Source organism: Streptomyces sp. NPDC047085, assembly GCF_040643735.1.
Lineage (GTDB): Bacteria > Actinomycetota > Actinomycetes > Streptomycetales > Streptomycetaceae > Streptomyces.
Window position 1 is genome coordinate 56284 of record NZ_JBEYUW010000018.1, and the last position, 57079, is coordinate 113362.

Here is a 57079-nt window from a genome sequence, read left to right on the forward strand (position 1 = left end):
CGGTGATGCGTTCCCAGCCACCCGGCACGGTGTCTCCTCTCCTTCTTCTCCACGTCAGGCAGGGGTCCAGGTCCTGACGGCCTCTCCCGTACCGGGCCGCAGGAGCTCGGTCCGCACATCGGAGGGGACTCTGCGCCAGGGGGTGCGCATGGTGACCCGCTCCGAGCCGCCGTCCCGGTAGTCGCAGTCGAGCACCACCTGGACGAGGTGTCGCCGCTCGGCGTCGGGCTCCTGGCGGAAGGTGCAGGCCACCTTGCCGACCTGGTCGCCGACGCGGCCCTGCAGCGCGCTGTCCTGTCCGTGCAGGGCCGGCCGTATGCGGTCCTGCGGTACTCCGAGCCGGCGGGCCCAGATCTCGGCCAGTCCGTCGGCGACGACGTCCGCCAGCGTCGGGCTCCGCCGACCGGTCAGGCGCCGCGCCGCGAGCAGCGCGAGCACCGCGGCACCCGCGGCGAGGGCCACCCACATCCAGCTGTTCACCTTCGGCTTCCTTTCCGCCGCGGCCGCCGCTTCCGCCGCCGAGCGAGGCGTGTGCTCCAGCGGGCCTGCCGTGAGGGTCTCGCGTGCTGTGTGCCGCGTGTGTCGTGTGTGTCGGGTGTCGGCCGGCGTGGCCGTTCCGTCCGTCCCTCCACCGCGGTGTGCGGGCGGGTGCGGCCGCGGGGCCGTCACTCGCCGTCCTCCATCTTCATGTTCATGACCTCCTCGTCGCGGAACTTGGTGAGGTCGAAGCTGACCGTGTTCTCCTTCTGCCGCATCCACCGCTCCAGCACGTCCGGGGGGATGTCCTCGAGGACGAGCGGCTGTACCACCTCGTGCGACGCGAACTGCGGACTCTCGTCAGGGCTGAGCGAGGCGATGACCCAGGAGATGGTCTTGGCGACCCATTGACCGTTGTCGAGGCGGCTGAACTCCACCATCTGCCGCACGAGTCGGGTGCGCAGAGCCGACCACGACTTGCGGATCGCCCTGCGCACCTCCATCACGGCCCCGTGCAGGGACATGAACGCCCGCCGAGCGTCTTCGGCGAGCTCCGGGAGGTACTTGTCCACCCACGGCAGGAACGTCGTCTTGGCCCAGCCGAGAATGCGGTCCCAGAAGGTGACCACGACGGCGACCGCCACCCCTGCCGCACCGATGGCCATTGCGAAGAGGATGAGGAACGGAAGTGGCATCAGGACCTCTTCGGGAAGAGTTGGAACTGGACCTGGTCGACGCCCTTCATGAGCTCCATACGGATGTCGTCGGGGAGCCGCTCGTATCCGATGTCCTGACTGATCGCGGTTTCCCGCAGGTCGCCCGGGCCGTGCCCGTGCACCACGCGGACCGATCGCCGGGGCGTGTCGCGGTCGCCCTCATGACCTCGGTACTCGACCGTGATCCGGACCAGGAAGCGCGACAGCCTGTCGGCCACCTGCGGGTCCAATGGAGGCAGCCCGTCGGTCAGCGCCGGATTGCCGGCCTCGTCGCACATGGCGATGACGGCCCGGTACACGTCCGCCTCGGGGAGGCCGAGCAGTTCCGACGACTTGCGGGCCACCAGGCCGTAGACCGCCTGGGTCTCGGCCAGTTCGGCGTCCTTCATGCTCCTCTGGGCATGCTCGGTCAGCTTCAACAGCTTGCGCAGGAGCACCAGTGCCAGTTCACGCAGGACCGGATTGGGCCAACGGTCGACGGGCCCGCGCTCCACCAGACGCACGATCGTGGCGAGGGTGTCGTGGACTTCGTCGAGAGACGATGTGGGGTCGGTCTTGTTCACGCCATGCCTCCCGTGACGCGGCACGGCGGAGCGCCTCCGATGAGCAGGAAGGGGAGCCGTCGCGCAGCGAGGTGTTTCGGACAACTGGCTTGATCAGGGCCGAAGTTACCCTTGCGACGAGGCAGACAAAACGTCAGATGAGGTAAAGTAGTACATCTTCTTTAGGGATTAATGCGGCTGCATCAGGCCATGGCGTAGAAGAACCCGGCCGGGTAGTACCACTCCCCGGAACAGGGCAGGAAGACGTCTTCGGCAGGGCTCAGAGCACCAGACCCCCGCTGCCCTCGTACAGGCCCTCCACCTCACGCGCGAAGTCCCGCATGATCCGGTCGCGGCGCAGCTTCATCGACGGGGTGAGGTGTCCGGCCGCCTCGGTGAAGTCCGTGGGCAGGACGGCGAAGCGGCGGATGGACTCGGGGCGGGAGACGAGCTGGTTGGCCTCGTCCACGGCATGCTGCAGGATGGCCGCCAACTCCGGGTCGCCGAGCAGTAGTTCCGGCGGGACCGGGTGCTTGCCGTTCATCCGGCGCCAGTGGGTGACGCCGTCGGGGTCGAGGGTGAAGAGGGCGGCGACATAGGGGCGGCCGTCGCCGACGAGCATGCACTGAGAGATCAGCGGGTGCTGGCGCAGCCAGTTCTCCAGGGGCGCCGGTGCCACCGACTTGCCGCCCGCCGTGATCAGCAGCTCCTTCTTGCGGCCGGTGATGGTCAGATAGCCCTCGTCGTCCAGTTCGCCGAGGTCGCCGGTGTGCAGCCAGCCGTCCCGGGTGGCGGGGACGACACCGCCCGCCGCCGGGTCCCAGTAGCCGCGCATCACATGGTCCCCGGCGACCAGGATCTCGCCGTCCGCCGCGATCCGTACCCGGGTGCCGGGCAGCGGCCAGCCGACCGTGCCCAGGCGGGGCTTGAGGGGCGGGGTCACGGTCGTGGCGGCGGTGGTCTCCGTCAGGCCGTAGCCCTCGAAGATCTCGATGCCGGCACCGGCGTAGAAGGCGGCCAGCCGGCGGCCGAGCGGGGAGCCGCCGCAGATGGCGTAGCGGACCTTGCCGCCCATGGCGTTGCGGATGCGCCGGTAGACGAGGGGGTCGTAGAGGGAGCGGCCCGCCTTGAGGGAGGCGCCGGGGCCGTTGCCCGTACCGGTCTGCCGGGCCTCCAGTGCCTCGCCGTAGCGCACGGCGGCGGCCGCGGCACGGTCGAAGGTCGTCACCTTGCCGCCCGACTCGGCGTTCGCGCGGGCCGAGTTGAAGACCTTCTCCAGCATGTACGGGATGGTGAGCAGGCAGGTCGGGCGGAAGGCGGCCAGGTCCGGGAGCAGCTCGTCGGCCTCCAGGCTCGGCGCGTGCCCGAGCCGCACCCGCGCCCGGACGCAGGCGATCGCCACCATCCGGCCGAAGACGTGGGACATCGGCAGGAACAGCAGCACCGACGCCTCGTCGCCGGACTTCACCTTGAAGACCGGGTGGAGGAGTTCGATGGCGTTGTCGACCTCGGCGAAGAAGTTGCCGTGCGAGAGGGCGCAGCCCTTGGGGCGGCCGGTGGTGCCCGAGGTGTAGATGAGCGTGGCGAGGGTGTCGGGGCTCAGCATGCCCCGGCGCACGCCGATCTCCCCGTCCGGCACGGGCGCGCCGACCTGGGCCAGCTGCTCGACATGGCCCTGGTCGATCACCCACAGGTGTTTGAGGTGGGGCAGGCGCTGCATCTCGGGGCCGATCTCGGCGGCCTGCGCCTCGGTCTCGGTGACCAGGGCGACGGCACCGGAGTCGTGGAGGATCCAGCGGCTCTGGAAGAGGGAGGCGGTGGGGTAGATCGGCACGGTGACCAGACCGGCCGCCCAGGCGGCGAAGTCCAGCAGCGTCCACTCGTACGTGGTCCGGGCCATGACGGCGATCCGGTCGCCCGGCACCAGCCCCGCCGCGATCAGCCCCTTCGCCACGGCCAGCACCTCGGCCGCGAACCGCGCCGCCGTCACGTCCTCCCAACGGCCGTCGGCCCGCTTGCGGCTGAGCACCACCGCGCCGGGGTCCGCCTCCGCGTTGTCGAACGGCAGGTCCCCGAGCGAGCCGTGCCGCACCGGCGCCGAGAACGGCGGCACGTACGCCTCCCGCACGGCGCCGTTCAGCCGCTGGATCTGGGGCTCCACCAGGACGGGCCGGCCGTCGTAGTCGGTGGCCGGGACGGGAGCGCCGGGGGACACGGGGGCACTCGGGAAAGAGGTCGACACGGGGCGGCTCCTGTGGCGTGCAGCGGCGAACTGCTTGCTGCATGACGTACGTGCCTCGCACACCGAGGCGTTCACCGGGGGCGGGCCTCGGCCGGAGGTGGCCTTGGATGAGTTACCGCCGGTTAGCCAGGTGATCGTACGAGGCCGTTGTGGGGGCCTCGTGCGGGTTCGGGGGTGGTCCGGCGCCGGGGGTGTGCAGCGTCGGAGGTTTCGTGAGCGTGGTTCAGTTCTGCCGCACGAGCACTGCCTTACCGCCGGTAACCTTACTCCAGAGTAAACAACGTGGACCCACTCGCGCGGGAGTTGCACATGACCGGCCGCCCCGTCGTCACGCTCGCCTCGCCGCCCGCGCTCGCCCCGCTGCTGGCCGCCGGGGCCCTGCGTTCCCCCTTCAAACACCCCTCCCCCGACGCCGACTTCCCGGCCACCCGCCTGGTCCTGCCCGCCCTGCGCGTCGACCTCGCCCGCCTCACCGCCTACGAACGGGTCTGCGGCTTCCCCACCGACGCGGTGGGGGCCGCCGACACCCTCCCCCTCACCTATCCGCACATCCTCGGCTTCCCGCTCGCCATGCGGCTGATGAGCGGCGCGCACTTCCCACTGCCGCTGCTCGGCCTGGTCCACATCTCGATCGAGATCGTCCGGCATGCGGGCCTTCCGGTCGGCGGGGAGTACGAACTCGCGGTGCATGTGGGCGGGTTGGCTCCGCATCGGCGGGGCACGGAGGCGACGGTGGTGACCGAGGTGCGGGCGGGTGACGGCGGGGGCGGCGGGGGCGGCGGGGAGGTCGTATGGGAGTCGCGGAGTACGTATCTGGCCCGGCACCGGACCGACGGCGTGTCCGCCGAGGTCCGCGAGGAGCCGTCGGCCCCGCTGCCCGTGCGGGCCGAGTGGCGGCTCGCCGACGACCTCGGCCGGCGGTACGGCGCCGCCTCCGGTGACCGCAACCCCATCCACCTGCACCCCCTCACCGCCCGACTCTTCGGCTTCCCGCGCGCCATCGCCCACGGCATGTGGAGCATCGCCCGCTGCGTGGCCGCCCACGGAGTCCCCGAGGCGGCCGCGGTCCGGGCACGGTTCCGGGCGCCGGTGCTGTTGCCGGGGACGGTGGCGTACGGCGCGGACGGAGGGGGGCGGTTCGAGCTGAGGGGGCCGGATGGGCGGCTGCGTCTGTCCGGGGAGGTGAGGGACGCCTAAGGGGGTGGGCGCGTGCTGGCGGGCCGTCGGGCTCGTGCGGGACAGTGAAGGCATGCGCACGGAACTGGCCCGCGCCTGGCTCGCCACCGCCTTCGCCGAGGCCCGTACCGGGCTCGCCGAGGGCGGTATCCCGATCGGCGCCGCCCTTTACGGCCCTGACGGGAACCTCCTGGGGCGCGGCCACAACCGCCGGGTCCAGGACGGCGACCCCTCCATGCACGCGGAGACGGCCGCGTTCCGCGCGGCGGGACGGCAGCGCACGTACCGCGGTTCGACCATGGTGACCACCCTGTCGCCGTGCTGGTACTGCAGCGGTCTCGTGCGGCAGTTCGGCATCTCGCGGGTCGTGATCGGCGAGGCGAGCACCTTTCACGGCGGCCACGACTGGCTCGCCGAGCAGGGTGTGGAGATCCTGGTCCTGGAGGACCCCGCGTGCGTCGAGCTGATGCGCGCCTTCATCAGGGACAACCCGGCTCTGTGGAACGAGGACATCGGTGAGTGAGTCGCCCATCCCGACCGTCGACCTCCGGTCCTGGACCGACGGCGATGCCGAGGCCCGCACGGTCCTCGCCCGGACCGTCGACCAGGCTCTGCAGAGCGCCGGATTCCTGCTGGTCACCGGGCACGGGGTGGATCCCGGGCTGCGCGGAGCCATCCGGGAGGCCGCGCGGAGGTTCTTCGTGCTGCCCGACGAGGCCAAGCGGGCCTACGAGACCAAGGTCGGCGGGCGCGGATGGCTGGGGCCAGGAGCCGAGGCCAATGCGTATGCGGAAGGGACCGAGACCCCGCCCGACCTGAAGGAGTCGCTGACCTTCGCCACGCAGGAGCCCTTTGCCGATCCGGCCGTCAACGCCGAGTGGTACGCGCCGAACGTGTGGCCCTCCGAGGTACCGGAGCTTCAGCCGCTGTGCGAGGAGTACCTCCGGAAGATGGCGTGGCTGGAGAAGGAACTGCTGGGCCTGCTCGGGTACGCGCTCGGCCTGGCGCCGGACTTCTTCAGCCGGCACATGGACCATCCGACTTTCGGCTTCAACATCAACTGGTACCCGGGCACGGAGGTTGTCGGAGCCCCTGCGCAGGGGCAGTTCCGCATCGGGCCGCACACCGACTTCGGCACGGTCACCATCCTCGACCGACAGTCTGGGAAGGGCGGGTTGCAGGTCTACACCGATGAGGGCGGGTGGGAGGACGCTCCCTACGTTCCTCGGTCGTTCACCATCAACATCGGGGATCTGATGGCCCGTTGGACCGGTGACCGGTGGCGGTCGGGGCGGCATCGGGTGCTGCCCCCGCCTGTCGACGAGCCCGCGGAGGAGCTGATGTCCCTCGTCTACTTCGGCGAGTGCACCCCAGGGACACGGGTGGAGTCCGTGCCGGCACCGGTGGGGCGGGTGGCGTACCCGCCGATCGACTCACACGTCTACCTGCGGGAGAAGCTCGACTCGATCACAGTCGGTTGAGCCGCCTACGCCTCCACCCGCAGCAGCAGCTTGCCCGTGCTCGTGCGGCTGCCCATCAGGCGGTGGGCGTCCGCCGCGTCCTCCAGGGCGAACTCGGCAGTCACGGGCAGGGACACCGTGCCGTCCACCGCTGTCGCGAAGGCCCGCTCGGTGAGGCGGCGCAGCTCGGCCGGGGCGGTCCGCGCGAGGGTGAGGACGGAGAAGCCGGAGACGGAGATGCCGAGGGGGTACAGCTCGGGCTGGCCCACGGTCCACGGCTCGGCGGAGCTCGCGTTACCGAAGGAGACCAGGCGGCCGAAGACGGCGAGGGAGGCCAGGCCGGCGCGGAGGGTGTCGCCGCCGACGGGGTCGAGGACCAGGTCGACGCCCCGGCCGCCCGTCGCCTCGCGCACCGGGTCCTGGAAAGCGCCGACGAAGACCTCGTCGTAGCCGTGCTCCTTGGCGTAGGACGCCTTCGCCGCCGAGGAGACCACGCCGTACACCGCGCCGGCGCCGGCCGCCCGCGCCAGCTGTCCGGCCACCGTGCCGACCCCGCCGGCCGCGCCCTGGACCAGGACCGTCTCGCCCGGCTGGAGCCGGCCCACGGAGTGGACCAGCGCGTACGCGGTCGGCAGGACCGTCGGCAGGGTGGCCGCCGTGCGCAGGTCCAGTCCGGCGGGGACGGGGAAGACGGTCGTCGCGTCGGCCACGACCACCTCCGCGTACGCCCCGCCCTCGGTCAGCGCGGCCACCTCCTGGCCGACGGCGAGGTCCGTGACGCCCGCGCCGAGCGCGCGGACCCGGCCGGAGACCTCCAGACCGGGGACGTACGGCAGGTCCGGCACCCGGTAGCCCTCCGCACGGGCCTTCAGGTCGGCGAAGTTCACCCCTGTGTAGGCCACGTCGATGCTCACCTGGCCGGGGCCGGGTTCCGGCACCTCGGCCGTCACCGCCCGCAGCACCTCGGGGCCGCCGTACTCCTGGAACTCGATCGCGCGCATGCCGGACCCCCGGTTCGAAGTGAGTGTTCAATGAAAAGCGAACACTCGCGAGTGTATGGTTTTCATCGAACACTCCGCAACCGGAACACGGCAGTGAGGAGGACAGCGTGGCCGCCACCAGCCACCGGGCCGCCCCCGAGCACACCCACCCCGACGACGTCCCGGTGGAGACCGCCCTCGCCGCCCTCGCCGACCCCGTCCGGCTCACCCTGGTCCGGGAGCTGGCCGGCTGCGCCGACTGGAGCCGCAGCTGCGGCAGCTTCGACGTGCCCGTCGGCAAGGCGGCCCTCAGCCACCACTTCGCGGTGCTGCGCGGCGCGGGTCTGGTCGAGCAGCGCGACGAGGGCCCCAAGCGGGTCAACCGGCTCAGGCGGACAGAGTTCGACGCCCGCTTCCCGGGCCTGCTCGACCTCGTGCTGCGCCGCCAGTAGAACGTCGTGCTGCGCCGCCCGTAGAACCTCGTGCCGCGCCGCCGGTAGGCCGGCCATCGGCACCTGAACTGGGGGCATCGGTACCGTCGATGGCCCCATCGGCAGGACGCCCCAGCAGCGCGTGGACCGGCCCCGGTGCCCGCTCGTAGCGTCGTCGCCATGACCTCAGACAACAGGGGCACGGCCCAGCTGACGACCGCGATGGTGCTGTCCGGCACCCTCGGCGTCTTCGTCGTCGAGTCGGGCGCCTCGCCCTTCAACGTCGTCTTCTTCCGCGTCCTGTTCGGCGCCCTCGCCCTCGGCGGCTACGTCCTCGCGCGGGGCTGGCTGCGCGGCCACGGCTTCACCCCGCGCACGCTCGGACTCGCCGTCCTGGGCGGGGTGTTCATCGTCTTCAACTGGGTGCTGCTGTTCTCCTCGTACGAGAACACGTCCATCTCGGTCGCCACGGTCGTCTACCACACGCAGCCCTTCTACGTTGTCCTCCTCGGCGCCCTCCTCTTCCGCGAACGGCTCACCGCCGCCAAGGCCGGCTGGATCCTGCTGGCGTTCGCGGGCCTGATCCTGGTGTCGGGCGTCACTCCCGGCGACTTCACGGGCGGCGGGTCGTATCTGACCGGCATCGGGCAGGCCCTGCTGGCCGCGCTCCTCTACGGCCTCTCCACCCTGGTCACCAAGCGGATCACCGGCGTACGCCCGCACCTGATCGCCCTCGTCCAGGTCCTGGTCGGCATCCCGCTGCTGCTGCCCTTCACGGACCTCGGCGCGATGGCCGGCACCGGCGCCGACTGGGGCTGGCTGGCCGGGCTCGGGATCGTTCACACCGGCGTGATGTACGTCCTCATGTACGCCGCCTACGCCCAGCTCCCCACCGCGAAGATCGCAGTCCTGGCCTTCGTCTACCCGGCGGTCGCGATGCTGATGGACTGGGCGGTGTACGGCCACCACATCGGTCTCGTCCAGGCGTTGGGCGTGCCGCTGATCGTGACGGCGAGTCTGAAGGTCACCCTGGCCCGGCCTGCTCGGACAGCAGCCGCCGCGCCCGCTCCACGAACAGCCGCGCATGCGCCGGAAGCCGCTTCCCGGCCCGCCACGCCAGCTGCGTGCGAAGCGTGAACGGAGGCTCCCAGCCGAGTCGTACCAGGGAGCCCTCCGCGAGTTCGGCGGCGACCGTCACCTCGGGCAGCAGCGCGATCCCGAGGCCGGCCGCCGCCGCGCGCTTGGTCGCCTCGATCGTGCCGAACTCCATGAACGCCACCGGCTTGAGAGCCGTCAGCTCCCGCTCGAACAAATCCCGGTAGGCACAGCCAGGTTCGGTGGCCAGCAGGGACTCGCCGGTCAGCTCCGCCGTCGCGACCGGCCCACCGCCGGCCAAAGGGTGCCCGGGGGCCGCGACCAGCGCCAGCGGCTCCACCGCCAGCACCGCGCTCTCCAGCCCCGGGTGCTCGGTCTCCTCCTCCATCAGGAACCCGACGTCGTACGTGCCCTGGCGCAGCGCCTGCCGGGTCTCGTCGCCGATGGTGGTGCGCAGCGCGAGCCGCACCTTGGGGTGGCGGTGGTGGAAGTACTCCAGCAGCGGGGGCAGCCGGTAGGAGGTCAGGGACTCCATGGTGCCGACGGTCAGCGTCCCCGACGGCTCCTCCGGCTCGGTGACCGCGGCCCGGGCCTCCTCGGCCAGCTCGATGATCTGCCGGGCGTAGGGCAGCAGCCGCTCGCCCGCCTCGGTGAGCCGGATCCTGCCGCCGAGCCGGTCGAACAGCTCGACGCCGAGCGAGGACTCCAGCATCCGGATCTGACTGGTCACGCTGGACTGCGCGTACGACAGCTCGGCCGCGGCCCGGGTGAAGCTCAGCACGGTGGCCACCTTCTCGAAGGTGACGAGCAGCCGCAGCTCCATCGGTCCCCCTGACATGAGACGGCCCCGGTGACCGGGCCAGGGTAACCGGTGACAGCTGTGCCATCCCGGGGGGCGACCCCCGGACCCCCGGCCGGGCAGGGGGCGCGCAAGGACAAAGCGGCCCGTCGGCGATACTTGAGCGCATGGCTTACGACGATCTTCGCTCCCTGCTGCGGGCACTGGAGCGCGAGGGAGACCTCAAGCGGATCAAGGCCGAGGTCGACCCGTATCTGGAGGTCGGGGAGATCGTCGACCGGGTGCAGAAGTCCGGCGGTCCGGCGCTGCTCTTCGAGAACGTGAAGGGCTCGGCGATGCCCCTCGCGATGAACGTCTTCGGGACCGACCGCCGCCTGCTGAAGGCGCTGGGCCTGAAGTCGTACGGGGAGATCTCCGAGAAGATCGGCGGGCTGCTGCGGCCCGAGCTGCCGCACGGCTTCGTGGGCGTGCGCGAGGCGTTCGGGAAGCTCGGCGCGATGACGCACGTGCCGCCGAAGAAGGTGAAATCCGACAATGCCCCGGTGCAGGAGGTCGTCCTGACGGGCGACGATGTCGACCTCGACGCGCTGCCCGCCCTGTTCACCTGGCCCAAGGACGGCGGCTCCTTCTTCAACCTGGGGCTCACCCACACCAAGGACCCGGAGACGGGGATCCGCAACCTCGGGCTCTACCGCCTTCAGCGCCACGACAAGCGCACCATCGGCATGCACTGGCAGATCCACAAGGACAGCCGCAACCACTACCAGGTGGCCGCGCGGCGGGGTGAGCGCCTGCCGGTCGCCATCGCCTTCGGCTGCCCGCCCGCCGTGACGTACGCCTCCACCGCGCCGCTGCCCGGCGACATCGACGAGTACCTGTTCGCCGGGTTCATCGCGGGCAAGCGGATCGAGATGGTCGACTGCAAGACCGTCCCGCTCCAGGTCCCGGCGAACGCCGAGGTCGTCCTGGAGGGCTGGCTGGAGCCGGGCGAGATGCTGCCGGAGGGCCCCTTCGGCGACCACACCGGCTTCTACACCCCGCAGGAACCGTTCCCGGCCCTCACGATCGACTGCGTGACGATGCGGAAGCGCCCGCTGCTCCAGTCGATCGTCGTCGGCCGGCCCCCCACGGAGGACGGCCCCCTCGGCCGCGCCACGGAACGCTTCTTCCTGCCGCTCCTGAAGATCATCGTCCCGGACATCGTGGACTACCACCTGCCCGAGGCGGGCGGCTTCCACAACTGCGCGATCGTCTCGATCGACAAGAAGTACCCGAAGCACGCCCAGAAGGTCATGCACGCGATCTGGGGGGCCCACATGATGTCCCTCACCAAGCTGATCGTGGTCGTGGACTCCGACTGCGACGTGCACGACCTGCACGAGGTCGCCTGGCGGGCCCTCGGCAACACCGACTACTCCCGCGACCTCACGGTCGTCGAAGGCCCGGTCGACCATCTCGACCACGCCTCCTACCAGCAGTTCTGGGGCGGCAAGGCGGGCATCGACGCCACGAAGAAGTGGCCGGAGGAGGGCTACACCCGCGACGGCGGGTGGCCGGACATGGTCCTGTCGGACCCGGATACGGCGGCCCTGGTGGACCGCCGCTGGAAGGAGTACGGGCTGTGAGTTCCGCGTCCGCCGCCCTCCCGCAGCCAGGACGCACCAAGGCGTTCCTGCGTCTGGTGATGATCGAGCACTCGGTCTTCGCGCTGCCCTTCGCCTACATCGCCGCGCTGACCGCGATGTTCCAGTGGGACCGGAACATCCACTGGGGCCGCCTGCTGCTGGTCACGATCTGCATGGTCGGCCTGCGCACCTTCGCCATGGCGGTGAACCGGATCATCGACCGCGAGATCGACGCCCGGAACCCGCGCACGGCCCACCGCGAGCTCGTGACCGGCGCGATGACGGTGAAGCACGCCTGGACGGGCGCGCTCATCGCCCTGGTGGTCTTCCTGGGCGCCGCGGCCCTCCTGAACCCGCTGTGCCTGGCCCTGGCCCCCGTCGCGGTGATCCCGATGGTGGTCTACCCGTACGGCAAGCGGTTCACGAACTTCCCGCAGGCCATCCTGGGCCTGGCCCAGGCGATGGGCCCGGTCGGCGGCTGGCTCGCCATCAGCGGCGAGTGGTCCTGGCACGCGGTGATCCTCGGCCTGGCCGTGGGCATCTGGATCGGCGGCTTCGACCTGATCTACGCCTGCCAGGACGTCGAGACCGACCGGGAGATCGGCGTCATGTCGGTCCCGGCCCGCTTCGGCATCCCGGCCGCGATCTGGGGCGCCCGCGTCTGCCACGCGATCACCACGGCCCTCTTCGTCTGGTACGCCCTCGCCACCCACGCCGGCGCGTTCTTCTGGCTGGGCCTGCTCATCGTCGCGGGAGCCTTCCTCTACGAACACCGCATCGTCCGCCCGCACGACCTGTCCCGGCTGAACAGGGCGTTCTTCAGCACGAACGGCTTCATCGGGATCTCGCTCTTCGTCTTCGCCCTGCTGGACCTGCTGGTGCGGGGTCTCACGCTTTAGTCCGTTCGGGTGAGGCGGGGGCGCAGGTCCGGCCGGAGCGCCGCCTGGGGCAGCCGCCGGACCCGTGGCTGCCCCTCCCGGCCTGATACGTGCCCCGACCCGCCGGTACGCTCAAGGTGTGAACGCAGGAGAAACGCAGCGCGCGCCTTGGATCGTGGGGGTGTCCGGAGCTTCCGGGACGCCGTACGCGGCTGCCGTGCTGCGGGCGCTGCTGGGTGCGGGGGAGGCGGTCGACCTGGTGGTCAGCCGGGCCGCGCGGCTGACGCTGCTGGACGAGACGGGGATCTCGTTCCGGGACGCGCACTGGCAGGAGGACCTGCGGGAATGGCTGGCCCGGGGGGCCGACGGCAAGCCCGGGACCTTCGACGTGGACGTCAGCGGGGTGCGGTACTGGAGCGCGGGGGATCTCGCGGCGGGGCCGTCCTCGGGGTCGTACCCGGCCAAGGGAATGCTCATCGTCCCGGCCTCCACGGCCTGTGTCGCCGGTGTCGCCCTGGGGCTGTCCAAGGACCTGCTCCAGCGTGCGGCGAGCGTCACACTGAAGGAGCGCAGGCCGCTGGTCGTGGCCGTACGGGAGGCCCCGCTGAACGGGCAGACCCTGCGGCACCTGGTGGCGCTGGACGACGCCGGCGCGAGCGTGGTGCCGGCCTCGCCGGCCTTCTACGCGGGCGCCACCCACATTCAGGACCTGGTGGACTTCGTCGCCGGGCGGGTGCTGGACGCGGCGGGCGTCGGGCACGGCCTGTACCGGCGCTGGAAGGGCGAACTGGGCGGCGGCACGGACCAGTAGCGCACTTCGCAGTACCTCTCATCACTTCGGGAACTCTTCAGCGGAAGGCTTCGATCGCATGGACGCGGTGGACAGGCAGCTCATCCAGGCCCTGAGGGAGAACGGCCGGGCCTCGTACGCGGAGCTGGGGCGTCTCGTCGGCCTGTCGGGCCCCAGCGTCACCGACCGCATCAACCGGCTGGAGGCGGCCGGTGTCATCACCGGGTATCGCGCCACGGTGAACGCGGCCTCCCTCGGCCTCGGCGTGACCGCCCTGATCGGCATCTCGCTGTCCGACGCCGCCGACCACGAGGACGTGGCCCAGCGGCTGAAGGAGCTTCCCGAGATCGAGGACTGCTGGTTCATCGCCGGCGACGACTCCTACATGCTCAAGGTGCGGGCGACGGACGTGGACGGCCTGGAGCGGATCATCCGGCGGCTGAGCGGGACCAAGGGCGTGTCCCGGACCCGTACCACCATCGTGTTGTCCACGAAGTGGGAGAACCGGGTCGGGGAACTGCCCGAAGAGGTGTAGGCGTACGGTTGGCTGAGTTGTCGTAGGAGGGAAACAGGCATGGACGTCGGGCTCAAGCGCGAGCTGGAGGAGAAGGTCCGCTCCGGTGAGCGGCTGACCCGCGAGGACGGCATCGCGCTGTACGAGTCGGACGACCTGGCCTGGCTGGGCGGCCTCGCGCACGAGGTGCGGACCCGCAAGAACGGCGACGTGGTGCACTTCAACGTCAACCGGCACCTGAACATGACGAACGTGTGCACGGCGTCCTGCGCCTACTGCTCGTTCCAGCGCAAGCCGGGCGAGAAGGACGCGTACACGATGCGCATCGAGGAGGCGGTGAAGCTCGCCAAGGCGATGGAGTCGGAGAACCTGACCGAGCTGCACATCGTCAACGGCCTGCACCCGAACCTGCCGTGGCGCTACTACCCGCGCTCGCTGCGGGAGCTGAAGGCCGCCCTCCCGAACGTCTCCCTGAAGGCGTTCACGGCCACCGAGATCCACCACTTCGAGACGATCTCCGGTCTGTCGGCCTCCGAGATCCTCGACGAGCTGATCGACGCGGGCCTGGAGTCCCTCACCGGCGGCGGTGCCGAGATCTTCGACTGGGAGGTCCGGCAGCACATCGTGGACCACAAGACCCACTGGGAGGATTGGTCCCGCATCCACCGCCTCGCGCACGAGAAGGGCCTGAAGACCCCGTGCACCATGCTCTACGGCCACATCGAGGAGCCCCGCCACCGCGTCGACCACGTCCTGCGCCTGCGTGAACTCCAGGACGAGACGAACGGCTTCCAGGTCTTCATCCCGCTGCGCTACCAGCACGACTTCGTGGACATGAAGGACGGCAAGGTCCGCAACAAGCTGCAGGCCCGCACCACCATGGCCACCGGCGCCGAGGCCCTGAAGACCTTCGCGGTCTCCCGCCTCCTGTTCGACAACGTCCCGCACGTCAAGGTCTTCTGGGTCATGCACGGCGTGCAGACCGCCCAGCTCGCCCTCCAGCACGGCGCGGACGACATGGACGGCTCGGTCGTCGAGTACAAGATCACGCACGACGCGGACAACTACGGCACCCCGAACAAGCTGACCCGCGAGGACCTGCTGGACCTGATCCGCGACGCCGGCTTCCGCCCGGTGGAACGCAACACCCGCTACGAGATCATCCGCGAGTACGACGGCCCGGACCCGCTGCGCCGTGAGTCTCCGCAGCCGATGCGGGTGTGACCGAGTGGCACTGACCTTCGAGTTGGACCCGGCGGTCTCGCCTGCCCTGCGGGACGACCTGCTCACGCTGTGGGCGGACGTGTCGAACGCGGGCGGCTCCGTCGGGTTCGTGCCGCCGGTGACCGTGGAGGACATACGCCCGGAGCTGGTCAAGCACTTCGTGGCGATGGCCGAGGGCCGCACCCGGCTGCTGGTGGGCCGGGACGAGACCGGGACGGTCGCGGCGACGGCGTTCCTCACCGACAACACGCACCGGCTGATGCGGCACTGGATATGGCTGTACACGGTGATGGTCCACCCGAGGCACCAGGGCAAGGGGTACGGCCGGGACCTGCTGGCCGCCGCCGAGGAGGCGGCCCGGACGCTGGACGGCGTCGAGGCGATACGGCTCACCTGCCGGGGCGGGCTCGGCCTGGAGCGGTTCTACGGCTCCTGCGGCTACAAGGAGGTCGGCCGGGTACCCGGCGCGATCCGGGTCGCTCCGGGCGACGACCGGGACGACATCTTCATGCTGCTGCCCCTGCACTGACCCGGCACCGACCCCGCCGCAAGATCGGGTCCGCGCCGTGCTTCACTGGACGATGACCCGTTTTGGAATCGGAAGACTGGATTGAGATGCTCCGCTACACACTGATGCGCCTCGGCATCTTCGCCGGCTGCCTCGTGGTCGTCTGGGGAGCCGTCTACTCGGGCATCTTCCCGCGCGGCTTCGGCGACTCCAACTTCCTGTGGGTCCTGCTGCTCGCGCTGGTCCTCTCCGCGCCGATCAGCTGGGTCGTGCTGCGCAAGGAGCGGGACAGGGCCTCCGTGCAGATCGTCACCAAGGTCGACCGGATGAAGGCCAACCTGGAGGCCAACCGCAGCCAGGAAGACGCCGTCGGCCCCAACTAGTCTGGCTTCATGGGTTCCGTGAAGACCAGACGGATGCCGAGGGCGGTGCGCGAGCGGCAGATGCTGGACGCCGCCGTGCGGATCTTCGGCCGGCGCGGGTACATGGCCGCCTCGATGGACGAGATAGCCGAACTCGCGGGCGTGTCCAAGCCGTTGGTCTATCTGTACCTGAACTCGAAGGAAGACCTCTTCACCACCTGCATCCGCCGCGAGGCCGCCGCGCTCATGGAGGCCGTCCGCGCCGGTGTCCGCCGTGACCTGCCCGCCGACCGCCAGCTGTGGGACGGGCTCCAGGCGTTCTTCGCGCACACCGCCGAGCACCCCGACGGCTGGGCCGTCCTGCACCTCCAGGCCCGCACCCACGGCAAGGCGTTCGCGGCCGAGGCCGCGGCGCTGCGCGAGGAGATCGTCGCGTTCGTGACCCAGCTGATCGCGGTCGCCGCCCGCGAGGCCCACCGCGACCCCGACCTCCCCGAACACGAGGTCGCCGGGCTCGCCGAGGCCCTGGTGGGCGCCGCCGAGTCCCTCGCCGACTGGGCCAACGCCACGGAGGGCGTCACCGCCAGGGAGGCCGCGTCCACCCTGATGAACTTCGCGTGGTCGGGCCTGGGCAGCCTGATGAGCGGGCGGCGATGGACTCCGCCGACGGGCGAGGTCTAGGGGGTGTATTCCGGATCAGGCTGGCTCCGGCCGACCGATCCGGCCCGGCCGTCACTCCGCGCCCACACTTCGTGACCCAACGGACACCAATGACCCTGGTACGGAGCAACTTCCCCTTTCTACACTGCTGTTGATGGGGGGGTGCGGGTGGGCAGACGATTGCACGGGCGTGGAGCGCTGTTCGACATCGAGCCGGCCGGTCTCGCTCCCCGGCTGGTGGGCCTGCGTCCCGCACAGCACCGGAGTCACCCGTTCGAGCACCCGGCGGAGCCGCCGCTGGTGGTGCTGACGGGGGCGCGCGGGCTCGGCAAGAGCGCGGTCCTCGGCGCGTTACGGGACGCCTACAAGGGGCACACGCCGGTCGCGTTGATCGACTGTGCGGAGGAGCAGTTCGCCGGTCCGCCCGCCGAGCGGCCCGCCGAGTCCTGGTCGCCGGTGGCGCAGGGGCTGCTGGTGATCGCCGAGCAGCTGGCGGAGCCGGTGACGGGCGCCGGGCGGATCACCTTCCCGCGGCTGATGTCGGGGCTGGTGGCGGTGGCCGCGGGCGGCTGGGGCGACGCCGACTCGGAGCGGATCCGCCGGGAGGTCGAGCGGATCCTGCTGCTGAACGAGAGCGGCTCGTGGATCAGCGGGTTCGCCGGGCGCTGGGCCGGGAAGGTGGCGGCGAAGGTGGTGGCCGCGGCCACCGGCACCGGGCCGCTGGTGTCGGGCGCGATCGAGGCGACCCTGGAGTCGGTCGCCGAGGGCTTCGCCAGCCGCCGGCACCAGAAGGCGTCGGTGTGGTACCGGACGTATCCGAACGCCGGCGGGCACGCGCAGCGCGGACTGATCCTGCTGTCGGGCCACTTCCGGGCGGGCGGCACCTCCCGGGAGCACGCCGAGCGGTATCTGGTGCGGGCCCTGCTGGCCGACCTGACGGAGGCGTACGCGGGGATGCTGCCCCGTATGCAGCGCCTGGGGCGGCCGCTGGTGCTGCTCGACAACGCGCAGACCGCGCCCGGCCCGGGGCTGGTGGAGGCGGTGCTGCGGGACCGCGCCGAGGGCGTCGGCGACCAGGTGGCGTTCGTCGCCGCCCGGCGCGGCGAGGGCCGGCAGGAGCTGCGCAGCGCGGTCCGGCGGGAGCTGGCCGAGGTGGCCCGGCGCAGCGACTGGACCCCGGACGCGGCGCCCTCCTCGCGGGCGCTGCTGGTCGCGCTGCCCCCGCTGAGCCCGGACGACACCCTGCACATCGTCGGCGCCATCTGTGAGGACGCGCAGTTACCGGCGCAACTCCCGCACGCCGTCCACCGGCTGGCGGGCGGTAATCCGCTCGGCATCGTGCTGCTCGCCGAGTCCGCCGCGCAGAACCTGCCCGCGGCCTCCGCGCCGGCCGAACTGCTCACCGCCGGCGTCCGCCCGGCCGAGGACCAACCCGCCGTGCCCGCCTACCAGGCGCTGCTGGACCGGCTGGTGCCGGCCGAGCACCTGGAGGAGCTGACCGTGCTGGCCGCCGCCCACGACCACGGCTCGGCCTGCGCCCTGGCGGCGGCGCTGCTCCCGGACACCTTCGGCCCGGCGAACGTACGGGCGTTGCAGACCCTGCTGGCCGAGGAGGGGCTGCCGGTCGTACCCGGCCAGTTCGTCGGGGACCCGTTCGTACGGACCCTGCTGCTGCTCCGGCTGCATCTGCGCGACACCGACCACGCGTCGTGGCGTACGGCGCACGAGACGCTGATCGCCCACTACCCGGACCCGGAGCACGCCCGCTACCGGCTCCACCACGAACTCGCCCTGGGCGTCACGGAACCGGCGGTCGCCCACCTGCGGGACACGTTCCTCACCGAGGACACCCGCACCTGGCTGCGCACCTTGCGGTTCGTCGCGTCGGCGCCGTACTTCCACGCGCATGACGCCGAGGGCCGCGACTTCACCGGCCGCGCCGACCGGCGGGCCGCGGTCGCGCTCGGCCGCACGGACGCCGACCACGCCGTACCGGAGGGCGCGGACGCCGTACTGCACCTGCGGATACGGCGGTTGCTGCACGCGGTGTGGCTGCTGGCGGACCCGCTGGTGCTGCCCGGCCCGCAGGTCGGGGACCGGCTCCGCTTCGAGCTGGAGCAGCTGTCCAACCTGCGGCCGGCGGGCAACGCCCTGCTGTGGCGGGCCTCCCGGGACTGGCCGGCGGCCGCGCTCGCCGGGCGCCCCATGGACGGACCCGGCGACGCGGACGGCGACGCGGACGACGGCCCGGACGACTCGAGGGGGGACGCGTGATGGCGCGCAGGGGTGTGGGCACGTGGTTGCGCGAGGGCGTGTGGGAGATCCCGCTGCGCCGCTATCTGGCCCTGCTGCTGGCGGCCTGCCTGGTGACCGGCCTGGTGTTCGCGATGCGGGCCCTCACCCACGAGGACCGGTCCTGCGCGCCCGGGGTGTCCCGCCCGCAGGACAGCGACGAGTGCGTGGGCGTGGCGACAGGGCCGTACGACTTCGGGCACGCCCAGCTACAGAAGACGGTACGGGCGATCGCGCGGGAGAACGACCGCCTGAAGCCCGGCAGTTACGTCACGGTGGCCCTGATGCTGCCTTACAGCTCGACCTCCCCGACCAACCTGAACGACATCCAGCACCAGCTGCAGGGCGCCTATCTGGCGCAGTACCAGGCCAACCACGCCTCCAACGGGGAGGCGCCGCAGATCCGGCTGGTGACGGCCAATCCGGGGGCCGACGGCGGCCGGTGGCGGGAGACCGTGGACCAGCTGGTCCGCATGACGACGAGCGCGGACCGGCTGCGGGCGGTGGCGGGCATCGGGCAGAGCACCGACAACAACAAGAAGGCCGTCCAGGAGCTGACCCGGCACCACATCCCGGTGGTCGGCTCCTCCATCACCGCCGACGACCTCGCCAACGGGCAGCAGGGCAAGGATCCCTTCCCCGGTCTGGCCCGGGTGGCGCCGACCAACACCGACGAGGCCCGCGCGCTCGCGTCCTTCGCCAAGGTGACGGCGGGCAAGGCGCTGCTGGTGTACGACCGGCCCGGCGACCCGTACACGCGCACGCTGCAGGAGTCGTTCGCGGCGCTGATCAAGGGTTCGCCGTACGAGCCGCAGCCGTTCACGCCGCCCGCCGACCGCAGCCAGGAGGGCACGACCGCGAACACCTTCCGGCAGATCACGCACCTGGTGTGCGACACCTCCCGGGAGACCGACACGATCCTGTTCGCGGGCCGGCACACCCAGCTGCGGCAGTTCATCAACGCGCTGGGCGGACGCGGCTGCCAGGACCGGAGGTTCACGGTGCTGACGGGCGACGAGGCGTCCTACCTGACCCACGAGAAGGTCCTGGACCGCGACGCCCTGCGGCACAACCTCTCCGTCCGCTACACCTCCCTGGCCCATCCGGACGCCTGGACGAAGAGCCCGGCGAAGACGGGCGGTTCGGCGGCGGACTTCCAGGCGCTGCGCACGCTGCTGGCCTCCGCGGAACGCTCACCGGTCGGCCCGATCGGCCCGGTCACCCTGGACGACGGCCAGCTGATCGTCGGCTACGACACCCTGCGCCTCGCGGTGCACGGCATCCGCGAGGCGGTGCCGGACGGGCGGAGCGTCCCGGCCCTGCGGGACGTGGGCCTGCAGTGGCCGCAGGTCAAGGGGTCGCTGCGGGTGGACGGGGCGAGCGGCTGGATCTGCCTGGACGTGCACGGCAATCCGTACGACAAGGCCGTGCCGATCGTCGAGCTGACACCGGAGGGCGGCTCGCGGTTCGTGCGGATCGCCTGGCCGGAGGGGAAGCCGCCGGCGAAGGAGTGCCTGCCGCCGTCGTAGCCGGCCTCGGTCCTCCCAGGTCTCGGCTCAGTCCTCCCAGGTCTCCGCGATGTCCGCGGTGTCCGTGGCAGCCGCGGGCGCCAAGGTTTCGATCAGGCGTTCGAAGCGGGTGCGCCAGCGCTGTTCCGTCTCCGCCTCGCCCTGGAACTCGTGCGTGAAGCGGAGCGCGCTGGCGTCCTCGCCGTCCCGCTCCAGATGGAACCGGACCCGGCCGCCGTCGCCGACGGTGTACTCCGCGACCCGGTCCACGTCCCACGCCGTGACCTGCCCGGCCCCCACGCCCCGCAGGGCCACCGTCCCGCCGAGCCGGGGCTCGAGGACGTCCACGGCGGTGTACCACGCCCCCAGCCCCTCCGGGGTGGCCACCCAGGGCCAGACGTCCTCCATGCGCCTCGGAAGCCGCACCAGGATGTGGATGATGTGCGTGTTCCCGTGGGTCTGGCTGGTGCCCTGTGCGATGGAACCGCTCATGACACCAGTGTCGCCGACCCCGGACTCAGACGCCCGCGTAGGAGTGCTTGCCGCTGACGAAGATGTTGACGCCGTAGTAGTTGAACAGCCAGCAGCCGAAGGCGAGCATCGCCAGGTAGGCGGCCTTGCGGCCCTTCCAGCCGGCCGTCGCGCGGGCGTGCAGGTAGCAGGCGTAGGCGATCCAGGTGATGAAGGACCAGGTCTCCTTCGGGTCCCAGTTCCAGTAGCGGCCCCAGGCGTCGCCCGCCCAGATCGCGCCCGCGATGATCGTGAACGTCCACAGCGGGAAGACGGCCGCGTTGACCCGGTAGGCGAACTTGTCGAGGGAGGCCGAGGCGGGCAGGCGCTCCAGGACCGAGGTGGCGAAGGCACCCGGCTTGCCGCCGGTCTGCAGCTTGTTCTCGTACGAGTCCTTGAACAGGTACAGGATCGTGGCGACCGCGCCGACGTAGAACACCGCGCCGCAGAAGATCGCGGTGGAGACGTGGATGTACAGCCAGTACGAGTGCAGGGCCGGGACCAGCTGGTCGCTGGCCGTGTAGAGGACGGTGACAGCCAGCCCCAGGTCCAGCAGGACCGTGGTGATCAGGAACAGCCCGAGCCAGCGCACGTTCTTCTTCAGCGCCAGCAGCCCGAGGTACACGCCGACGGCGACCGTGGAGAAGGTGATGTTGAACTCGTACATGTTGCCCCAGGGCGCCCGCTGCACGGACGCCGCGCGGGCGACCACGCCGGCCAGCTCCACCAGGAACGCCAGCGCCGTGAGCGAGACGGCGATGCGCCCGTACATGTCGCCCTGCACGTCACCGCCGTGCGCGCCGGGACCGTCCGGCACATCCCGGGCGCCGGACGCGGAGCGCACCACGACCTTCGGCCGCTCCAGCACGGCCGTGCCGCCCGCCTTCTTCACGGTGACGGCCGGACCCTTCGCGGTCTCGGTGTGCGCCGTGAGCGCGGCGGCCGTACGGCCCACCTTGCTGCGGCTGCCGAAGAGCCATTCGGCGATGTACGCGAAGAAGGCCAGCGTGTAGACGGCCATCGACGAGTAGATCAGCGTGTTGCTGATGCTCGCGAGATGTTCGTTGGTGGCGGCGGCGAGATCGGTAGCGGCGGCGAGAGTCACTTCTCAGCCCCTTCGGCAGGTACGACTTCGGGGTCGGGGGTTGCTTCGTTGGACGCTGAAGAGTCGTCGGGGTCGGGTGCCCCCGGCGCCTGGTCGTAGAGGATTCCGGCGAGGTCGCCCAGTTCCTCGGGCACCTTGGCGGACTCGCTGCGGCCGAGCCCGGCCATCTCGACCACCGTGACGCCGTCGGCACCGGTCACCGCCCGCACCCACACGCGGCGGCGCTGGATGAACAGGGACCCGGCCAGACCGAAGATCGCCGCGAGGGCACCGCCCAGCGCCCAGCCGCTGCCCGGCTCCTGGACGATCTCGAAGCCGGCCCATTCCTTGACGTCCTTCTCGAAGGTGATGGACCCGGCGCCGTCCGGCAGCGTGAGCGTGTCACCGGGCCGCAGCAGCTTCTTCAGCAGCTGGCCCTTGCCGTCCTTGAACGCCTTCATGTGCTTCTTGTCCAGCTGGTACACGTTCTGCGAGAGGCCCGCGTCGACCCCCAGGTCGCCGTGGTAGGCGTTCACCGCGAGCAGTGGGTTCACCAGCGAGGGGAACTGCGAGAGCATCGTGCCGGCCTTCGGGTCGAAGGTCGGCACGAAGAAGGCCTGGAAGCCGAGCTGGTCCTTCTTGCCCCGGGCGTCCCGGTAGCCGTCCATCACCTTGATCACGCCGTTGGAGGTGACGTTGCCGTCGAGCGGCAGCAGCGGTACGGCGTCGTGGTAGACGACCTTGCCCCGGCCGTCGCGGACGGTGACGACGGGCGCGTAGCCGTGGCTGACGAGGTAGACCTTGGAGTCGTCGATCTTCAGCGGCTGGTTGACCTGGACGGTGGTGGTCTTCTCCTTGCCGTACGCGCCCTCGCTGTAGGCGATCTTCGCCTCGAAGGTGCGCGGGGTGCCCCGGTTGGGACCGGTCAGCTCATAGGTGGCCTTGAAGTCCTTCAGGTCGAAGCTGAACGGCACGAGGTCGTCGTTCTGGAACATGCTGCCGGACTTGAAATCGTCGTACAGCGGCAGCGCGTTGGAGAAGCCGTCGCCCTCCACCATCAGCTTGGTGCCGTCCGCCTTGTACAGCTGGCCGGAGGCGAAGGCGACCAGCAGCACGATCAGGGCGATGTGGAAGACCAGGTTGCCCAGTTCCCGCAGATAGCCCTTCTCGGCGGCGACGGCGTCACCGGTGCGGTGGGCGCGGAAGCGGCGCTTCTTCAGCAGGGCGAGCGCGGCCTCGCGGACCTGCTCGGGCTCGGCCGTGGTGCGCCAGGTGGTGTAGGCGGGCAGCCGGGTCAGCCGCTTGGGCGCGGCCGGCGGGCGGCCGCGCAGCTGGCCGACGAACTGCCAGGTGCGCGGGACGATGCAGCCGATGAGGGAGACGAACAGCAGGATGTAGATCGCGGAGAACCACACCGAGCTGTAGACGTGGAAGAGGCCCAGCTTGTCGTAGATGGGCGCGAGCGTCTTGTGCGCCTTGCGGAACTCGTCGACCTTGTTCAGGTCGGCGCCGCTCTGCGGGATGAGCGAACCGGGGATCGCGCCGAGGGAGAGCAGCAGGAGCAGCAGCAGCGCGACCCGCATGGAGGTCAGCTGACGCCAGAACCAGCGGATCCAGCCGATGACGCCGAGGCCGGGGACGGAGGCGAGCTCCTCCTGCGGAGCGGTGGACAGCTGGGAGCCGGCCGCGCCGAGGTCCTCCTGGTCCTGGCTCTTGTCGGGCCCCGCTTTTTCAGTAGTGCTCATCGAGTCAGATCCCCACAGTGAAGCCGTTGGACCAGGTCTGCATCTCCTGCACCAGGCGGTCCCAGGCCCCGGTCAGCAGCAGCACACCGGTCACGATCATCATCGTGCCGCCGATGCGCATCACCCAGACATAGTGGCGCTTGACCCAGCCGAAGGCACCGAGCGCCTTGCGGAAGGCGACGGCCGCGAGCACGAAGGGCACGCCGAGGCCCAGGCAGTAGGCGACCATCAGCAGCGCCCCGCGCCCGGCGCTCGACTGTTCCATGGCGAGGACGTTCACCGACGCGAGGGTGGGGCCGATGCAGGGCGTCCAGCCGATCCCGAACAGGGCCCCGACTATCGGCGCGCCCACCAGGCCGGCCGTCGGGCGCTTGTGGAAGCGGAACTCGCGCTGGGTGAGCCAGGGCATCAGCCCCATGAAGAACACGCCCATGAGGATCATGACCACGCCGAGCACCTTGGCCAGGACCACCTTGTGTTCCTGCAGGGTCCAGCCGAAGGAGCCGAACAGCGCCCCGCCGGAGACGAACACGGCGCTGAACCCGAGCACGAACAGGGAGGCTCCGGCGACCATGCGCCCGCGTCTGGCCTCGGCCAGATCGGTTCCGGCGACCCCGGTGACGTAGGAGAGGTAGCCGGGCACCAGCGGCAGGACACAGGGCGAGAAGAAGGAGACGAGGCCGCCGAGCAGGGCGATGGGCAGGGCGACCAGCAGGGCCCCGTGGAGAACGGTCTGGTTCTGCGCGGCCAGCGTGACGAGTGCGCTCACGTCACTTCTCCGCGAGGACCGGCTTGACCATCTTCAGCAGGGTGGTGTCGTCGAGCGCCTCCAGCGCCCGCGCGGCGACCTTCCCGTCCTTGTCGATGACGAGCGTGGAGGGGATCAGCTGCGGGTTGAGCGTGCCCTTCTTGAAGCGGAGCATCAGCTTGCCCGTCGGGTCGTACAGGCTCGGGTAGCCGATGCCGTGCTCCTGCTCGAAGGCGACGGCGGGAGTGGTACTGGTGTCCCGGGTGTTGATGCCGACGAACTGCACGCCCCGGTCCGCGTACTCCTTCGAGACCTTGGAGAAGTACTTGGCCTCCTCCCGGCACGGACCGCACCAGGAGCCCCAGACGTTGATGACGACGACCTTGCCCTTGTAGTCGGCGACGTCCAGGGACTTGCCGTCGATGGTCGTGCCGGACAGGTCGGGGGCCGCGGTCCGCTTGCCCCGGGCGACGGTGTCGATGCCGTTGTTGCCGGTGACGAAGCCGGTGTTGCCGCCACCGCCGGAGGTGCCGCCGTTGCCGCACGCGGACAGGGTCAGGGCCGCGACGGCGGCCATGGCGCTGAGCAGGACGGCGCGGCTACGGGTACTCATGTGAAAAGTTTCGCATGCCCGTTCCGGGGATCTCGCGCACCCCCCTGGCGGACGGAAAACCGCATATCAGGGCGTATTTACACGGGACATTTCCGGCAGCGGTCGAGCGAGGACCAACAGGGATCGAGCGAGGCCCGTCAGGCGAGGAACGTCTTCCAGCCGCCGGCCGGCTTCTGTCCGACCTCCAGCGTGCGCAGCTTGGCGAGCACCTCGGGCTTCTGGACGTCCATCCAGTCCACGAACTGCCGGAAGGAGACCAGGCGTACGTCCGCGCCCTTCTCCTTCTCGCGCGCGATGTGCTTGAAGGCCTCCTCGACGGAGTCCATGTAGATGCCGCCGTTCCACTGCTCGAAGTGGTTGCCGATGAAGAACGGCGCCCGGTTTGTCCTGTATGCCCGCTCGAATCCCGCGATGTACGCCTGCGCGGACTGCCTGCGCCAGCCCGGGTAGTTGTAGGCGGGCGCCTTCGTCGAGTTCACGGACTGGTTGGCGAGCATGTTGTAGTCCATCGACAGGACCTCGAAGGAGCGCCCGGGGAACGGGATCTGCTGCAACGGCAGGTCCCAGATCCCCAGCTTCTTCGTGGGCCACGTCTGGCGCCCGCCCGGCGAGGAGGCGTCGTAGCGCCAGCCCAGCTCGCGGGCGGTGGGCAGCAGGCTGTTCTGGCCGAGCAGACAGGGGGTACGGCCGCCGACGAGCTCTTTGTCGTAGTCGAACGGCAGGGAGGGCAGGTCGGTCCAGCCGGTGTTGGTCCGCCACTGCTTGACGAACGACTTGGCCTGCTCGATCTCGCTCTTCCACTGGCGCGGGGTCCAGTTGCCGACCGTGCCGGAGCCGGCGCAGAAGTGCCCGTTGAAGTGGGTGCCGATCTCGTGGCCCTCCAGCCAGGCCCGGCGGACGCCCGCGAGCGTGGACTTGATGTGCGGGTCGGTGAGGTAGCCGATGTCGGAGGCGCCGCGCGGGTTGTTCGGGGGGTCGTAGAGCCGCTTCTTCGACTCGGGCAGCAGATACAGCCCCGAGAGGAAGAAGGTCATGCTCGCGCCGTGCTCCTTGGCGAGGTCCAGGAAGCGCGGGAAGAGGCCGTTGCCGACCTCGCCGGCGCCGTCCCAGGAGAAGATCACGAACTGCGGCGGGGTCTGACCCGGTTCGAGCGGCTCCGGCGCGGCGGGCTGGTGGGGCTGCTTGCCGGTGAAGGAGGTGGAGCCGTCGCCGATGGGCCGCCCCTGCGTCGTACTCCCGCCGCTGCGCCCTCCGCTGTGACCGCCGGGGCCGTCGGTGCCGCCGTCCCGGCCGCCCCCACCGCCCGGACCCCGGGAACCGGAGGGGCGCCCACCGCCGTCCGAGGACGTGAGGCTCCCGCAGCCGGCGATTCCCGCGGCGGCGGCCGCGCCCGCGCCGAGGCCGAGTATTCCCCTCCGGGAAAGGGTCCGGGAGTTGGTGCGCATGGAGGTCCCCGATTCGTCACGCCCGCTGGTGTCACCCAGACAGATGGCGGGACGATCGGGGAGGTTCCGTGCCTTTCTTATGCATTTCGTAACGGATCCAGCAAAAGCGGGCTAAGCCGCTCCCAACGGACCGTCAGGTGATGCGCGTGTGGCGAGCTGTGCGCCTCAGGCCCCGAAGGCCTTGCTCTTCCCCTTCACCGGCTTGGCGCCGGCGCGCAGGTGGGCCGGGACGAGATCGATCGCCGGCTCGGCGTAGCCGACCGAGACGATCTTGTCGCCCTGGTAGGTGAACGTCGTCAGCGAGGCGAGCGTGCACTGCCGCTTGCGCGGGTCGTGCCACAGCCGCCGCTTCTCGACGTACGACCGCACGATCCAGATCGGCAGCTGATGGCTGACCAGCACCGCCTCGTGCCCCCGGGCCTGGTCCCTGGCCGCGTTCAGCGCGCCCATCATCCGGACCACCTGGTCGACGTACGGCTCGCCCCAGGACGGCTTGAACGGGTTGACGAGGTGCTTCCAGTTCTCGGGCCTGCGCAGCGCGCCGTCGCCGACGCCGAAGGTCTTGCCCTGGAAGACGTTGTCGGCCTCGATGAGCCGCTCGTCGGTGGCGAGGTCGAGCCCGTGCGCCTTGGCGATCGGCGTCGCGGTCTCCTGCGCCCGCTCCAGCGGGGAGGCGACGACGTGCGTGACGTCCCGCGTGGCGAGGTGCTCGGCGACCCGCTCGGCCATCTTCCGGCCCAGGTCGGAGAGGTGGTAGCCGGGCAGTCGCCCGTAGAGGACCCCGGTCGGGTTGTCGACCTCGCCGTGCCGCATGAGGTGGACGACGGTGATGTCGTTGTCGCCGGCGTAACTGCCGTTGCTGCCGTTGCTGCCGTTGCTGCTCATGCTGCCGTGGCCTCCGCGGCCGCTCGGGCCGCCGCCGGGAGGGCGTCGGCGATCTTCTGGATGGCCCGCTCGTCGTGAGCCGTGGACACGAACCAGGACTCGAAGGCCGACGGCGGCAGGTAGACGCCGTTCGACAGCAGCGAGTGGAAGAAGGCGGTGAAGCGGAACGACTCCTGCCGCTTGGCGTCCTCGTACGTGCGCACCTGCCGGTCGGTGAAGAACACCGAGAACATGTTGGAGGCGGTCTGCAGCCGGTGCGCCACGCCCTCCTTGCTCAGCGCCTCGGTGACGAGGCCCTGGATCTGCGCGGACACGGCGTCGACCTTGTCGTACGCGGCGTCGTCCAGGAGCCGCAGCTGGGCGAGGCCGGCCGCGGTGGCGACGGGGTTCCCGGAGAGCGTGCCGGCCTGGTACACGGGCCCGGCGGGCGCGAGGTGGGCCATCACGTCGGCGCGGCCGCCGAAGGCGGCGGCGGGGAACCCACCACCCATGACCTTGCCGAAGGTCATGAGGTCGGGCTTGACGCCGTCGATCCCGTACCAGCCGCTCCTGCTCGTCCGGAACCCGGTCATGACCTCGTCGGAGATGAAGAGGGCGCCGTTCTTCCGGCAGGCGTCCTTGAGGCCCGCGTTGAACCCGGGGTCCGGCGGCACGACGCCCATGTTGCCGGGCGAGGCCTCGGTGATGACACAGGCGATCTCGCCCGGGTGCCGGTGGAAGGCCTCGTGCACGGCCTCCAGGTCGTTGTACGGCAGCACGATCGTGTCGCCGGCCTGGGCGCCCGTGACACCGGGCGTGTCGGGCAGCGCGAACGTCGCGACGCCGCTGCCCGCCGCGGCGAGCAGGGAGTCCACGTGCCCGTGGTAGCAGCCGGCGAACTTGATGACCTTGGACCGCTGGGTGAACCCACGGGCGAGCCGGATGGCCGACATGGTCGCCTCGGTCCCGCTGCTGACCAGTCGCACCTGCTCGACGGGCTCCACCCGGGCGACGATCTCCTCGGCGAGGGCGACCTCGCCCTCACCGGGCGTACCGAAGGACGTACCGCGCGCGACGGCATCCCGGACGGCGGCGATGACCTCGGGGTGCGCGTGCCCCAGGATCATCGGCCCCCAGGAGCAGACCAGGTCGACGTACTCCCGCCCGTCGGCGTCGGTCAGGTACGGCCCGCTGCCGGAGACCATGAACCGGGGCGTGCCGCCGACCGCGCGGAAGGCGCGCACCGGCGAGTTCACGCCGCCCGGCGTGACGACGGAGGCGCGGTCGAAGAGCGCCTGCGAGACGGGCGCGTCGTAGGGATAGGGCGTTTCGCTCTGGGCACTCATGACGTGCGGCTTCTCCGGCTTCTCGGACTCCGGTTGCGTGGTGACCTCCTCAGGGTAGGCGGAGCGGGCCACACCCCGGACAACCACGTGCCCGAATCCCACGCGACCACGTGCCCGGGCCGCTCACCGCCCGGGCCGCCCGTGCGGGCCCCGCCGGCTCACCGTCTCCCGGGCCCCGTCTCTTGATGCCCCGGCCACCGTGTCTTGATCCCCTGGCCTCTCCGCCGCCATCTGCGAGACTGACACCTGATACACACAGTGATACACACAGCCCCTTTGGCACGTAGTGATCAGGGACCGGGAGGATCCCGCGGACTGGTGTTTCACCGCACGTTTCGGCGGGCGGCCGTGGGGGAGGTCACTGACACGATGATCGGGTTGCGCGGCCGGGGTCGGGCGTCCTAGAAAAGCAGTCGGGTGGAGATATGCATCGCGGTGGCGGACTGGGCGAGGGGACTGATGACCTGGGTCCTCGACGTGCCCGGCGGGGAAGGCACCGGCGCGAGGCGGAGGAAGCGACCGAGGCACGTCAGAGCGACGCACGTCAGACACAGGGTGTACCGAGTGAGCCCGAGCGGCACGAGCGGCAGACCGACCGACAGCCGGCCCAGCACCTGGACCGGCCGGCCGACCGTCGCCTCGACCACCGGGCGGAACGCCTCCGGGCAGGGAGCAGGAATGGTGGTCGGGTGGGGGTGACGTACAAATACTTCGGTGCGCCCGACGGTGCGACCGCGGCGCGTGTCCCCATCTCGATGCGCCCCGAGGAGCTCGGCGGCGACGAGCTGGGCATGAACGGCATGTTCACCAAGATCAAGCCGGAGACGATGGCCGCGATGGTCCTCACCGGCATCGAGGGCGTGCCCCTGCACAAGGTCCCGCCCCTGGAGCTGGTCGTCCTCCACCCCGACTACGCGGTCGTCAAACTCCCGATGACGGTCGTCGACCCCCTGCGCGGCATCGGCGAGGAGGCGGTGGGCGCGGCCGCCTTCATCTGGTCGACGGTCCCCGACCGAGGCGGCCCGCGGGACGCGTTCAACGTGTACCAGCTGCTGCACGAATGGCAGGACTTCAGCCATCGGCTGCATGAGGCGGGACATCAGCCGTATTGCCTGGTTTGGCCCTGATCTGGGGTTTCGTGGGTGAAAACCCCGAAGGGCCGCCTGAACCAGGAGCAGCGCCGCACGCGGAGCCCTCGCCGGCCTGGTGGGTCACCTTCCTGGTGATCGACGAGGGCAGCTGGGGTTCACGCGGCGGCATGCTGTCCGTGCTCTCCCTTCTGGACAGCGGCGTGTTCACCGGGGAGAAGGCCAAGGCCGTCCGCGCCGCACTGGGTGGGTGACCCAGGTCTGCGCGACTCGGCCGTGCCCCCTCCCGGGCGGGCGTCAGCGCTTGATCGCGCCGGCGATGAGCGCCTGCAGCTGCTCGGCGGTGCGGTCGAGCGGCTGGGTGCTGCGTTTGGCCCGGCAAAAGGCGACCGTCCCCTCGACGGCCGCGACGACGAGCGTGGCAAGCTGCGCGGACTGCTCCGCCCGGCCGCCGGTTTCTTCGCCGGGGGTTACGTGCCCCGCGCCCAGCGCGAGGAGGCCCGGCAGGTCACCCGTACGCCGTGGTTCGAGGTGGACGACGGGCACCGGTTCTTCGGCCGTCACCTGAAGTGGCCGGACCAAGTCCAACCGGCCCCCGGCACGCGCCGGGGGCCGGTTTCGTGGTCGGCCGGGCCGGGAGACCGGGTCGTGGGCCCGCTACGTCGGCCGGGTGGCGGACCGGCGTTCCTGGACCTGGGCGTACGCCATCAGTCCGAACAGGAGGGCGAGGAGTACGGCGGACGAGCCCGCGGTGCCCAGATCCAGGCCGCCCTTGGCGACCGGCTTGGTGAGGAAGTCGCCCGCGGTGGCGCCCAGCGGGCGGGTGAGGACGAAGGCGATCCAGAACAGCAGGACGTTCGGCACGGCCGGCACCTTCATCAGTGCCGCGAGTACGGCGAGCAGCCCGGTCACGAGCAGCGCACCACCGGCGTAGCCGAGGCCGGAACTGTCCGACAGGAAGTCGCCCATGGAGGTGCCGAGGGTGTTCGACACAAGGATCGCCGACCAGAACAGGGCCTCTCCCCTGAAGGTGACGATGTCGCGGATCTGGAACGTCATCCCGCTCAGCTTCCAGACGAGGAAGATCGCCAGGAGGATCGAGATCAGGATCGCCGCCCCGGCGGGGTAGCCCAGGCCGAGGCCCTGGGGACCCCAGCCCAGCTTGGTCGCGCCGTTCGAGAGGTACTTGGCGCTGGCGTCGCGGTTCATGAAGTCGGACATCGTGGTGCCGGCCATGCTGGTCGACAGGATCACGGTCCAGTAGAAGAACGGGTTGTAGTGGCTGGACCGCAGCTGGATCACCAGCGTCACCACGAAGATCAGGAACAGCGCGATCGTCGTGAGGAAGTAGCCCAGCTTCAGGGTCTGCGCGAAGAGGTCGCCCGCCGTCTCGCCCAGGGTCGTCGCGGCGATCTTCATGATCCAGAACGCCAGCGTGACCTCGGGCAGCTTCTTCATCACCGACTTGGTCGTACTCGACGTGCTCGCCACGCCGAGGTCGGTGTGGACCTCCGATTTCCCCAATTCAGCTCTCCTTTCCGGTCGAACGGCAGAGCGCTCGCCCCGGGAAACGGGACGAGCGCCCTGTGAGTGAGCCGACCGCCGAGCGGCCGGGACCCTCGACCGTGACACAGAGATCCTGAGCGCATCCTGAACGCGTACCGGGTGGCAGGTCAGGCCGCGTGTCGGGCGACCGGCTCCGGCTCGCCCGCCCAACCCCCTGAGTGTCGGCTCCACGTGAGGTGAGTACGAGGACTCATGTGTGCGGTGCTCAACAGGCCGCATCGTTCATGCATGCGATCGACATCCCTCAAGAAGCCCGCACTGGTGGCCGCCGCCCTCGGCTGCATGGTCCTCTCCGGCTGCGGCACTCAGCGCACCGGCACCGGCACCACCGCCGATCAGGCCCCGGCGGGCAGCGCCGTCTCGGCGACACCCACGCGGGAGACCCCGCCCAGCGACAACGACCCGGAGATGCGGTTCCTGGCGTTGCTGAACCGCGTCACGTCGGCATGCGTTCCGAACGCCCCCAGCGACAAGGGCGGTGATGGGGTGCCCGAGCCGGAGGATCTGCCCGGTGAAGAGGCCACGCCCACACCGAGATACGGGCCGGGCGAGACCCCGCCGGGTGTTCCGAACGCCGAGGGAGACATTCCGGTTCCCGTGGACGACCCCGCGCCGGCGAAGCCGACCGCTGACTCCACCGGGCCCAAGTCGGTGAAGGAGGTGCCGCTGACCGGTGTCGAGAAGTGCAGTGGCAACGAGCACGCGAAGCGCGTCAGCGAGGCGTTCGAGAACACGAAGACGACCAGCTACCAGGCGATGCGCAAGAGGCTGACGACCCTGGACTACCCGGCGTCGCGGATTCACCGGATGCCGAACCACGCGGGCGCGCCCCGGGCGAGGCTGGACCTGCGCTTCATGGGCAGCCACGTGGCCCTGGAGGTCACCGGGACCGGCAGCGGGGTGATCGTCGAAACGTTCGGGGCTCCGGAGACGGAGGACGTGAAGGTGACCGATGTGCAGCGGAAGCCGGATCTGGACGCGCCCACGTCCTGACCGGATCACCTGGGACGTGCCCGCTCATTATGTGAGGCAGTGTAGCCGCGCAAAAAGGGACTTGGCGGCAGCGACTCCCCCTTCTTTGTCAGTTACTCACCGTCATCGGTCAAGTGTTTCTATCGGACATCCCGGGCAACCCTTTCGGGGGATCCAATCCCCCGAATGCCCGGCAACCGCCCTCCACGAGCTCTCGTTATGTGACCGTGTCAGTGTCAGGGGATGAAGCATGCGGAGCCATGAATCGCCCGGCACGCCTCGGCAACTGCTGGGACCTGTTGGATGATTTTCTGGACGAAATTAGGGTTATGGAAACTGAATATCTGCGGGCGGCCCGCGAACGGAACGGTGAGAGCAGTGCCGCACCGGCACCACCCGATCCCCGTGTTCCCGACGGAAGCTTCTGAACGAGGACACGGAGGACCACCGGTGGACCGGAACAGCTATGAGGCACACCCCTACGACTACGACCTGCAGTACACCCTCCGAGGCGAACACGACACCCTCAGCCAGCCCACGTTCGATACCGTCACCTTTCCGTCCCCGCAGTCCTGGCACAGTCCGGCACCGGACGGAGCGCCCTGGGGGGACCTGGACGAAGAACTCGCCCACATGCTGTCGGCGGCAACGCGCCCGGCACCCGCACCCGCCCCGGATCCGAACCGGGACCGGAATCCGGCTCCCCCGGAGCGTTCGCATCGCCGGATCCACCGGCGCCGCCCCCAGATGGAGTCGCATCTCCTCGACGGCGGTCAGCGCATCACCCACGTCACGATCCTGATCGCCGCGATCGGGGTCTGCGCGGCATCTCTGCTGACCTGGGCCATCACCTACTCCTACGGTCAGCTGCACACCATCGCCGAGTCCGTGCTGCCCGCGAATCTGGCCAAGTGGTGGCCGCTCACGGTGTACGGGCCGTGGTTCGTCGCGGCTCTCTCGATTCTGCGGGCGACGGTTCAGCGCCGAAGCGCCCGCCGCTCGTGGGGTGTGATTATCGTGGCCTCGGCCATGGCAATGGCTCTGTGTGTCGGCCACACCGCCCGCCCGCTTCTGACGTTCGTGATGCTCGGAATTCCACCGGTCACCGCCCTGGTGTGTTTCTGGGAACTCATCGGCCAGGTCTCCTCGAAATATCGGTCGATCAAGCAGGGTGCTCACGCCCAGCGGATCCCCAAGAGATAGAGGACGAGATTGGAAATGGAGAAGGGTCGACCCTGGTGACGTGTTCGGATCCGTATGTCCGCGTCCAGCACGGTTCGGGAGCGCCGCCGTGGCTTGTCTCGGACGAATTGTGGGACCGTCTGGAGCCGCTGCTGCCCCAGCGTGAACGCCGTTTCCGTAATCCGGGCCGTAAGCCGTTGCCCGACCGCGAGGTGCTGTGCGGGATCCTCTACGTGCTGTACGCCGGGATCCAGTGGCAGTACCTCCCCCAGGAGCTCGGCTTCGGCTCGGGCATGACCTGCTGGCGCCGGCTGCGCGAGTGGAACGAGTGCGGCGTCTGGCAGCGCCTGCAGCAGGTCCTGCGCACCGAACTCAACGCCGCGCCGCGCCTGGACTGGTCCCGGTGCGAGGTCCACACCTCCGCCTCCCGGGGCTGGTACGGCGGAGGCACACGGGCCCCTCGGCCGTAGAACGGGTCACCCCTCGGCCGTAGCGCGGGTCGTCAGTCCGTGGCCAGGAAGTCGACCACCGTGAGGGCGAAGAGCAGGGCCAGCGCCAGGCCGATGACGACCCAGCCGGTGGGGTTGCTCCAGAGGATGAAGGTCACGGCGGCCGCGGCCACCAGGAGCCAGGTGATCCAGGCGCGGTAGCGGTGCACGCACGGGCCGACCGGGCCCGTGCGCAGGCCGAGGCGGTCCGTCTGGGTGCGGGACGCGGCGACACCCGCGTGCCACACCTGGCGGACGGCCCGGGCCGAGCGGCCGGGTCCGGTCAGCCAGGCGGCGAGGGCGACGATCACGCCCAGCGCCGCCACCGCCCGTACCGACGTGCGCAGGAACCGGACGAGCGTGTCGTACACGGTGGCGGCGGCGGGCTGGGAGACCCCGCTCGGCAGCGCGTCCAGGTAGACGGTCCGGAAGACGGTCAGCGCGAGGCCGAGGAGCAGGGTGGCGACGGCGAAGCCCAGCGCGGCGGCGATCAGGGCGCGGCGGCGGTGCGTGGCCGTGAGGACGCCGGCGGCGGTGAGGACGACGGCGAGGATCGGCAGCCAGAGGCCCGCCAGTTGGAGCAGCCGGAAGTAGGTCTTGATCCGGCTGATCTTGTCCCCCTGGAGGACGGTGAACTGGGTGTGCACCTCGGGGATCTTCGCGGCCGCCGACAGTCCGGCGTCGGTCAGCCGGGTCTTGACCTGTTCGATGACTGGGGCCAGGTCGATGGTCACCGTGTCGCCCTGGATCTGGACCGCTCCTCCGCCCTTGCCCGTCAGGGCCTTGTCCAGGGTGGCGTGGATACGGCGGTTGGCGTCGCGCCAGATCGTGTCGAAGGCGTCGGAGGCGACGACCTCCTGCGCCTTGTCCTGCACGAAGCTGCGTACCGCTCCCTCCAGCGAGCCGCCGACGGCACCGAGCGCCTTCTCCAGGAGCGGCCGGTCCGGCGGGGCGGCGCCCTGCAGGAGGGCGGGGATGTCGAGGTGGGACATCAGGGCGTCGGTGGCCCGGTTGGCCACCGCGTTCTGGACGTCGGGGTCCTTGGCCAGCGGGGCGACGGTGGCGACGTAGCGATCGGTGTCGTCGACGAGGTCGGCGGTCCAGGCCGCGACCACGCCGAGCGGCGCGAGGACACAGCCGAGAATGATGAGCAGCGCGGCGAGCGCGGACCGCATCCGGTGCCGGGGTCTGGTCGCCTCGCCCGCCTGCCGGGCCTCCAGCGCGGCGATCCGGTCGCGCAGCCGGTCCAGTTCGGCCCTGTCCGCGCCTCCGCCCTCGCCGCCTTGGCTCTCCTTGCCGCCCTCGCCCCCGCCCTCCCCCGTCGGCTCCCGCTGCGTCATTCCCGTCCTCCTCCGCTCGTGTCATGCCTGGACGGTGGTCACTCCTGTCAGCAGCAGATCCCGTGACCGGGAGGTCCGCGAGCGACGGAGGGCCGTTCGGGTGCGCGGTCAACCCGTCCGGAGGGCGGGGCGGGGGCCAGGTCGTACGGCGCGTCAGGCGTCGGTCCGCACCAGCCGGTACGCCGCGCCCGCCAGCGCGAGGGCCGTCCAGCCGAGGAAGACCAGCAGCCCGGGCAGGGGCGCGAGGGTGGTGGTGTCGTGGGTGAGGGCGAACAGGGACTGGCCGGCGTGGCTGGGCAGGTAGGGGCTGATGTCGTCCTGCCAGGAGCTGGGCAGCAGGGAGGTCAGTCCGGGGATCAGCATGAAGGCGGCGACCAGGACCGAGATGCCGCCGGCCACCGACCGCAGCAGCGCGCCCAGCGCGGTGCCGATGACGCCGACCAGGCCGAGGTAGAGCCCGGCCCCGAACAGGCTGCGTACGACCCCTTCGTGCGTGAGGTCCATCGCGGCGGGGGTGCCGGCGAGGATCCGGCCGCCGGCCAGGAAGGCGACCCACGCGCCGACGGTGCCGACGACCAGCGCGACCAGTCCGAACACGGCCGCCTTGGACCACAGCACGGGCAGCCGGCGCGGTACGGCCGCCAGGGTCGAGCGGATCAGCCCGGTGGAGTACTCGCCCGCCGTGACCAGCACGCCGAGGACGCCGAGGGCCAACTGGGCGAAGTTGGTGCCGAAGAGGGACAGGCTCACGGCCGTCGCGCGGGCGAATTCCGGGTTCATGCGGCCGGAGCCGTACTGGGACGAGAAGCGGCTCGCGGCGATCAGCCCGAAGGCGACGAGGAACAACAGGCCGAGGCCCAGGGTGATCCAGGTCGAACGCACCGACCAGAGCTTCGCCCACTCGGCGCACAGCACCCGCCGCCCGGTCACGCGGTGGACGGGGCGGGCGGGGGGCGCGGTGCGGGGTGCCTCGGGGGTGGTGGTGAGGGCGCTCATGCGGGCCTCCCTGCGGTCTCCAGGGTCTCGGTGCCGGTCGTCACACCGGCCGTGGCACCGGTCGTGGCCCCGGCCGTCACGCCGCCCGTGCCACTCCCGCCGCTCGTGCCGTTCCCGCCACGCGTAGCGCTCGTACCGCCGTGGTACTCCACCGCATCCCGCGTCAGGTCCATGAACGCGTCCTCCAGGGAGACCGTCCGCGTGGTCAGTTCGAACAGGGGGATCCCGTGTTCCGCTGCCTTCAGCCCGATCTCACGGGCGGTCAGCCCGGTCACCCGCAGTTCCTCGCAGCCGGCCCGGCCGGTGATGTCGACGCCCGGGCCGGCCAGGACGTCCCGCAGCCGTGCCGGGTCGTCGGTCGCCACGGTCACCACGTCGCCGCCCGCCTCGCGGACCAGGTCGCGCACGGTGGTGTCGGCCAGCAGCCGTCCGCGTCCCACGACGATGAGATGGTCCGCCACCAGCGCCACCTCGCTCATGAGATGGGAGGAGACGAACACCGTCCGCCCCTCCGCCGCGAGCGAGGTCAGCAGGTTGCGGATCCACAGGACGCCCTCGGGGTCCAGGCCGTTGACGGGTTCGTCGAGCATGACCGTCCGCGGGTCGCCCAGCAGGGCCGCCGCGATACCGAGCCGCTGCCCCATGCCGAGGGAGAAGGTGCCGGCCCGCTTCCCGGCCACGCCGGCGAGACCGGCCAGGTCGATCACCTCGTCGACCCGGCGGCGCGGGATGCCGTGGGTCAGGGCGAGCGCCCGGAGGTGCTGGTAGGCCGAGCGGCCCGGGTGGACGGACTTGGCCTCCAGCAGCGCGCCGACCTCCTGGAGCGGCGCCTGGTGGCGGGCGTAGCGGTGGCCGTTGACGGTGACGGTGCCGCTCGTCGGGGCGTCCAGCCCGACGATCATCCGCATGGTGGTGGACTTCCCCGCCCCGTTCGGCCCCAGGAAGCCGGTCACGGTGCCCGGCCGCACGACGAACTCCAGTCCGTCGACGGCCGTCTTCTCCCCGTATCGCTTGGTCAGTTGCCGTGCGTCGATCATGCGCGTCGCTTTCTCTCGGACTCGGGCGTCCGGTTCTCCCGGACTCGGCGTCCGTCGCGTCTGACGCCTCACCGACCACGCTAGGGTCCGGTTCGTCCCGATTTCGCGGCGCAGGGGGTCGAATCCCGCCGAGCGGGTGGTACCGCGGCACCACCCGGGCGCGCACACCGCCGTGTCACTCCAGCTGTCAGTCCGGCTGGCAGTCCGGCTGTCAGTCCAGCTGGAGCCGGTCCGCCAGGCCCGCCTCGGTGAACGCCTTCACCACGTGCTCGCGGCTCTCCGTGAAGTGGGCCCAGCTGTCGCAGTGGGCCGGGACCACCCGGCGGGCGTCGAGGAGGCGGGCGGCGGTCGCGGTGCCGGCGCCGTCGAGGACGAGGAGGGCGTCGTCGAGGACGGGCATGCGGGGGGCGCCGGCGAAGAGGACGGCGGTGTCGACGGGGGCGTACCGGTCGGCGATCTCCTGGACCAGTTCCAGGGAGGCGTTGTCGCCGCTGACGTAGACCGTCGGCAGGCCGGCGGCGGTCAGCACGAAGCCGGTGACCTCGCCGACGAGCGGTTCGGAGCCCTTGGGTCCGTGCAGGGCGGGCGCGGCGGTGACGGTGACGGTGCCCCCGTCGGGGCGGGACAGCTCGACGGACTGCCAGGGGGTGAGGCCCTCGGTGGTGCCGCCGAGGCGCTCCGCGGCGGCCGGCGTGGTGAGGGTGCGGGGCACCTCGGTGAGCAGGGCGCGGCCGGAGTGGTCGAGGTTGTCGGCGTGCTGGTCGTGGGAGAGCAGGACGACGTCGACGGGGCCCAGTTCGGCCCGTGTGACGCGGGGCGGCGCGGTCTTGGTGAGGGTCCGGCCGCTGGGCGAGGGGTAGTCGCCGGGGCCGTCGAAGGTCGGGTCGGTGAGGAAGCGGAGTCCCCCGTACTCGATGAGGACGGTCGGGCCGCCGAGGACGCGGACGGGTATCCGCTCGTTCGTCGGGTCAAGGCTCGGACCGGCAGCAGTCATCATGCACCTCGCGATCGTCTCACGGATGAGTGGACCTCTATCCGTGAGGAGACCGTAGCCCTTTCTCACGGATGGGCGCAAGCCGTACCATGAGACTCATGAAGGGAAGCGTGCGAGACGAGCAGGTACCGCCGCCCGCGCCGGGCGCGGAGCGGTACCGGGCCCTCGATCTCGCCAACAGCGCCGTCACTCTGCCCGGCGGCCAGGTCGTCGACCTGCTCGACACGCCCGCCGGGGCGACCCGGTGGCTGGTGGAGCGCGGCCTGGCCCCCGCCGGCGCGGACCTCCGGGAGACCTGCGCGACCCGCATGCGGTCCCTGCGCGAGCAGATCCGCACCCTGCTCGCCGCCCGCGTCGAGGACCGGCCCGCCCCGGCCGGCGCCCTGGACGCCGTCAACGAGGCGCTCACCCGCGCCCCCGCGGCCTCCCTGCTGCACTGGGACCCCGACCGGGGGCTGTACCGGGCGGCCGCACACCCCACCACGCAGATCGTCGAGCACGCCCTGGCGGCCCTCGCCGCCGACGCCGCCGACCTGCTCACCGGCCCCGACGCCGACCGCCTCACCGCCTGCGGCTCCACCCCCTGCAACCGCTACCTGCTCCGGCACGGCCGCCGCCACTGGTGCTCCACCCGCTGCGGCGACCGCGCCCGCGCCGCCCGCGCCTACGCCCGCCGCACGGCACAGCCACAGCCGGACTGAGGCAGCCGGAACAAGGGCCGACCCTCAAGGCCGACGCGTGGCCAATGCACACACATCACGCCCACTGAAATGACATGAACCGTTCACCCACGTGCTGTCTGTGTCGCCCGGAAGCGACAGCATCCAGCCATTGACTCTCACCGCGCGGGGACGCCGTTCCCGTACATGTCGCTGCATGTCCCTTGGGGGGCCATACGTGGTGTCCGCGGTAGAGGGGCCCGGCAGACCGGGACCCGGCAGTTTCGAAGAACCCGAACGGCCCTTGCCGCGAAGGGCGTTCGCCGCCCGCGGCATCGGGGACCGCATCTTCCGGTACCAGCTGACGGCCACCGGTGTCGCGGTGCTCGCCATCATGGCGGGAGTTGGCCTGTTTCTGCTGCTCCGGGCGGGGCAGGCGCTGCGGGTCAGAGGGTTCCGCTTCCTCACGACCGCCGAATGGCAGCCGGACGTCCACAACTTCGGCATCGCGGCCGTCCTCACCGGGACCCTGCTCATCGCCGCCGTCGCCGTGACGATCTCCGTGCCCCTGGCGGTCGGCACCGCGCTGTTCATCTCCGACGTGGCACCGCGCCCGCTGCGGCGCACGCTCGTGACGATGGTCGACCTGATGGCGGCCGTACCGTCGGTGGTGTACGGGCTGTGGGGCCTGTTCTTCCTCCAGCAGCACGTGATCGGGCTGTCGCGCTGGCTGTCCGACTGGTTCGGCTGGATCCCGTTCCTGAAGGTGGACGGCACCCAGCCCGGCGAGCCGCTCGCCTCCGAGAGCGTCTACACCGCCTCGGCGTTCATCGCCGGTCTGGTCGTGGCCCTGATGGTGGCGCCGATCCAGTGCTCGGTGATGCGCGAGGTGTTCGCGCAGGCCCCGGCCGGTGAGCGGGAGGGCGCCTACGCCCTCGGCGCGACCCGCTGGGGGATGATCCGCTCGGTCGTCCTGCCGTACGGCAAGGGCGGGATCATCGGCGGGACCATGCTGGGGCTCGGGCGGGCGCTCGGCGAGACCATCGCCGTCTACCTGATCATCTCGCCCGTCTTCACCATCCAGCCGCACATCCTGCAGACCGGCACGAACTCCGTCTCCTCGCTGATCGCCCTGCACTACGGCGACGCCTCCACCTTCGGCATGTCGGCGCTGATGGCGGCGGGCCTGGCGCTGTTCCTGCTCACCCTGGCGGTCAACTTCACCGCGTCGTCGATCGTGGCCCGCTCCCGGTCCGGCGCGCAGAGCGAGGCATGAGATGACCGTCCTGGAACAGACGCAGAACGCCGTCGCCGCGCCCGCCGTCTCCGAAGCCGTCGGTGAGCCCGCGCCGGACGTGCCCCGCCGCATCGGCGGCCCCACCCGCTCGGGCGTCCTGTCCCTGGCCGGCGCCGCCGCCTCGGGCCTGTGCACGGCCGTGCTGCTGTTCGGCGAACTCGCCCCGTTCTCCGGCGCGCTGGGCTTCACCGTCACGGCCTACCTGGTCTTCCTGCTCGTCTACGGCGTGCTCACCGGCCTGGAGGAGGACGGGCAGGCGGTACGGGACCGGGTGATGACCGTGGTGCTGTGGAGCGCGGCCACGCTGCTGTTCGTCGCGCTCGCCCTGGTCGTGGGCTTCACCGCCTGGCGCGGCCGCGAGGCGCTGCCGCACGGCAACTTCTTCACCGAGGACATGCAGGCCTCGGGCCCGCTCGACCCGCTGACCCACGGCGGTGTCGCGCACGCGATGCTCGGCACCCTCATCATGATCACCATCGCCCTGGTGATCACGGTCCCGCTGGGCCTGGCCTGCGCGGTGTACCTGAACCAGATCCCGGGCCGCTTCTCCCGGTTCGTGCGCACCATCGTGGAGGCGATGACCGCGCTGCCGTCGATCGTGGCCGGTCTGATGGTGTACGCCACCTGGATCCTCGGGCTCGGCATGCAGAAGTCGGGCCTCGCGGCGGGCTTCGCGATCAGCGTGATGATGCTGCCGATCGTGATCCGCGCGGCGGACGTGGTGCTGCGCCTGGTGCCGGGCACGCTGACGGAGGCGGCGGAGGCCCTGGGCGCCCCGCGCTGGCGCACGGTGTGGCACGTGGTCCTGCCCACCGCCCGCTCGGGCCTGGCCACGGCCGTCATCCTCGGCACCGCCCGGGGTATCGGCGAGACCTCCCCGGTCCTGCTCACCGCCGGCTTCACGGCGTCGCTCAACGCCGACCCCACCGACGGCCCGATGGTCTCCCTCCCCCTCGCCGTCTTCAACTTCGTCAAGTCGCCCCAGCCGACGATGATCGCCCGGGGCTTCGGCGCGGCGGCGGTCCTGATGGCCCTCGTCCTGGTCCTCTTCGCCATCGCCCGCGTCATCGGCGGCCGCGGCCCCGGCCACCAGAACAAACGCCAGGCCCGCAGGGCCGCACGGGCCTCACGCCGCGACGCGGAGAGATTCGCGGACCTGCACTCGCCGGGACTGCGGCTGTTCGACAAGGGCTCCATCGACGGCACCGATCAGGCCGACGCCTCCACCCACCAGGAACAACTCGCGGCCGCCGACGGCGCATCCGCCCCACAGGGGCCACCCGCACCCGACGACGAAAGCCGCACGGGTGGTGCGGGTGGGAATCCAGACCCGGCCGAAGGCCGGGTGCCCACCCACGAACCCGCACCCGAAACCGCACCCGCACCCACCCCCGCCCCTGACGACGAAGGCAGCCACTGATGCTCAGCCACCTCACCACCGCCCTGAGACGGCTGGGCATCCTGGCCGCGCTGATCGGCATCCTCACGACCGCCACCCCCGCCTCCGCCGACAGCTACACCCCCATCGCCGGCGCCGGCTCCACCTGGGCCGAGAACGCCGTGGACGAATGGCGCCGCGCGGTCAACCAGTACGGCATGCGCATCAGCTACGCCGGCACCGGCTCCTCCGACGGACGCCGCCAGTTCCTCTCCGGCACCGTCGACTTCGCGGTCTCCGACATCCCCTTCCAGACCCACCCCACCGACGGCTCCGCCGCCGAACGCCCCGCGCCGGGCTCGTACGCGTACATGCCGATCGTGGCCGGCGGCACCGTCTTCATGTACCACTTGACCGTCAACGGCAAGCGGGTCGACAACCTGCGCCTGTCCGGTGACGTCGTCACGAAGATCTTCACCAGGGTCATCACGTACTGGGACGACCCCGCCGTCAAGGCCGACAACCCCGGACTCCAGCTGCCGCACCGCTCCATCGTCCCGGTCGTCCGCTCCGACGGCTCCGGCTCCACCGCCCAGTTCACGCTGTGGATGTCCAACCAGCACAAGTCCCTGTGGCAGGCCTACTGCCGCAAGGTCGGCCGCTCCGGCGCCTGCGGGCAGACCTCGAACTACCCGCCCGTCTCCGGGATGATCGCCCAGTCCGGCGACCTGGGCGTGGCCGGTTACGTCGCCCAGAACTACGGCGAGGGCGCGATCGGCTACGTCAACTACTCGTACGCGCTCAACGCGCACTACCCGGTCGCCAAGGTCCTCAACCACGCCGGCTACTACACCGAGCCGACCCCGCAGAACGTCGCGGTCTCGCTGCTCAAGGCGCGGATCAACACGGACAAGCGCTCCCCGGACTACCTCACCCAGCAGCTCGACGGCGTCTACAACGACACCGACAGGCGCAACTACCCGCTGTCCAGCTACTCGTACATGATCCTGCCGCTGAAGGTGCAGGGCACCTTCACCAAGGTCAAGGGCAAGACGCTGGGCGCGTTCTCGTACTACTTCATGTGCCAGGGCCAGCAGCAGGCGCCCCAGCTCGGCTACTCGCCGCTGCCGATCAACCTGGTGCAGGCGGGCTTCGACCAGATCCGCCGGATCCCGGGCGTGCAGACGCGGAACATCAACATCAAGCGCTGCAACAACCCGACGTTCACCCCCTCCGGCCGCAACCGGCTCGCCGAGACCGCGCCCTACCCGAAGGCCTGTGACAAGAAGGGCGCCGCGCCCTGCACCACGGGCAGCGGCGGCGCCAAGCCCGGCGGCGGCAACGGCGGTTCGGGCGGCGGGACGGCCGGCGGTTCCACGGGCGGCGCGTCCGGCACCGGCGGCAGCGGCACGGGCGGCCCCGGAGGCGGCGGCCCGTCGGTCGACCCGGACACCGGGCAGACCCTCGCGCCGGGCGACGGATCCGGTGGCGGCTCGGGCGCGAGCGGTACGGCCACCGGCGGCACGGTCGCCCTCGCCCAGCCCGTCGCCGTCGCCGCCGGGCATGGCTGGACCGGCACCCAGACCCTGATGCTGCTGGCCGCATTCCTGGTGCTCGGACTGCTCCTGCTGCCCTCGGTCGTCTCCCGCCTGGTCGGCGCCCGGTTCCACGGCCGGCCCCACGACGGGCTCCACGACCGGTCCCAGAACCGCTCCACGGAAGGGAACGCGCGATGAGACGCGGACCGGTACGCCGCGCGCTGGTCCGGCTGCTCGCCGGCGCCACGGTGGGCGCCCTCGCGGGCCTCGCCGTGGCCCAGGCGGCCCCCACCGCCACCGCCGCCCCCGCGAACTCGGCCGTCACCGTGTCCGGGCGGGGCGAGTTCAAGGACATGAGGTTCACGGTCAGCCAGACCAGCCACCTCACCAGCCAGGCGGTCAAGGTCTCCTGGCAGGGCGGCACCCCGACCACGTTCGCCGGCACGCTGTTCAACACCGACTTCGTGCAGATCATGCAGTGCTGGGGCGACGACGACCACACCGTCCCGGACAACCCCGGCCCGCCGCGCACCCAGTGCGAGTACGGCGCCTCGCCGACCACCGACCGGGGCACCTGGCCGGGCAACATGCTGGACGACACCCGCCAGGTCTTCTACAGCGCGGACCCGACCAACTACGGCCAGGACGACCGCTACGGCGCCGCCAACCCCAACGCGCCGGGCGAGGTCCCGTTCAAGACCGTCGACGGCCAACTGGTCACCACCAACACCCAGAACAACCCCTACTTCAACCGCAACACCACCAACGAGGTCGACTTCGCCCGGACCAGCGCGCGCGGCACCGGCGAGGAGTACTTCGAGGTCCAGACCGCCAACGAGGCCCCGCACCTGGGCTGCGGCGCGCCGGTCACCGTCGACGGGGCGAAGACGCCCCGCTCCTGCTGGCTGGTGATCGTCCCGCAGGGCCACCTCGACCTCGACGGCAAGCCGTACGCCGACCACAGCCAGGTCAACGCGGGCTCCCCGGTCTCCTCGACCAACTGGAAGAACCGCATCGCGATCCCGCTGCACTTCAACCCGGTCGGCACCAACTGCGCCCTCGGCTCCAGCGAGCGCCCCACCACCGGCAGCGAACTGGCCGCCGACGCCATGACCAGCTGGCAGGCGGCCCTCTGCCCGAGCGGCAAGGTGTACGGCTACACGGAGCTGGGCGAGCCCGACACCCGCGCCCGCCTGAGCAACGACGGTTCCATGGGCCTCGGCTTCACCACCCGCGCCCTGGGCGCCGACTACGGCTCGAGCCCGCCGTCCGGCACGACCACGTACGCACCGGTGGCGCTCACCGGCACCGTCATCGGGTTCACGATCGAACGCAGACCCAAGGCCGGGGCTCCGGAGCGGATCGAGAAGCTCGCCGGCACCAAGGTCGAGTCGATCAAGCTGACCCCACGGCTGCTCGCCAAGCTGCTCACGGAGTCGTACCGGAACTCCACCTGGGGCTCGGTGATCGGCGACAAGGTGGCCAAGGGCTACCGGTGGGCGAAGAACAACCCGGCGGGCCTGGCCAGTGACCCCGAGTTCATCTCGCTCAACCCCGAGTTCGCGTATCTGTCGGTCGCCGAGACCCCGGCCACCGACACCGACCTCATGACCTCGCTCGGGCACAGCGACACCGCCCGCGCGCTGTGGCAGTGGATCCTCTCCGACAAGGAGACCCGGCAGTTCCTCGCCGGTGTCCCCGACGACTGGGGCATGCGGGTCAACCCGTACTACAGCACCAACACGGATCTGAATCCCACCGGTCTGGCCTTCGACCCCGATCACGTGGACGAATATCCGAAGAGCGACCCCTGGTGCACGGTGCTGCCCGGCAGCGGCGCCCCCAAGACGGCCGAGCAGTGCATGATCGACCTGCGTCCGTACGTGGACGACATGCACGTGGGCGCCCTGCACGCCCGGCGCGCCGACGTCCTGTGGAAGTCGAACTGGGATCCGCTGGCCAGCCCGCCCGCGTACAAGAGCCCCGGCCCGCAGACGGTCGGCTCCCGGTTCGTGATCACCGTCACCGACGCGGCCTCCGCCGCCCGCTACAGCCTGCAGACCGCCCAGCTCCGCAACAGCGCGGGCACGTTCGTCGCCGCCACCACCGCGTCCCTGACCGCGGCGGCCCAGTCCGCCCGCGGCAAGGACGTCGCCGAGATCACCCCGCAGAACGCCAGGGCGAAGGGCGCCTACCCGCTGGCCCACCTGGTGTACGCGGCCGTACGGCCCGGCGCGGTGAAGGCGGACGCCCGCGCGGACTACGCGGCGCTGCTCAGGTACGCGGCGGCCGCGGGACAGGTCTCCGGCGCCGCCCCGGGCCGCCTGCCCGCCGGGTACGCCCCGCTGTCCAGCGCCCTGCGCGCCCGCACCGCCAAGGCCGCCGACGCCCTCCTGCACTACACGGGCCCGGGCCCCTCCGGCGGCTCCGACTCGGGCGGCGGCACCGGCGGCGGCAGCGGTTCCGGCGGCACCGGCGCCGACTCGGGCGGCACCACCACGGGCGGTGCGCCGGACGGCGGTGCCACGGGCGGGGCCGGCGGTGCGAGCGGTACGCCCAGCCCCTCCGCGTCCTTCGACGGCGGAAAGGCCGTCCAGACCACGGCCGCCGGAAACACCCCCGCCGATCCGGCCAACCCGCTGCGGTACGCCGTTCCGGTCGGGGCCGCGCTCGGCGCGGTCGCCGGAGTGGGCGCGCCCTTCGCGGGCGGCGGGCGGCTCCGGCTCCCGCTGCGGGTGCCGCTGCCCGGCGGCCGCACGGTGACCGTCGTACCGGCCTTCACCCTGCCCGAGCGGCTGCGCAGGCGGCTGCCCTAGGGCCAACGACCGGGGGCACCTGCCGGTGCTCCCCCACAGACGGCCGCCCGCCCCGAAAGGCAGTCGGGGCGGACGGCCCGTACCACCCTGCCAGATCCCTCTCCCGCACCCGACGCACTACCGTCAGGAGACTCTCGATGCGCAGAACGCGCGCAACGGCGGCGCTCGTCGCCGCCGCCGCGGTGGCCGGCGGCCTTGCTCTGGCAAGCCCGGCCCAGGCCGACCCCACCCCGACCGGCACCTTCCGCAAGCTGGTCGGTGTGGGCTCGGACACCACCCAGGACGTGCTCAACGCCCTCGCCGGTGACACCGTCAACGGCAAGAGCTACGCCGGCACCGCCGTGAAGTCCGTGAGCGGCGCGGGCGTCGCCTCGTACGACGCGATCGAGCCCGGCACCGGCTCGACCACGTCGAAGATCACCACCCGCTCGGGCGGCCCCGAGTTCCTGCGCCCGAACGGCTCCGGCGCGGGCCGCAAGGCCCTGACCGCGTCGCTGACCGGCGACAAGTGGGCCGACTCCAACGGCGTCGCCATCAAGGGCCAGGTCGACTTCGCCCGCTCCTCCGGCGGCCCCAGCACCTCCGGCACCGCGCTCACCTACATCCCGTTCGCGCGGGACGCGGTCGGCGTGGCGGTGCGCGGCGGCTCGGCCCTGGACAAGCTGACGCCGGCGCAGCTGCACGACGTGTACAAGGCCGGTTCCGACCACATGGTGAACGGCGTCGTCGTGCACCCGCGCATCCCGCAGGCCAACTCCGGCACCCGCAAGTTCTTCCTGAACGCGATCGGCCTGAACGACAGCGATGTCGACCCGACCATCCCGGCCGTCCAGGAGAACCAGGCCGACACCGCGCTCCCCGAGGACAACTCCCTCGTCCCGTTCTCGGTCGGCAGCTGGATCGCCCAGAACAACGGCGTCGCCCCCGACTACAGCAAGGACGCGGCGGCGGCCGGCGCCCACCTCGCGGCCGTGCAGCTGCCCGGCGACGCCGGCGCCACCACCCCCGTGGCGACGGTGAACGGCAAGCTCGCCCCGGTCGGCTACTACTACGAGAACGCCACCTTCGGCCGCGACGTCTACAACGTCGTGCCGTCCCGGGCGATCGACCCGACCAGCATCTTCTTCGACAAGGACCTCTACGACGTCTTCGTCACCAGCGGCACCCACACCGCCGCGCTGGCGTCCGACGCCGCCGAGGGCGTCATCGCCGACTTCGGCTTCGTCAACGAGCCGTACAACGGCTCCATCAGCGTGGCCAAGCACGCCAAGCTGGGCGGCCTGGAGGGCTCGTCCGCCGACAACGCCACGCCCGCCGCGCCCACCGCGCTGAAGGCCACCCGGGGCGACGCGAGCCTCAAGCTGGCCTGGACCGCCCCGGCCCAGACGGCTCTGCCGCTCACCGACTACCGGCTCACGCTGACCCGTTCGGACGGCGCCGTCGTGGCCGTCAAGGACGTGCCGGCCGGCACCACCTCGTACACCTTCACGAACCTGGCCGTCGGCAGCTACACCGCCTCGGTCGCCGCCGCCAACCTCAACGGCCAGGGCACCCCGGCCACCGTGTCCGCGTCGGTCAAGTTCAAGAGCACCACCACCGCGACCACCGCGACCACCGCGTACGGCAAGACCCCGAAGGTCGCCGTCACCGTCACCGGTTCGCACGGCGTGACCCCCACCGGCAAGGTCACGGTGAAGGAGGGCTCCACGATCCTCGGCACCGGCACCCTGGACGCCTCCGGCAAGGTCAGCATCGGCCTGTCTAACCACCTCAAGGTCGCCACGCACACGCTGTCCGTCTCCTACGGCGGCAGCGCCAAGCTGTACACGTCCTCGGCCACGGTCTCCCTGAAGATCACCAAGGCCACGCCGTCCGTCAGCACCACCGCGCCGTCCACCGTCAGCCACACCAGCCACGCCAAGGTCACCGTGAAGGTCTCCGCGACCGGCACGACCCCGACCGGCACGGTGCGCATCTACGAGGGCACCACCCTGCGCGCCAGCGGCACGCTGAGCGGCGGCCAGGTGACCATCACCCTGCCCCTGCTGAGCCGTGGTTCGCACACCCTGCACGCGTACTACGCGGGCTCCTCGACGGTGTACGCGAAGACCGGCGCCAACTTCACCATCAAGTCCACCTGACCCCCGTGGCTGCCGGGGAGACGAGCCCCGTCTCCCCGGCGGGCCCTCACCACGAAACCCTCTACGACCATCGAAGGAGGCGGGCCGCCGTGACCGTCGCCGTACCGACCACGCTCGCACCGGCCGCGTCGCGCATCCGCGTCCGCGGCGTCAGCGCCGTCCGCCACCTGGCCCGCGGCGGCCTGCTCAGCCTCGCCGCGCTGCTGCTCGGCATCACCGCCCAGCTGCTGCTCGTCAGCGGCATCCAGCAGCACAGCGCGCAGCACACCGCGTTCGACGAGCTGCGCGCCCAGCTCGCCCTGGGCACCGCCCCGGTCGCCCAGACCGGCCCGGAGGGCAAGCTGCTCGCGCCGGGCACCCCGGTCGCGCTCATCGACGTACCAGCCCTCGGCCTGAGCCAGGTCGTGCTGGAGGGCACCGACTCGTCCGTCATGACCGACGGCCCCGGTCACCGCCGGGACACCCCGCTGCCCGGACAGGCCGGCACCAGCGTCCTGATGGGCCGGGCGGCCGCGTACGGCGCCCCGTTCGGGCACCTGTCCGACCTCGGCGCGGGCGACACCTTCACCGTGACCACCGGCCAGGGCAAGGCCACGTACCAGGTCATCGACGTACGACGGGCCGGTGACCCGGCGCCCGCGCCGCAGCCCGCGGGCAAGGGCCGGCTGGTGCTGGTCACCGCGACCGGCCCGCGCTTCATGCCCTCCGGTGTCCTGCGCGTGGACGCCGACCTCATCTCCGCGCCCTTCCAGACCCCGGCGCCGGTCATCCGCGCCGGCACCCTGCCGGAGTCCGAGGAGCCGCTGGCCCGCCCCTCCGGGGTGCCGTGGCCGCTGGTGCTGTGGATGCAGGCGCTGCTCCTCGCGGCCGTCGCCGCGGTGTGGGCGTGGCACCGCTGGGGCCGCCACCAGACGTGGATCGTCTTCGCGCCGGTCGTCGCCGTGCTGGGCCTCCAGGTCGCCACGCGCACCACCGAGCTGCTCCCGAACCTGCTGTAACCCGTTCCGACCCGGCCGACGCGAGGTGCCCACCATGACCGAGACCGCGACCGACACCGCGACCGACACCGTGACCGACACTGTCGTCCTGCCCGTCGCGAGCGCCGTCCCCGGCGCCGCGCCCGCCACCCTGGAGGCCCGCGCGGTCTCCGCCTGGTTCGGCGGCCACCAGGTGCTCAGCCGGGTCTCGCTGACCATGCCCGCGGGCCGGGTGACGGCCCTGATCGGCCCCTCCGGCTGCGGCAAGTCGACCTTCCTGCGCACCCTCAACCGCATGCACGAGCTGATCCCCGGCGCGGCCTTCGGCGGCGAGGTGCTCTTCGAGGGCGAGGACATCTACGCCCCCGAGCGCCGGCTGACCGACGCCCGCCGGAAGATCGGCATGGTCTTCCAGAAGCCCAACCCGTTCCCCGCGATGTCGATCTACGACAACGTGGTGGCGGGCCTGAAGCTGACCGGCACCCGGGCGGGCCGCCGCGAGAAGGACCAGCTGGTGGAGGAGTCGCTGACCCGCGCCGGCCTGTGGAAGGAGGTCCGCGACCGGCTGCGCCAGCCCGGCGGCGCGCTCTCCGGCGGCCAGCAGCAGCGCCTGTGCATCGCCCGCGCCCTGGCGGTACGGCCCCGCGTGCTCCTCATGGACGAGCCGTGCTCGGCGCTCGACCCGACGTCGACCCGCCGGGTCGAGGAGACCATCCACGAGCTCGCCGGCCAGGTCACGATCGTCATCGTCACCCACAACATGCAGCAGGCGGCCCGCGTCTCCGACCAGTGCGCCTTCTTCCTCGCCGAGCAGGGCACCCCCGGCGGCATCGTCGAGTACGGCCCCACCGAGCGGGTCTTCAACGCCCCCGCGGACCAGCGCACGGCGGACTATGTGGCGGGCCGCTTCGGCTGAGGCACGTCCGGGCCCGCGCGCGTCCCCCGGCCCGTCCTCCAGCGCGTCCCGCACGACCGCCTCCGCGCCTCGGCCATCATGGAAGCGGGCCGCGCCCACGTCCACGCTCACGTCCAGCCAGGTCGGCCCCGCGAGACCCTACGTACTGTAGGGTCCCAACCACCCTAGGCCACACGCGAGTTCGACGGGGGACAGATGCAGGACACGAACACGGGAACGGCGGAGCCGGGCCCGGCGACGGACGTCGACGTGCGCAGTCTCACCCCCACGCTGGCCCTGCTGGCCGTCAGCCTGATCATCGCCGCCATCGGCGTGTACGAGCTGTGCGGCTTCGGGCTGCGCGCGCTCGACCGGCGCCCGCACCTGTTCGGCGACGGTCTCGCGGTCGGCGGGGTGATCGTCGCCGCGGTCGCGGCCGGTGCGGCGGTCGGCAACCTGGCATGGATACTGGCGGCGGCCCGGCGCGGCACCGAGCGCTCCGGATGAGACCCTGTACGGCGGCTGTACGCACACCCATATGCGCGGCACCTTACAAGCTGTAGGGTCTGCCTAGTCCCGTCCCCTCCTCCAAGGTGCTCGTCGCCATGCCCGCTCGAGGCTCGACCCTGATCTCCCCACAGGTTCGCACCCCACGCAAGCCCCGCCCCCAGATCCCCTTCCCGACGGCCGACACCGGCCGGCTGCGGAAACGGGCGGCGGCGGCCACCGTCTGGTACCTGCGCCTGATGGTCGTACTCAACACCGTCGCGGTGCTCTCACTGCCGTTCCGCGAGGAGGTGCACGAGCACAACGCGGGCGGTTACTTCACCCCGTACCTGGCCACCGCCGGCCTGATCTCGGCGGCGCTCGCGCTGTTCCTCGCGGTGGTGATGCGCCGCCGCAAGCGCGCCGCCTGGGTCTTCAACCTGCTGCTCGCCGGCCCCCTGTTCTGCCTCTACGCCCTCGCCCTGACCCGCGACTCCTACGGCGCGCACGCGTTCAACTGGCTCTCCGCCGCGCTCACCGGCCTGTTCGTCGTGGCCCTGCTGCTCGGCCGGCGCGAGTTCGACGCCATCGGCGACCGCTCCAACCCGCGCCTCGCGCTCGCCGTCGGCGTGGGCGGCTCGCTGGTCAGCGCCATGCTCGGCACTCTCCTCGTGCACGCGACGAACAAACTCCCCGGCGCCGGCATCAAGGACGAGATCGCCTACACCCTGCTGCGCGGCATCAGCGTCGGCCCGCTCGCCGACCGGGTGGGCGCCGTCGACGCCCCGCGCTGGACGGACGTGATCGTCAACATCCTGATCGCCGCGACCTTCGTCCTGGTCCTCTACGCCTGCTTCCGCGCCCCGCGCGGCGAGTCCCTGCTCTCCGACGACGACGAGCAGCGGCTGCGCGCCCTCCTCGACCGGCACGGCGAGCGCGACTCACTCGGCTACTTCGCCCTGCGCCGGGACAAGGCCGTCACGTTCTCCCCCAGCGGCAAGGCGGCCATCACCTACCGCGTCGTCAGCGGGGTCAGCCTGGCCTCCGGCGACCCGATCGGCGACCCCGAGGCCTGGCCCGGCGCCATCGACGCCTGGCTGGCCGAGGCCCGCCGCCACGCCTGGACGCCCGCCGTCATGGGCGCGAGCGAGGAGGCGGGCACGATCTACGCCCGGCACGGCCTGGACGCGCTGGAACTGGGCGACGAGGCGATCGTCGACCTCGCCGACTTCACCCTGGAGGGCCGGGCCATGCGCGTCGTCCGCCAGGCCCACAACCGCGTCCGCCGCGCCGGCTACACGGTCCGCATCCGCCGCCACGAGGACATCCCCGAGGACGAGATGGCCCTCCTCGTCGACCGCGCCGACCACTGGCGCGACGGCGCCACCGAGCGCGGCTTCTCCATGGCCCTGGGCCGCCTCGGCGACCCGGCGGACGGCCGCTGCGTGATGCTGGAGTGCCGCGACGCGGACGACGTCCCCCGGGCCCTGCTCAGCTTCGTCCCCTGGGGCGAGCACGGCCTCTCCCTCGACCTGATGCGCCGCGACCGCGCCTGCGAGAACGGCCTGATGGAGTACATGGTCGTGGAACTCCTGCTCCACGCCTCGGAGTTGAACGTACGCCGGGTCTCCCTGAACTTCGCCATGTTCCGCTCGGTGTTCGAGCGGGGCTCCCGCCTGGGCGCCGGCCCGGTCCTGCGCCTCTGGCGCTCGATCCTCACCTTCTTCTCACGCTGGTGGCAGATCGAGTCCCTCTACCGGGCCAACGCCAAGTACCGCCCGGTCTGGGAACCCCGCTTCCTCCTCTTCGCGAAGACCAGCGACATCCCCCGCATCGGCCTCGCCAGCGCCCGGGCCGAAGGCTTCCTCACCACCCCCACCCTCCCCCACCGCACCCCCCACCCCACCTCCCCCCTGCATCCCACATCCCGCTAGGCGGTGTTGGGCAGAAGTCGGTGATCCGGCTGGTCGGCTGTCCCAGGTACGAGCAGACGGCCAGCCGCCCCCGACGGCCGCGAGCCTGCGACGGCGAGCACCTCCGCGGGGGCTACCCGCGCCCGACGGGACCGCAAGCCGCAGACGGTGCGAGCCCCCCCCACAAGGGCCACCCCCGCACCCGACGGGACCGCAAGCCGCAGACGGTGCGAGCCCCCCCACAAGGGCCACCCCCGCACCCGACGGGGCCGCGAGCCGCTGACGATGAGGACGCCCCACAGGGGCCACCCGCAGCCGACGACGAAAGTGGTAGGTGCGGGTGGGAACCCCGGATGGTCGGCCCCGTCACGGGCGGCAGGCGGCCAACCAGCCCCGACGGCCGCAAGCCGCCGACGGCGAACACCCCCACAGGGGCCACCCGCAGTCGACGACGAAAGTGGTACGGGTGGTGCGGGTGGGAACGCCGCACCCGGCCGAAGGCCGGGTGCCCACCCACCACCGGGGACGGGCACCGCCCCGCTCAGCCCCCACCCACCGTGAATCCGATCACCGCCCCGCCACCCTCCCGCCGGTAGGCGAACGGCGCCCCACCATGCGCCATGGCCACCTCACGCACGATCGACAGCCCAAGCCCCGACCCCGGCAGCGACCGCGCGTCCGCGGCCCGGTAGAACCGGTCGAAGATCCGGATGAGATCGCCCTCGGCGATCCCCGGCCCCCGGTCCAGCACCTCCACCCGCACCGCCCCCGACCGCGCCGGCCCCGTCACGCTCACCTCGATCGGCGCCTTCCCGTCCCGGTCGAACTTCGCCGCGTTCTCGACCAGGTTGGAGACGGCCCGCTGCAACATCCCCGGCCGCCCCTCCGTACTCGTGTCACCGCTCGCCCGCAGCACGATCTCCCGCCCGGTGCGCCGCCGCGCCAGCCCCACCACGTCCTCCGCGATGTCGGCGACGTCCACCCGCTGCGGCGGCTCGGTGTCCGACTCGCCCGCCGCGAGGTCGACCAGCTCGTTGACGAGGTCGGTCAGCTCACGGGCCTCCTGGGTGAGGTCGGCGACCAGCTCGTCCCGCGTGTCCGGCGGCAGCTCGTCGATCCTCCGCAGCAGCGAGATGTTCGTACGCAGCGACGTCAGCGGCGTCCGCAGCTCGTGCCCGGCGTCCTGCACCAGCCGCCGCTGGTCCTCCTCCGACTGGGCGAGCCGCCCCAGCATGCGGTCGAAGGCCCGCCCGAGCCGGCCCACCTCGTCCAGCCCGGCGACCGGCACCTCGATGCCGAGCCGGCGGGTGCGGGCCACGTCCTCGGCGGCGGAGGTCAGGATCACCAGGCGCCGGGTGATCCGCCGGGCCAGCCACCACCCGAACAGCCCGGCCGCGACCACGACCGCCGCCATCAGGACGAACGTCCGCTGCTGAAGGGTGCGCAGCAGATCCTCGGTGTCGCTGAACTCCTGCGCCACCTGCACCGCGCCCTTGCCGCCCCCGAGCGAGACGGTGGCGACGCGGAACAGATCCTCGTCGACCCGGACGTCCTTGTGCTCGACCACCTTCCCGGCCGTCCGCGCCGTGGCCACCCCCCGGTCCCGGGCGGTGACGGGCAGCACCGGACTGCCGTGGTCGACGATCTGCCCCCGCGCGCCCAGCACCTGCACATCGGTGCGGGCGGGCCGGACCAGATCGTGGCCCGGCCGGGAGGAGGAGAAGTCCTCCGGGACCATCGCGTGCTGCCGCACCTCGTCCCGTACGTCCTGCACGACCTGCGTGAACACCGACTGCTGGTCGACCCGGAGCAGCCGCGCGGCCGAGCCGTACGACAGGATGCCGACGAGGATGGCCGCGGCGGCGGTGACGGCCGCGAAGGACACGGCGAAGGTGGTGCGCAGGGAGACCAGCTTGGGCCGGGACCAGGCCCGCGACCGCCGGAGGCGGCCCACTACTCCTCCCGCAGCACGTAACCCACGCCCCGGACGGTGTGGATCAGCTGGGGGGCGCCGGGCTCGTCCAGCTTGCGGCGCAGGTAGCCGACGTAGACGGCGAGGTTCTTGGAGCCGGGGCCGAAGTCGTAGCCCCAGATACGGTCGTAGATCGTCGAGTGGTCGAGCACGATCTCGGCGTTGCGCACCAGCAGCTCCAGCAGCTCGAACTCGGTGCGGGTCAGCTCCAGCTCGCGCGCGCCGCGCCAGGCCCGGCGGGCCTGCAGGTCCATACGGATCCCGGCGGCCTCCACCTGCCGGTCGGAGACCTGCACGTCTCGCCCGCCGTCACCGCCGGAGCCGGATCCGGAGCCGTTGCCCGTGCCGTTGCCCGCGCCGCCGCCCGTGCCGCCGCCGCCCGCGGGCACCGGGCTGGTGCGGCGCAGCAGGGCGCGCAGCCGCGCGAAGACCTCCTCGACGTCGAACGGCTTGACCACGTAGTCGTCGGCGCCGGCGTCCAGGCCCGCGATGCGGTCGGCGGTCTCCACGAGGGCGGTGAGCATGAGGATCGGGGTACGGTCGCCCTCGGCGCGCAGCACCCGGCAGACCTGGAGCCCGTCGATGCCCGGCATCATCACGTCGAGCACGAGCACGTCCGGCGGTGTCTTGTGGGCGTGGGCGAGTGCCTCGACACCGTCGGCGACCGCCGTGACCTCGTATCCCTCCAGAGTGAGGGCACGCTCCAGGGCGTGACGGATGGCGCGGTCGTCTTCGGCGAGCAGCACAGTCTGGGGCACGTCACCAGTCTGCCAAGGCCGCCGGTGGTTCGGCCGGGACGAGCGGGCCTACGATCACCCTTTTTACCGCCCTCTCACCGTCACACAGGCAACCGGGATCATGCCCCTACCGTCTTCTCACCCCGCGGGTCGCAGCGCGGCGAGCTGTTGCTCGAAAGGGACGACGGTGAAGTCGGCGGCGGCCTCGGCGCGGGCCGCCCGCTCCTCCTCGGACGTCTCGGACTCGTTCGCCCCGGACGGGCCCGGACGGGCGCCCGACAGCCCGGTCATCAGCCCGGCCAGTTCCCCGGCCGCCCGCTCGATCCGCTCCTGCAGCCCCGGCGCGCCCCAGTCCTCCGACGCGGCGTAGACACCGGTCGGGACGACCACGGCCCGCAGATAGGCGAACAGCGGACGCAGCGCGTGCTCCAGGACCAGCGAATGCCGTGCCGTACCGCCCGTCGCGGCGATCAGCACCGGCTTGCCCGCCAGCGCGTCCTTGTCCAGCACGTCGAAGAATGACTTGAACAATCCGCTGTACGACGCGGTGAACACCGGCGTGACGACGATCAGTCCGTCCGCCTCCGTCACCGCGTCCAGCGCCGCCGCCAGCGTCCGCCCGGGGAACCCGCTGGTGAAGTTCTGCGCGATCTCGACGGCGAGGTCGCGCAGCTCGACCACGTGGACGTCCACCGGGGCCGGCGCCTGCCGCTCCACGGCGGCCGCCAGCCGGTCGGCCAGCAGCCGGGTGGAGGACGGGACGCTCAGTCCCGCCGATACGACGACGAGCTTCATGCGGTGGTCGCCTCCTTCGCGTCCTTCGTGTCCTTCGCGGCGAGCAGGGACTGGTGGGTCGGCGCCTCCGGCACGTCCGCCGGACGGCCGTTCGCGAACTCCTTTCGCAGCACCGGCACGACCTCCTCGCCGAGCATGTCGAGCTGCTCCAGCACGGTCTTCAGCGGCAGCCCCGCGTGGTCCATCAGGAAAAGCTGGCGCTGGTAGTCACCGGCGTACTCCCGGAAGGACAGCGTCTTCTCGATCACCTGCTGCGGGGAGCCGACGGTGAGCGGGGTCTGCTCGGTGAACTCCTCCAGCGAGGGCCCGTGCCCGTAGACCGGCGCGTTGTCGAAGTACGGCCGGAACTCGCGCACCGCGTCCTGCGAGTTGCGGCGCATGAAGACCTGACCGCCCAGTCCGACGATCGCCTGCTCCGGGGTGCCGTGCCCGTAGTGCGCGAACCGCTTCCGGTAGAACTCGACCATCCGCTTGGTGTGGTCGGCCGGCCAGAAGATGTTGTTGTGGAAGAAGCCGTCGCCGTAGTAGGCGGCCTGCTCCGCGATCTCGGGCGAGCGGATCGACCCGTGCCAGACGAACGGCGGCACGTCGTCCATCGGCCGCGGCGTGGACGTGAAGCCCTGCAGCGGCGTGCGGAACTTGCCCTCCCAGTCGACGGCGTCCTCGCGCCACAGCCGGCGCAGCAGGGCGTAGTTCTCGATCGCGAGGTTGATGCCTTCCCGGATGTCCTGCCCGAACCAGGGGTAGACCGGGCCGGTGTTGCCGCGGCCCATCATCAGGTCGACCCGCCCGTCGGCCAGGTGCTGGAGCATCGCGTAGTCCTCCGCGATCTTCACCGGGTCGTTGGTGGTGATCAGGGTCGTGGACGTGGAGAGGATCAGCTTCTCCGTCCGCGCGGCTATGTAGCCGAGCATCGTGGTCGGGGACGACGGCACGAACGGCGGGTTGTGGTGCTCACCGGTCGCGAAGACGTCCAGCCCGACCTCCTCCGCCTTCAGCGCGATGGCGACCATGGCCTTGATCCGCTCACGCTCGGTCGGCGTCCGGCCCGTGGTGGGGTCCGGTGTGACATCGCCGACGCTGAAGATCCCGAACTGCATGGCCGCCTCCAAGTTGTTGACTGTTCAACTATACCCCTCAAACGGCCCCCGCCCCCGCCCTATTCCCACCCCCCACCA

52 protein-coding genes and 3 pseudogenes are annotated in these 57079 nt (G+C 71.4%); 31 read left to right on the forward strand and 24 right to left on the reverse strand.

The window, feature by feature from the left end; genetic code table 11:
* Positions 1–54 precede the first annotated feature (54 nt).
* The 4 genes from ABZ865_RS38525 to ABZ865_RS38540 form a co-directional block, all read right to left on the reverse strand.
* Positions 55–480: a hypothetical protein gene (locus tag ABZ865_RS38525; protein ID WP_361241035.1), complete on the reverse strand. Its 426-nt coding sequence runs from the start codon at positions 478–480 to the stop codon at positions 55–57.
* Positions 481–665: 185 nt separating this feature from the next.
* Positions 666–1172: a hypothetical protein gene (locus ABZ865_RS38530; RefSeq protein ID WP_361241038.1), complete on the reverse strand. Its 507-nt coding sequence runs from the start codon at positions 1170–1172 to the stop codon at positions 666–668.
* Positions 1172–1756 (reverse strand): hypothetical protein, encoded by a 585-nt coding sequence (locus ABZ865_RS38535; protein ID WP_361241041.1) that lies wholly within the window; start codon positions 1754–1756, stop codon positions 1172–1174. The genes ABZ865_RS38530 and ABZ865_RS38535 overlap by 1 nt, the downstream gene beginning before the upstream one ends.
* Positions 1757–2015: 259 nt before the next feature.
* Positions 2016–3950 carry an AMP-binding protein gene (locus tag ABZ865_RS38540; RefSeq protein WP_361241289.1) on the reverse strand — a complete coding sequence of 645 codons (1935 nt, stop codon included), beginning with the start codon at positions 3948–3950 and terminating at the stop codon, positions 2016–2018.
* A 336-nt stretch (positions 3951–4286) separates the two neighbouring features.
* Here ABZ865_RS38540 and ABZ865_RS38545 point away from each other — a divergent pair, with 336 nt between their 5' ends.
* The 3 genes from ABZ865_RS38545 to ABZ865_RS38555 are packed head-to-tail and all read left to right on the forward strand — an operon-like array spanning position 4287 to position 6634.
* Positions 4287–5174: a MaoC/PaaZ C-terminal domain-containing protein gene (locus ABZ865_RS38545; protein WP_361241292.1), complete on the forward strand. Its 888-nt coding sequence runs from the start codon at positions 4287–4289 to the stop codon at positions 5172–5174.
* A gap of 52 nt (positions 5175–5226) precedes the next feature.
* On the forward strand, positions 5227–5676 hold the full coding sequence (locus ABZ865_RS38550; protein ID WP_361241044.1) for a nucleoside deaminase: 450 nt from the start codon (positions 5227–5229) through the stop codon (positions 5674–5676).
* The gene (locus ABZ865_RS38555) at positions 5669–6634 is read left to right on the forward strand and encodes a 2-oxoglutarate and iron-dependent oxygenase domain-containing protein (RefSeq protein WP_361241047.1); all 966 of its coding nucleotides are present in this window, start codon (positions 5669–5671) and stop codon (positions 6632–6634) included. Before ABZ865_RS38550 ends, ABZ865_RS38555 begins: the two co-directional genes overlap by 8 nt.
* Positions 6635–6639: 5 nt before the next feature.
* Here the strand turns inward: ABZ865_RS38555 and ABZ865_RS38560 are convergent, their stop codons facing one another.
* Complete coding sequence (locus tag ABZ865_RS38560; RefSeq protein WP_361241050.1) at positions 6640–7614, reverse strand: zinc-binding dehydrogenase; 975 nt, start codon at positions 7612–7614, stop codon at positions 6640–6642.
* A 107-nt stretch (positions 7615–7721) separates the two neighbouring features.
* Here ABZ865_RS38560 and ABZ865_RS38565 point away from each other — a divergent pair, with 107 nt between their 5' ends.
* Positions 7722–8045: a transcriptional regulator gene (locus ABZ865_RS38565; RefSeq protein WP_361241053.1), complete on the forward strand. Its 324-nt coding sequence runs from the start codon at positions 7722–7724 to the stop codon at positions 8043–8045.
* Between the two features lie 159 nt (positions 8046–8204).
* The gene (locus tag ABZ865_RS38570; RefSeq protein ID WP_361241056.1) at positions 8205–9161 is read left to right on the forward strand and encodes a DMT family transporter; all 957 of its coding nucleotides are present in this window, start codon (positions 8205–8207) and stop codon (positions 9159–9161) included.
* Here ABZ865_RS38570 and ABZ865_RS38575 read toward each other — a convergent pair.
* A complete protein-coding gene (locus ABZ865_RS38575; RefSeq protein WP_361241059.1) occupies positions 9049–9942 on the reverse strand; it encodes a LysR family transcriptional regulator in 894 nt (297 codons plus the stop codon). The genes ABZ865_RS38570 and ABZ865_RS38575 overlap by 113 nt on opposite strands.
* Positions 9943–10085: 143 nt before the next feature.
* On the opposite strand from ABZ865_RS38575, the gene ABZ865_RS38580 reads away from it, so the two are divergent.
* From ABZ865_RS38580 to ABZ865_RS38625, 10 genes are all read left to right on the forward strand, one after another.
* Complete coding sequence (locus ABZ865_RS38580; protein WP_361241062.1) at positions 10086–11543, forward strand: menaquinone biosynthesis decarboxylase; 1458 nt, start codon at positions 10086–10088, stop codon at positions 11541–11543.
* Positions 11540–12442, forward strand: a complete 903-nt coding sequence (gene mqnP / locus ABZ865_RS38585; RefSeq protein ID WP_361241065.1) for a menaquinone biosynthesis prenyltransferase MqnP — start codon at positions 11540–11542, stop codon at positions 12440–12442. The genes ABZ865_RS38580 and mqnP overlap by 4 nt, the downstream gene beginning before the upstream one ends.
* Positions 12443–12560: 118 nt before the next feature.
* Positions 12561–13232, forward strand: coding sequence for a UbiX family flavin prenyltransferase (locus ABZ865_RS38590; protein ID WP_361241068.1), 672 nt, complete (start codon positions 12561–12563; stop codon positions 13230–13232).
* Positions 13233–13290: 58 nt separating this feature from the next.
* A complete protein-coding gene (locus ABZ865_RS38595) occupies positions 13291–13746 on the forward strand; it encodes an Lrp/AsnC family transcriptional regulator (protein ID WP_097253023.1) in 456 nt (151 codons plus the stop codon).
* 39 nt (positions 13747–13785) lie between these two features.
* Positions 13786–14949, forward strand: a complete 1164-nt coding sequence (mqnE, locus tag ABZ865_RS38600; protein WP_361241072.1) for an aminofutalosine synthase MqnE — start codon at positions 13786–13788, stop codon at positions 14947–14949.
* A 4-nt stretch (positions 14950–14953) separates the two neighbouring features.
* Positions 14954–15478: a GNAT family N-acetyltransferase gene (locus tag ABZ865_RS38605; protein ID WP_361241074.1), complete on the forward strand. Its 525-nt coding sequence runs from the start codon at positions 14954–14956 to the stop codon at positions 15476–15478.
* An 86-nt stretch (positions 15479–15564) separates the two neighbouring features.
* Positions 15565–15840 carry a DUF4229 domain-containing protein gene (locus ABZ865_RS38610; protein WP_361241077.1) on the forward strand — a complete coding sequence of 92 codons (276 nt, stop codon included), beginning with the start codon at positions 15565–15567 and terminating at the stop codon, positions 15838–15840.
* Between the two features lie 9 nt (positions 15841–15849).
* Positions 15850–16500: a TetR/AcrR family transcriptional regulator gene (locus tag ABZ865_RS38615; protein ID WP_361241080.1), complete on the forward strand. Its 651-nt coding sequence runs from the start codon at positions 15850–15852 to the stop codon at positions 16498–16500.
* A gap of 159 nt (positions 16501–16659) precedes the next feature.
* A complete protein-coding gene (locus tag ABZ865_RS38620; RefSeq protein WP_361241083.1) occupies positions 16660–18753 on the forward strand; it encodes a hypothetical protein in 2094 nt (697 codons plus the stop codon).
* Positions 18753–20300, forward strand: coding sequence for a hypothetical protein (locus ABZ865_RS38625; protein WP_361241295.1), 1548 nt, complete (start codon positions 18753–18755; stop codon positions 20298–20300). The genes ABZ865_RS38620 and ABZ865_RS38625 overlap by 1 nt, the downstream gene beginning before the upstream one ends.
* 27 nt (positions 20301–20327) lie before the next feature.
* On the opposite strand, the gene ABZ865_RS38630 is transcribed toward ABZ865_RS38625, so the two are convergent.
* The 8 genes from ABZ865_RS38630 to hemL form a co-directional block, all read right to left on the reverse strand.
* Positions 20328–20771, reverse strand: a complete 444-nt coding sequence (locus ABZ865_RS38630; RefSeq protein WP_361241086.1) for a hypothetical protein — start codon at positions 20769–20771, stop codon at positions 20328–20330.
* Positions 20772–20796: 25 nt separating this feature from the next.
* Positions 20797–21894, reverse strand: a complete 1098-nt coding sequence (ccsB, locus tag ABZ865_RS38635; RefSeq protein WP_361241089.1) for a c-type cytochrome biogenesis protein CcsB — start codon at positions 21892–21894, stop codon at positions 20797–20799.
* Complete coding sequence (locus ABZ865_RS38640; protein WP_361241092.1) at positions 21891–23618, reverse strand: cytochrome c biogenesis protein ResB; 1728 nt, start codon at positions 23616–23618, stop codon at positions 21891–21893. The genes ccsB and ABZ865_RS38640 overlap by 4 nt, the downstream gene beginning before the upstream one ends.
* Positions 23619–23622: 4 nt before the next feature.
* A complete protein-coding gene (locus tag ABZ865_RS38645; protein WP_100827630.1) occupies positions 23623–24387 on the reverse strand; it encodes a cytochrome c biogenesis protein CcdA in 765 nt (254 codons plus the stop codon).
* 1 nt (position 24388) lies between these two features.
* Positions 24389–24979: a TlpA disulfide reductase family protein gene (locus ABZ865_RS38650; RefSeq protein ID WP_361241096.1), complete on the reverse strand. Its 591-nt coding sequence runs from the start codon at positions 24977–24979 to the stop codon at positions 24389–24391.
* A gap of 137 nt (positions 24980–25116) precedes the next feature.
* Entirely contained in the window at positions 25117–26424 is a 1308-nt protein-coding gene (locus ABZ865_RS38655) for a hypothetical protein (RefSeq protein ID WP_361241099.1), read from the reverse strand.
* A 165-nt stretch (positions 26425–26589) separates the two neighbouring features.
* Positions 26590–27309, reverse strand: a complete 720-nt coding sequence (locus tag ABZ865_RS38660) for a histidine phosphatase family protein (RefSeq protein WP_361241102.1) — start codon at positions 27307–27309, stop codon at positions 26590–26592.
* On the reverse strand, positions 27306–28634 hold the full coding sequence (gene hemL / locus ABZ865_RS38665) for a glutamate-1-semialdehyde 2,1-aminomutase (protein ID WP_361241105.1): 1329 nt from the start codon (positions 28632–28634) through the stop codon (positions 27306–27308). The genes ABZ865_RS38660 and hemL overlap by 4 nt, the downstream gene beginning before the upstream one ends.
* Before the next feature lie 425 nt (positions 28635–29059).
* Between hemL and ABZ865_RS38670 the strand changes: the two genes are divergently transcribed.
* Both ABZ865_RS38670 and ABZ865_RS38675 read left to right on the forward strand, forming a co-directional pair.
* Positions 29060–29761: a hypothetical protein gene (locus ABZ865_RS38670; protein ID WP_361241108.1), complete on the forward strand. Its 702-nt coding sequence runs from the start codon at positions 29060–29062 to the stop codon at positions 29759–29761.
* Between the two features lie 11 nt (positions 29762–29772).
* Positions 29773–29976, forward strand: coding sequence for a hypothetical protein (locus ABZ865_RS38675; protein ID WP_361241111.1), 204 nt, complete (start codon positions 29773–29775; stop codon positions 29974–29976).
* 43 nt (positions 29977–30019) lie between these two features.
* On the opposite strand, the pseudogene ABZ865_RS38680 reads toward ABZ865_RS38675, so the two are convergent.
* Positions 30020–30163, reverse strand: a pseudogene (locus ABZ865_RS38680) (TetR/AcrR family transcriptional regulator); the annotation flags it as partial.
* A gap of 6 nt (positions 30164–30169) precedes the next feature.
* Here ABZ865_RS38680 and ABZ865_RS38685 point away from each other — a divergent pair.
* Positions 30170–30292 (forward strand): annotated as a pseudogene (locus ABZ865_RS38685) (alpha/beta hydrolase); the annotation flags it as partial.
* An 87-nt stretch (positions 30293–30379) separates the two neighbouring features.
* Here the strand turns inward: ABZ865_RS38685 and ABZ865_RS38690 are convergent.
* A complete protein-coding gene (locus ABZ865_RS38690) occupies positions 30380–31246 on the reverse strand; it encodes a hypothetical protein (RefSeq protein WP_361241114.1) in 867 nt (288 codons plus the stop codon).
* 270 nt (positions 31247–31516) lie between these two features.
* On the opposite strand from ABZ865_RS38690, the gene ABZ865_RS38695 reads away from it, so the two are divergent.
* The 3 genes and pseudogenes from ABZ865_RS38695 to ABZ865_RS38705 form a co-directional block, all read left to right on the forward strand.
* Entirely contained in the window at positions 31517–32281 is a 765-nt protein-coding gene (locus ABZ865_RS38695) for a hypothetical protein (RefSeq protein ID WP_361241117.1), read from the forward strand.
* 282 nt (positions 32282–32563) lie between these two features.
* Positions 32564–33463 carry a DUF2637 domain-containing protein gene (locus ABZ865_RS38700; RefSeq protein ID WP_361241119.1) on the forward strand — a complete coding sequence of 300 codons (900 nt, stop codon included), beginning with the start codon at positions 32564–32566 and terminating at the stop codon, positions 33461–33463.
* Between the two features lie 35 nt (positions 33464–33498).
* Positions 33499–33846, forward strand: a pseudogene (locus tag ABZ865_RS38705) (transposase); the annotation flags it as partial.
* A 98-nt stretch (positions 33847–33944) separates the two neighbouring features.
* Here the strand turns inward: ABZ865_RS38705 and ABZ865_RS38710 are convergent.
* The 4 genes from ABZ865_RS38710 to ABZ865_RS38725 form a co-directional block, all read right to left on the reverse strand.
* Positions 33945–35270, reverse strand: a complete 1326-nt coding sequence (locus ABZ865_RS38710; RefSeq protein WP_361241122.1) for a hypothetical protein — start codon at positions 35268–35270, stop codon at positions 33945–33947.
* A gap of 153 nt (positions 35271–35423) precedes the next feature.
* A complete protein-coding gene (locus ABZ865_RS38715) occupies positions 35424–36266 on the reverse strand; it encodes an ABC transporter permease (protein ID WP_361241125.1) in 843 nt (280 codons plus the stop codon).
* On the reverse strand, positions 36263–37303 hold the full coding sequence (locus ABZ865_RS38720) for an ATP-binding cassette domain-containing protein (RefSeq protein ID WP_361241128.1): 1041 nt from the start codon (positions 37301–37303) through the stop codon (positions 36263–36265). Before ABZ865_RS38720 ends, ABZ865_RS38715 begins: the two co-directional genes overlap by 4 nt.
* A 211-nt stretch (positions 37304–37514) precedes the next feature.
* Entirely contained in the window at positions 37515–38297 is a 783-nt protein-coding gene (locus ABZ865_RS38725) for an MBL fold metallo-hydrolase (protein WP_361241298.1), read from the reverse strand.
* A gap of 89 nt (positions 38298–38386) precedes the next feature.
* On the opposite strand from ABZ865_RS38725, the gene ABZ865_RS38730 reads away from it, so the two are divergent.
* From ABZ865_RS38730 to ABZ865_RS38775, 10 genes are all read left to right on the forward strand, one after another.
* Complete coding sequence (locus tag ABZ865_RS38730; protein ID WP_361241131.1) at positions 38387–38998, forward strand: ABATE domain-containing protein; 612 nt, start codon at positions 38387–38389, stop codon at positions 38996–38998.
* A gap of 262 nt (positions 38999–39260) precedes the next feature.
* Entirely contained in the window at positions 39261–40232 is a 972-nt protein-coding gene (gene pstC / locus ABZ865_RS38735) for a phosphate ABC transporter permease subunit PstC (protein ID WP_361241134.1), read from the forward strand.
* Between the two features lies 1 nt (position 40233).
* Positions 40234–41673, forward strand: coding sequence for a phosphate ABC transporter permease PstA (gene pstA / locus ABZ865_RS38740; RefSeq protein WP_361241137.1), 1440 nt, complete (start codon positions 40234–40236; stop codon positions 41671–41673).
* On the forward strand, positions 41673–43367 hold the full coding sequence (locus ABZ865_RS38745; RefSeq protein ID WP_361241140.1) for a phosphate ABC transporter substrate-binding protein PstS: 1695 nt from the start codon (positions 41673–41675) through the stop codon (positions 43365–43367). Before pstA ends, ABZ865_RS38745 begins: the two co-directional genes overlap by 1 nt.
* Complete coding sequence (locus tag ABZ865_RS38750) at positions 43364–45985, forward strand: hypothetical protein (RefSeq protein WP_361241142.1); 2622 nt, start codon at positions 43364–43366, stop codon at positions 45983–45985. The genes ABZ865_RS38745 and ABZ865_RS38750 overlap by 4 nt, the downstream gene beginning before the upstream one ends.
* A gap of 137 nt (positions 45986–46122) precedes the next feature.
* The gene (locus tag ABZ865_RS38755; protein ID WP_361241145.1) at positions 46123–48126 is read left to right on the forward strand and encodes an Ig-like domain repeat protein; all 2004 of its coding nucleotides are present in this window, start codon (positions 46123–46125) and stop codon (positions 48124–48126) included.
* 89 nt (positions 48127–48215) lie between these two features.
* Complete coding sequence (locus tag ABZ865_RS38760; protein WP_361241148.1) at positions 48216–49124, forward strand: sortase; 909 nt, start codon at positions 48216–48218, stop codon at positions 49122–49124.
* A gap of 34 nt (positions 49125–49158) precedes the next feature.
* The gene (gene pstB, locus ABZ865_RS38765) at positions 49159–50019 is read left to right on the forward strand and encodes a phosphate ABC transporter ATP-binding protein PstB (RefSeq protein ID WP_361241151.1); all 861 of its coding nucleotides are present in this window, start codon (positions 49159–49161) and stop codon (positions 50017–50019) included.
* Between the two features lie 195 nt (positions 50020–50214).
* Positions 50215–50505 carry a hypothetical protein gene (locus tag ABZ865_RS38770; RefSeq protein WP_361241154.1) on the forward strand — a complete coding sequence of 97 codons (291 nt, stop codon included), beginning with the start codon at positions 50215–50217 and terminating at the stop codon, positions 50503–50505.
* A 98-nt stretch (positions 50506–50603) separates the two neighbouring features.
* A complete protein-coding gene (locus tag ABZ865_RS38775) occupies positions 50604–52418 on the forward strand; it encodes a phosphatidylglycerol lysyltransferase domain-containing protein (protein ID WP_361241158.1) in 1815 nt (604 codons plus the stop codon).
* A 520-nt stretch (positions 52419–52938) separates the two neighbouring features.
* Here the strand turns inward: ABZ865_RS38775 and ABZ865_RS38780 are convergent.
* From ABZ865_RS38780 to ABZ865_RS38795, 4 genes are all read right to left on the reverse strand, one after another.
* The gene (locus tag ABZ865_RS38780; protein WP_361241161.1) at positions 52939–54351 is read right to left on the reverse strand and encodes a HAMP domain-containing sensor histidine kinase; all 1413 of its coding nucleotides are present in this window, start codon (positions 54349–54351) and stop codon (positions 52939–52941) included.
* Entirely contained in the window at positions 54351–55127 is a 777-nt protein-coding gene (locus ABZ865_RS38785) for a response regulator transcription factor (protein ID WP_361241164.1), read from the reverse strand. Before ABZ865_RS38785 ends, ABZ865_RS38780 begins: the two co-directional genes overlap by 1 nt.
* Positions 55128–55244: 117 nt before the next feature.
* Positions 55245–55901, reverse strand: a complete 657-nt coding sequence (locus ABZ865_RS38790; RefSeq protein ID WP_361241167.1) for an FMN reductase — start codon at positions 55899–55901, stop codon at positions 55245–55247.
* A complete protein-coding gene (locus ABZ865_RS38795; protein ID WP_361241170.1) occupies positions 55898–57001 on the reverse strand; it encodes an LLM class flavin-dependent oxidoreductase in 1104 nt (367 codons plus the stop codon). The genes ABZ865_RS38790 and ABZ865_RS38795 overlap by 4 nt, the downstream gene beginning before the upstream one ends.
* Positions 57002–57079: the final 78 nt, after the last annotated feature.

Bases quoted from the DNA above. Each gene is read 5' to 3' on its own strand.
- ABZ865_RS38710 (WP_361241122.1), bottom strand. From the start codon at position 35,270: ATGACGCAGCGGGAGCCGACGGGGGAGGGCGGGGGCGAGGGCGGCAAG.
- pstA (WP_361241137.1), top strand. From the start codon at position 40,234: ATGACCGTCCTGGAACAGACGCAGAACGCCGTCGCCGCGCCCGCCGTC.
- ABZ865_RS38660 (WP_361241102.1), bottom strand. From the start codon at position 27,309: ATGAGCAGCAACGGCAGCAACGGCAGCAACGGCAGTTACGCCGGCGAC.
- ABZ865_RS38790 (WP_361241167.1), bottom strand. From the start codon at position 55,901: ATGAAGCTCGTCGTCGTATCGGCGGGACTGAGCGTCCCGTCCTCCACC.
- ABZ865_RS38715 (WP_361241125.1), bottom strand. From the start codon at position 36,266: ATGAGCGCCCTCACCACCACCCCCGAGGCACCCCGCACCGCGCCCCCC.
- ABZ865_RS38650 (WP_361241096.1), bottom strand. From the start codon at position 24,979: ATGAGTACCCGTAGCCGCGCCGTCCTGCTCAGCGCCATGGCCGCCGTC.
- pstB (WP_361241151.1), top strand. From the start codon at position 49,159: ATGACCGAGACCGCGACCGACACCGCGACCGACACCGTGACCGACACT.
- ABZ865_RS38795 (WP_361241170.1), bottom strand. From the start codon at position 57,001: ATGCAGTTCGGGATCTTCAGCGTCGGCGATGTCACACCGGACCCCACC.
- ABZ865_RS38670 (WP_361241108.1), top strand. From the start codon at position 29,060: ATGCATCGCGGTGGCGGACTGGGCGAGGGGACTGATGACCTGGGTCCT.
- ABZ865_RS38640 (WP_361241092.1), bottom strand. From the start codon at position 23,618: ATGAGCACTACTGAAAAAGCGGGGCCCGACAAGAGCCAGGACCAGGAG.
- ABZ865_RS38625 (WP_361241295.1), top strand. From the start codon at position 18,753: ATGGCGCGCAGGGGTGTGGGCACGTGGTTGCGCGAGGGCGTGTGGGAG.
- ABZ865_RS38725 (WP_361241298.1), bottom strand. From the start codon at position 38,297: ATGACTGCTGCCGGTCCGAGCCTTGACCCGACGAACGAGCGGATACCC.
- ABZ865_RS38610 (WP_361241077.1), top strand. From the start codon at position 15,565: ATGCTCCGCTACACACTGATGCGCCTCGGCATCTTCGCCGGCTGCCTC.
- ABZ865_RS38720 (WP_361241128.1), bottom strand. From the start codon at position 37,303: ATGATCGACGCACGGCAACTGACCAAGCGATACGGGGAGAAGACGGCC.
- ABZ865_RS38570 (WP_361241056.1), top strand. From the start codon at position 8,205: ATGACCTCAGACAACAGGGGCACGGCCCAGCTGACGACCGCGATGGTG.
- ABZ865_RS38745 (WP_361241140.1), top strand. From the start codon at position 41,673: ATGCTCAGCCACCTCACCACCGCCCTGAGACGGCTGGGCATCCTGGCC.
- ABZ865_RS38730 (WP_361241131.1), top strand. From the start codon at position 38,387: ATGAGACTCATGAAGGGAAGCGTGCGAGACGAGCAGGTACCGCCGCCC.
- mqnE (WP_361241072.1), top strand. From the start codon at position 13,786: ATGGACGTCGGGCTCAAGCGCGAGCTGGAGGAGAAGGTCCGCTCCGGT.
- ABZ865_RS38630 (WP_361241086.1), bottom strand. From the start codon at position 20,771: ATGAGCGGTTCCATCGCACAGGGCACCAGCCAGACCCACGGGAACACG.
- ABZ865_RS38530 (WP_361241038.1), bottom strand. From the start codon at position 1,172: ATGCCACTTCCGTTCCTCATCCTCTTCGCAATGGCCATCGGTGCGGCA.
- ABZ865_RS38595 (WP_097253023.1), top strand. From the start codon at position 13,291: ATGGACGCGGTGGACAGGCAGCTCATCCAGGCCCTGAGGGAGAACGGC.
- ABZ865_RS38750 (WP_361241142.1), top strand. From the start codon at position 43,364: ATGAGACGCGGACCGGTACGCCGCGCGCTGGTCCGGCTGCTCGCCGGC.
- ABZ865_RS38615 (WP_361241080.1), top strand. From the start codon at position 15,850: ATGGGTTCCGTGAAGACCAGACGGATGCCGAGGGCGGTGCGCGAGCGG.
- ABZ865_RS38655 (WP_361241099.1), bottom strand. From the start codon at position 26,424: ATGCGCACCAACTCCCGGACCCTTTCCCGGAGGGGAATACTCGGCCTC.
- ABZ865_RS38575 (WP_361241059.1), bottom strand. From the start codon at position 9,942: ATGGAGCTGCGGCTGCTCGTCACCTTCGAGAAGGTGGCCACCGTGCTG.
- ABZ865_RS38775 (WP_361241158.1), top strand. From the start codon at position 50,604: ATGCCCGCTCGAGGCTCGACCCTGATCTCCCCACAGGTTCGCACCCCA.
- ABZ865_RS38560 (WP_361241050.1), bottom strand. From the start codon at position 7,614: ATGCGCGCGATCGAGTTCCAGGAGTACGGCGGCCCCGAGGTGCTGCGG.
- ABZ865_RS38755 (WP_361241145.1), top strand. From the start codon at position 46,123: ATGCGCAGAACGCGCGCAACGGCGGCGCTCGTCGCCGCCGCCGCGGTG.
- ABZ865_RS38770 (WP_361241154.1), top strand. From the start codon at position 50,215: ATGCAGGACACGAACACGGGAACGGCGGAGCCGGGCCCGGCGACGGAC.
- ABZ865_RS38700 (WP_361241119.1), top strand. From the start codon at position 32,564: ATGATTTTCTGGACGAAATTAGGGTTATGGAAACTGAATATCTGCGGG.
- ABZ865_RS38550 (WP_361241044.1), top strand. From the start codon at position 5,227: ATGCGCACGGAACTGGCCCGCGCCTGGCTCGCCACCGCCTTCGCCGAG.
- ABZ865_RS38580 (WP_361241062.1), top strand. From the start codon at position 10,086: ATGGCTTACGACGATCTTCGCTCCCTGCTGCGGGCACTGGAGCGCGAG.
- ABZ865_RS38545 (WP_361241292.1), top strand. From the start codon at position 4,287: ATGACCGGCCGCCCCGTCGTCACGCTCGCCTCGCCGCCCGCGCTCGCC.
- ABZ865_RS38695 (WP_361241117.1), top strand. From the start codon at position 31,517: ATGCGATCGACATCCCTCAAGAAGCCCGCACTGGTGGCCGCCGCCCTC.
- hemL (WP_361241105.1), bottom strand. From the start codon at position 28,634: ATGAGTGCCCAGAGCGAAACGCCCTATCCCTACGACGCGCCCGTCTCG.